Source organism: Streptomyces sp. NPDC089919 (assembly GCF_040684615.1).
In the GTDB taxonomy this organism is placed as follows: domain Bacteria; phylum Actinomycetota; class Actinomycetes; order Streptomycetales; family Streptomycetaceae; genus Streptomyces.
This window is the reverse complement of the sequence record NZ_JBFBGK010000040.1, coordinates 1-54,894: the sequence shown is the minus strand read 5'-3', so window position 1 is coordinate 54,894 and position 54,894 is coordinate 1. Positions and strand designations below refer to the sequence as shown.

General features: G+C 69.7%; 62 protein-coding genes. 55 read left to right on the top strand and 7 right to left on the bottom strand.

Translation table 11 applies throughout. The features are described 5' to 3' along the window. Window positions 1-221: 221 nt before the first annotated feature. Both rpoB and AB0O40_RS18215 read left to right on the top strand, forming a co-directional pair. On the top strand, window positions 222-3,704 hold the full coding sequence (gene rpoB, locus AB0O40_RS18220; protein WP_365042090.1) for a DNA-directed RNA polymerase subunit beta: 3,483 nt from the start codon (window positions 222-224) through the stop codon (window positions 3,702-3,704). A 96-nt stretch (window positions 3,705-3,800) separates the two neighbouring features. Further along, the gene (locus AB0O40_RS18215; RefSeq protein WP_365042087.1) at window positions 3,801-7,700 is read left to right on the top strand and encodes a DNA-directed RNA polymerase subunit beta'; all 3,900 of its coding nucleotides are present in this window, start codon (window positions 3,801-3,803) and stop codon (window positions 7,698-7,700) included. Window positions 7,701-7,800: 100 nt separating this feature from the next. Here the strand turns inward: AB0O40_RS18215 and AB0O40_RS18210 are convergent, their stop codons facing one another. Then, on the bottom strand, window positions 7,801-9,282 hold the full coding sequence (locus AB0O40_RS18210; RefSeq protein WP_365042084.1) for a DUF6056 family protein: 1,482 nt from the start codon (window positions 9,280-9,282) through the stop codon (window positions 7,801-7,803). 316 nt (window positions 9,283-9,598) lie between these two features. Between AB0O40_RS18210 and rpsL the strand changes: the two genes are divergently transcribed. The 35 genes from rpsL to truA all read left to right on the top strand — a co-directional run bounded on the left by rpsL (window position 9,599) and on the right by truA (window position 31,597). Next, window positions 9,599-9,970 carry a 30S ribosomal protein S12 gene (gene rpsL / locus AB0O40_RS18205; protein WP_007265893.1) on the top strand — a complete coding sequence of 124 codons (372 nt, stop codon included), beginning with the start codon at window positions 9,599-9,601 and terminating at the stop codon, window positions 9,968-9,970. A gap of 2 nt (window positions 9,971-9,972) precedes the next feature. Beyond that, window positions 9,973-10,443: a 30S ribosomal protein S7 gene (gene rpsG, locus AB0O40_RS18200; RefSeq protein WP_352193902.1), complete on the top strand. Its 471-nt coding sequence runs from the start codon at window positions 9,973-9,975 to the stop codon at window positions 10,441-10,443. 39 nt (window positions 10,444-10,482) lie between these two features. Continuing rightward, window positions 10,483-12,612 carry an elongation factor G gene (gene fusA, locus AB0O40_RS18195; protein ID WP_365042080.1) on the top strand — a complete coding sequence of 710 codons (2,130 nt, stop codon included), beginning with the start codon at window positions 10,483-10,485 and terminating at the stop codon, window positions 12,610-12,612. 150 nt (window positions 12,613-12,762) lie between these two features. Then, window positions 12,763-13,956 (top strand): elongation factor Tu, encoded by a 1,194-nt coding sequence (gene tuf / locus AB0O40_RS18190; protein ID WP_365042077.1) that lies wholly within the window; start codon window positions 12,763-12,765, stop codon window positions 13,954-13,956. A 541-nt stretch (window positions 13,957-14,497) separates the two neighbouring features. After that, complete coding sequence (gene rpsJ / locus AB0O40_RS18185; RefSeq protein WP_003948644.1) at window positions 14,498-14,806, top strand: 30S ribosomal protein S10; 309 nt, start codon at window positions 14,498-14,500, stop codon at window positions 14,804-14,806. Between the two features lie 14 nt (window positions 14,807-14,820). Continuing rightward, window positions 14,821-15,465, top strand: coding sequence for a 50S ribosomal protein L3 (rplC, locus tag AB0O40_RS18180; protein ID WP_365042074.1), 645 nt, complete (start codon window positions 14,821-14,823; stop codon window positions 15,463-15,465). A gap of 5 nt (window positions 15,466-15,470) precedes the next feature. Continuing rightward, window positions 15,471-16,121, top strand: coding sequence for a 50S ribosomal protein L4 (gene rplD, locus AB0O40_RS18175; RefSeq protein ID WP_365042071.1), 651 nt, complete (start codon window positions 15,471-15,473; stop codon window positions 16,119-16,121). Then, on the top strand, window positions 16,121-16,444 hold the full coding sequence (rplW, locus tag AB0O40_RS18170; protein WP_365042068.1) for a 50S ribosomal protein L23: 324 nt from the start codon (window positions 16,121-16,123) through the stop codon (window positions 16,442-16,444). Before rplD ends, rplW begins: the two co-directional genes overlap by 1 nt. A gap of 39 nt (window positions 16,445-16,483) precedes the next feature. Then, entirely contained in the window at window positions 16,484-17,320 is an 837-nt protein-coding gene (gene rplB / locus AB0O40_RS18165; protein ID WP_365042066.1) for a 50S ribosomal protein L2, read from the top strand. 12 nt (window positions 17,321-17,332) lie between these two features. Further along, the gene (gene rpsS, locus AB0O40_RS18160) at window positions 17,333-17,614 is read left to right on the top strand and encodes a 30S ribosomal protein S19 (RefSeq protein ID WP_007265903.1); all 282 of its coding nucleotides are present in this window, start codon (window positions 17,333-17,335) and stop codon (window positions 17,612-17,614) included. A gap of 43 nt (window positions 17,615-17,657) precedes the next feature. Next, window positions 17,658-18,005: a 50S ribosomal protein L22 gene (gene rplV / locus AB0O40_RS18155; protein WP_030359020.1), complete on the top strand. Its 348-nt coding sequence runs from the start codon at window positions 17,658-17,660 to the stop codon at window positions 18,003-18,005. Next, window positions 18,005-18,838: a 30S ribosomal protein S3 gene (rpsC, locus tag AB0O40_RS18150; RefSeq protein ID WP_365042064.1), complete on the top strand. Its 834-nt coding sequence runs from the start codon at window positions 18,005-18,007 to the stop codon at window positions 18,836-18,838. The genes rplV and rpsC overlap by 1 nt, the downstream gene beginning before the upstream one ends. 5 nt (window positions 18,839-18,843) lie before the next feature. Next, window positions 18,844-19,263: a 50S ribosomal protein L16 gene (gene rplP, locus AB0O40_RS18145; RefSeq protein WP_365042062.1), complete on the top strand. Its 420-nt coding sequence runs from the start codon at window positions 18,844-18,846 to the stop codon at window positions 19,261-19,263. Further along, entirely contained in the window at window positions 19,263-19,487 is a 225-nt protein-coding gene (gene rpmC / locus AB0O40_RS18140) for a 50S ribosomal protein L29 (protein ID WP_365042060.1), read from the top strand. The genes rplP and rpmC overlap by 1 nt, the downstream gene beginning before the upstream one ends. After that, window positions 19,487-19,768, top strand: coding sequence for a 30S ribosomal protein S17 (gene rpsQ, locus AB0O40_RS18135; RefSeq protein ID WP_365042058.1), 282 nt, complete (start codon window positions 19,487-19,489; stop codon window positions 19,766-19,768). The genes rpmC and rpsQ overlap by 1 nt, the downstream gene beginning before the upstream one ends. A 98-nt stretch (window positions 19,769-19,866) precedes the next feature. Then, the gene (gene rplN / locus AB0O40_RS18130; RefSeq protein ID WP_003956455.1) at window positions 19,867-20,235 is read left to right on the top strand and encodes a 50S ribosomal protein L14; all 369 of its coding nucleotides are present in this window, start codon (window positions 19,867-19,869) and stop codon (window positions 20,233-20,235) included. Window positions 20,236-20,237: 2 nt separating this feature from the next. Further along, window positions 20,238-20,561, top strand: coding sequence for a 50S ribosomal protein L24 (gene rplX, locus AB0O40_RS18125; protein WP_365042056.1), 324 nt, complete (start codon window positions 20,238-20,240; stop codon window positions 20,559-20,561). Beyond that, a complete protein-coding gene (rplE, locus tag AB0O40_RS18120; protein ID WP_365042054.1) occupies window positions 20,561-21,112 on the top strand; it encodes a 50S ribosomal protein L5 in 552 nt (183 codons plus the stop codon). Before rplX ends, rplE begins: the two co-directional genes overlap by 1 nt. A gap of 5 nt (window positions 21,113-21,117) precedes the next feature. Continuing rightward, on the top strand, window positions 21,118-21,303 hold the full coding sequence (locus AB0O40_RS18115; protein ID WP_003956452.1) for a type Z 30S ribosomal protein S14: 186 nt from the start codon (window positions 21,118-21,120) through the stop codon (window positions 21,301-21,303). A gap of 222 nt (window positions 21,304-21,525) precedes the next feature. Continuing rightward, on the top strand, window positions 21,526-21,924 hold the full coding sequence (gene rpsH / locus AB0O40_RS18110) for a 30S ribosomal protein S8 (protein ID WP_007265911.1): 399 nt from the start codon (window positions 21,526-21,528) through the stop codon (window positions 21,922-21,924). 20 nt (window positions 21,925-21,944) lie between these two features. Further along, window positions 21,945-22,484: a 50S ribosomal protein L6 gene (gene rplF, locus AB0O40_RS18105; protein ID WP_365042052.1), complete on the top strand. Its 540-nt coding sequence runs from the start codon at window positions 21,945-21,947 to the stop codon at window positions 22,482-22,484. 2 nt (window positions 22,485-22,486) lie between these two features. After that, window positions 22,487-22,870, top strand: coding sequence for a 50S ribosomal protein L18 (rplR, locus tag AB0O40_RS18100; protein ID WP_365042050.1), 384 nt, complete (start codon window positions 22,487-22,489; stop codon window positions 22,868-22,870). Between the two features lie 45 nt (window positions 22,871-22,915). Then, window positions 22,916-23,518: a 30S ribosomal protein S5 gene (rpsE, locus tag AB0O40_RS18095; protein WP_030008472.1), complete on the top strand. Its 603-nt coding sequence runs from the start codon at window positions 22,916-22,918 to the stop codon at window positions 23,516-23,518. Continuing rightward, window positions 23,518-23,700, top strand: a complete 183-nt coding sequence (rpmD, locus tag AB0O40_RS18090; RefSeq protein WP_005313525.1) for a 50S ribosomal protein L30 — start codon at window positions 23,518-23,520, stop codon at window positions 23,698-23,700. The genes rpsE and rpmD overlap by 1 nt, the downstream gene beginning before the upstream one ends. Before the next feature lies 1 nt (window position 23,701). Continuing rightward, entirely contained in the window at window positions 23,702-24,160 is a 459-nt protein-coding gene (gene rplO / locus AB0O40_RS18085; protein ID WP_365042048.1) for a 50S ribosomal protein L15, read from the top strand. A 187-nt stretch (window positions 24,161-24,347) separates the two neighbouring features. Beyond that, window positions 24,348-25,661 carry a preprotein translocase subunit SecY gene (gene secY / locus AB0O40_RS18080; protein WP_365042046.1) on the top strand — a complete coding sequence of 438 codons (1,314 nt, stop codon included), beginning with the start codon at window positions 24,348-24,350 and terminating at the stop codon, window positions 25,659-25,661. Then, a complete protein-coding gene (locus AB0O40_RS18075; protein ID WP_365042043.1) occupies window positions 25,661-26,314 on the top strand; it encodes an adenylate kinase in 654 nt (217 codons plus the stop codon). Before secY ends, AB0O40_RS18075 begins: the two co-directional genes overlap by 1 nt. Before the next feature lie 105 nt (window positions 26,315-26,419). After that, complete coding sequence (gene map / locus AB0O40_RS18070; protein WP_365042040.1) at window positions 26,420-27,271, top strand: type I methionyl aminopeptidase; 852 nt, start codon at window positions 26,420-26,422, stop codon at window positions 27,269-27,271. A gap of 153 nt (window positions 27,272-27,424) precedes the next feature. Continuing rightward, on the top strand, window positions 27,425-27,646 hold the full coding sequence (infA, locus tag AB0O40_RS18065) for a translation initiation factor IF-1 (RefSeq protein WP_003956442.1): 222 nt from the start codon (window positions 27,425-27,427) through the stop codon (window positions 27,644-27,646). Window positions 27,647-27,718: 72 nt separating this feature from the next. Next, window positions 27,719-27,832 (top strand): 50S ribosomal protein L36, encoded by a 114-nt coding sequence (rpmJ, locus tag AB0O40_RS18060; RefSeq protein ID WP_003956441.1) that lies wholly within the window; start codon window positions 27,719-27,721, stop codon window positions 27,830-27,832. Between the two features lie 182 nt (window positions 27,833-28,014). Further along, entirely contained in the window at window positions 28,015-28,395 is a 381-nt protein-coding gene (gene rpsM, locus AB0O40_RS18055; protein WP_007265919.1) for a 30S ribosomal protein S13, read from the top strand. Between the two features lie 68 nt (window positions 28,396-28,463). Beyond that, window positions 28,464-28,868 (top strand): 30S ribosomal protein S11, encoded by a 405-nt coding sequence (rpsK, locus tag AB0O40_RS18050; protein WP_003948617.1) that lies wholly within the window; start codon window positions 28,464-28,466, stop codon window positions 28,866-28,868. A 165-nt stretch (window positions 28,869-29,033) separates the two neighbouring features. Continuing rightward, window positions 29,034-30,056 carry a DNA-directed RNA polymerase subunit alpha gene (locus tag AB0O40_RS18045; RefSeq protein WP_008739666.1) on the top strand — a complete coding sequence of 341 codons (1,023 nt, stop codon included), beginning with the start codon at window positions 29,034-29,036 and terminating at the stop codon, window positions 30,054-30,056. Window positions 30,057-30,173: 117 nt separating this feature from the next. Continuing rightward, window positions 30,174-30,635 (top strand): 50S ribosomal protein L17, encoded by a 462-nt coding sequence (gene rplQ, locus AB0O40_RS18040; protein WP_365042035.1) that lies wholly within the window; start codon window positions 30,174-30,176, stop codon window positions 30,633-30,635. A gap of 92 nt (window positions 30,636-30,727) precedes the next feature. Beyond that, window positions 30,728-31,597, top strand: a complete 870-nt coding sequence (truA, locus tag AB0O40_RS18035) for a tRNA pseudouridine(38-40) synthase TruA (protein ID WP_365042032.1) — start codon at window positions 30,728-30,730, stop codon at window positions 31,595-31,597. Here truA and AB0O40_RS18030 read toward each other — a convergent pair. Next, complete coding sequence (locus tag AB0O40_RS18030) at window positions 31,594-32,409, bottom strand: hypothetical protein (protein ID WP_365042030.1); 816 nt, start codon at window positions 32,407-32,409, stop codon at window positions 31,594-31,596. The two genes, truA and AB0O40_RS18030, sit on opposite strands and share 4 nt — an antisense overlap. A gap of 90 nt (window positions 32,410-32,499) precedes the next feature. Between AB0O40_RS18030 and AB0O40_RS18025 the strand changes: the two genes are divergently transcribed. From AB0O40_RS18025 to glmM, 5 genes are all read left to right on the top strand, one after another. Continuing rightward, window positions 32,500-34,128: an ATP-binding cassette domain-containing protein gene (locus AB0O40_RS18025; protein ID WP_365042027.1), complete on the top strand. Its 1,629-nt coding sequence runs from the start codon at window positions 32,500-32,502 to the stop codon at window positions 34,126-34,128. Window positions 34,129-34,179: 51 nt separating this feature from the next. Further along, a complete protein-coding gene (locus tag AB0O40_RS18020; protein ID WP_365042024.1) occupies window positions 34,180-35,436 on the top strand; it encodes a glycosyltransferase family 87 protein in 1,257 nt (418 codons plus the stop codon). A 244-nt stretch (window positions 35,437-35,680) separates the two neighbouring features. Beyond that, complete coding sequence (gene rplM, locus AB0O40_RS18015; RefSeq protein ID WP_365042021.1) at window positions 35,681-36,124, top strand: 50S ribosomal protein L13; 444 nt, start codon at window positions 35,681-35,683, stop codon at window positions 36,122-36,124. Between the two features lie 42 nt (window positions 36,125-36,166). Further along, window positions 36,167-36,682 (top strand): 30S ribosomal protein S9, encoded by a 516-nt coding sequence (gene rpsI, locus AB0O40_RS18010; protein ID WP_365042018.1) that lies wholly within the window; start codon window positions 36,167-36,169, stop codon window positions 36,680-36,682. 142 nt (window positions 36,683-36,824) lie between these two features. Beyond that, window positions 36,825-38,183 (top strand): phosphoglucosamine mutase, encoded by a 1,359-nt coding sequence (gene glmM / locus AB0O40_RS18005; RefSeq protein ID WP_365042015.1) that lies wholly within the window; start codon window positions 36,825-36,827, stop codon window positions 38,181-38,183. A gap of 45 nt (window positions 38,184-38,228) precedes the next feature. Here the strand turns inward: glmM and AB0O40_RS18000 are convergent, their stop codons facing one another. Both AB0O40_RS18000 and coaA read right to left on the bottom strand, forming a co-directional pair. Continuing rightward, window positions 38,229-39,188: a DUF389 domain-containing protein gene (locus AB0O40_RS18000; RefSeq protein ID WP_365042012.1), complete on the bottom strand. Its 960-nt coding sequence runs from the start codon at window positions 39,186-39,188 to the stop codon at window positions 38,229-38,231. A 25-nt stretch (window positions 39,189-39,213) separates the two neighbouring features. Continuing rightward, window positions 39,214-40,203, bottom strand: coding sequence for a type I pantothenate kinase (coaA, locus tag AB0O40_RS17995; protein ID WP_365042009.1), 990 nt, complete (start codon window positions 40,201-40,203; stop codon window positions 39,214-39,216). A 153-nt stretch (window positions 40,204-40,356) separates the two neighbouring features. Here coaA and glmS point away from each other — a divergent pair, with 153 nt between their 5' ends. The 6 genes from glmS to tsaE all read left to right on the top strand — a co-directional run bounded on the left by glmS (window position 40,357) and on the right by tsaE (window position 47,082). Beyond that, window positions 40,357-42,204 (top strand): glutamine--fructose-6-phosphate transaminase (isomerizing), encoded by a 1,848-nt coding sequence (gene glmS / locus AB0O40_RS17990; protein ID WP_365042006.1) that lies wholly within the window; start codon window positions 40,357-40,359, stop codon window positions 42,202-42,204. A 95-nt stretch (window positions 42,205-42,299) separates the two neighbouring features. Continuing rightward, the gene (locus AB0O40_RS17985; RefSeq protein WP_365042135.1) at window positions 42,300-42,668 is read left to right on the top strand and encodes a holo-ACP synthase; all 369 of its coding nucleotides are present in this window, start codon (window positions 42,300-42,302) and stop codon (window positions 42,666-42,668) included. Window positions 42,669-42,673: 5 nt separating this feature from the next. After that, a complete protein-coding gene (locus tag AB0O40_RS17980; RefSeq protein WP_365042003.1) occupies window positions 42,674-44,083 on the top strand; it encodes an NAD(P)H-hydrate dehydratase in 1,410 nt (469 codons plus the stop codon). 176 nt (window positions 44,084-44,259) lie between these two features. Further along, window positions 44,260-45,396 (top strand): alanine racemase, encoded by a 1,137-nt coding sequence (alr, locus tag AB0O40_RS17975; protein ID WP_365042000.1) that lies wholly within the window; start codon window positions 44,260-44,262, stop codon window positions 45,394-45,396. Between the two features lie 14 nt (window positions 45,397-45,410). Beyond that, complete coding sequence (locus AB0O40_RS17970) at window positions 45,411-46,565, top strand: alpha/beta hydrolase (RefSeq protein WP_365041997.1); 1,155 nt, start codon at window positions 45,411-45,413, stop codon at window positions 46,563-46,565. Further along, on the top strand, window positions 46,537-47,082 hold the full coding sequence (gene tsaE, locus AB0O40_RS17965) for a tRNA (adenosine(37)-N6)-threonylcarbamoyltransferase complex ATPase subunit type 1 TsaE (RefSeq protein WP_365041994.1): 546 nt from the start codon (window positions 46,537-46,539) through the stop codon (window positions 47,080-47,082). Before AB0O40_RS17970 ends, tsaE begins: the two co-directional genes overlap by 29 nt. A gap of 9 nt (window positions 47,083-47,091) precedes the next feature. On the opposite strand, the gene AB0O40_RS17960 is transcribed toward tsaE, so the two are convergent. Together AB0O40_RS17960 and AB0O40_RS17955 are read right to left on the bottom strand one after the other, a co-directional pair. Further along, on the bottom strand, window positions 47,092-47,277 hold the full coding sequence (locus tag AB0O40_RS17960; protein ID WP_365041992.1) for a hypothetical protein: 186 nt from the start codon (window positions 47,275-47,277) through the stop codon (window positions 47,092-47,094). 290 nt (window positions 47,278-47,567) lie between these two features. Further along, entirely contained in the window at window positions 47,568-48,125 is a 558-nt protein-coding gene (locus AB0O40_RS17955; protein WP_365041989.1) for a hypothetical protein, read from the bottom strand. Window positions 48,126-48,236: 111 nt separating this feature from the next. On the opposite strand from AB0O40_RS17955, the gene tsaB reads away from it, so the two are divergent. From tsaB to AB0O40_RS17930, 5 genes are read left to right on the top strand one after another with little or no spacing between them, the layout of a single operon-like run. Further along, a complete protein-coding gene (gene tsaB / locus AB0O40_RS17950; RefSeq protein WP_365041986.1) occupies window positions 48,237-48,899 on the top strand; it encodes a tRNA (adenosine(37)-N6)-threonylcarbamoyltransferase complex dimerization subunit type 1 TsaB in 663 nt (220 codons plus the stop codon). A 38-nt stretch (window positions 48,900-48,937) separates the two neighbouring features. After that, window positions 48,938-49,420 carry a ribosomal protein S18-alanine N-acetyltransferase gene (gene rimI, locus AB0O40_RS17945; protein WP_365042132.1) on the top strand — a complete coding sequence of 161 codons (483 nt, stop codon included), beginning with the start codon at window positions 48,938-48,940 and terminating at the stop codon, window positions 49,418-49,420. Further along, window positions 49,413-50,528, top strand: a complete 1,116-nt coding sequence (gene tsaD, locus AB0O40_RS17940; RefSeq protein ID WP_365041983.1) for a tRNA (adenosine(37)-N6)-threonylcarbamoyltransferase complex transferase subunit TsaD — start codon at window positions 49,413-49,415, stop codon at window positions 50,526-50,528. The genes rimI and tsaD overlap by 8 nt, the downstream gene beginning before the upstream one ends. Beyond that, entirely contained in the window at window positions 50,525-50,785 is a 261-nt protein-coding gene (locus tag AB0O40_RS17935; protein ID WP_365041980.1) for a hypothetical protein, read from the top strand. The genes tsaD and AB0O40_RS17935 overlap by 4 nt, the downstream gene beginning before the upstream one ends. 46 nt (window positions 50,786-50,831) lie before the next feature. Continuing rightward, entirely contained in the window at window positions 50,832-51,605 is a 774-nt protein-coding gene (locus AB0O40_RS17930; protein WP_365041977.1) for a hypothetical protein, read from the top strand. Here AB0O40_RS17930 and AB0O40_RS17925 read toward each other — a convergent pair. Continuing rightward, complete coding sequence (locus AB0O40_RS17925; RefSeq protein WP_365042129.1) at window positions 51,544-52,740, bottom strand: methyltransferase domain-containing protein; 1,197 nt, start codon at window positions 52,738-52,740, stop codon at window positions 51,544-51,546. The genes AB0O40_RS17930 and AB0O40_RS17925 overlap by 62 nt on opposite strands. A gap of 72 nt (window positions 52,741-52,812) precedes the next feature. Between AB0O40_RS17925 and AB0O40_RS17920 the strand changes: the two genes are divergently transcribed. Further along, a complete protein-coding gene (locus AB0O40_RS17920; protein ID WP_365041974.1) occupies window positions 52,813-53,781 on the top strand; it encodes a polysaccharide deacetylase family protein in 969 nt (322 codons plus the stop codon). After that, window positions 53,778-54,641, top strand: coding sequence for a polysaccharide deacetylase family protein (locus AB0O40_RS17915; RefSeq protein ID WP_365041971.1), 864 nt, complete (start codon window positions 53,778-53,780; stop codon window positions 54,639-54,641). Before AB0O40_RS17920 ends, AB0O40_RS17915 begins: the two co-directional genes overlap by 4 nt. The last annotated feature ends 253 nt before the right edge of the window (window positions 54,642-54,894 follow it).

Here is a 54,894-nt window from a genome sequence, read left to right as displayed (position 1 = left end):
AGGCCTGTTGCCGGACTCCGGAAACCTGGTCTGGACATCAGTGAGCCAAGTGGCTACACTGACCCTTTGCGCTGCCTGTTAGCTGCCCCCTGCCCGTCGCCAGGGGCATGCCCACGCTCGAGCACACATGATGGAACGTCCCTGACCTGGGGTTTTTATCTTTGTGTCCGGCTGGGACCGGTACGCGCGTAGTGAGTCCGAGCCCTCGGAAGGACCCCCTCTTGGCCGCCTCGCGCAACGCCTCGACCAATACGAACAACGGCGCCAGCACTGCCCCGCTGCGCATCTCCTTTGCAAAGATCAAGGAGCCCCTCGAGGTTCCGAACCTCCTGGCGCTGCAGACCGAGAGCTTTGACTGGCTGCTCGGCAACGCCGCCTGGAAGGCTCGCGTCGAGTCGGCTCTCGAGAGTGGACAGGACGTCCCCACCAAGTCCGGTCTGGAAGAGATCTTCGAGGAGATCTCGCCGATCGAGGACTTCTCCGGGTCGATGTCGCTGACCTTCCGCGACCACCGCTTCGAGCCGGCGAAGAACTCCGTCGACGAGTGCAAGGACCGCGACTTCACGTACGCGGCTCCGCTGTTCGTCACGGCCGAGTTCACGAACAACGAGACCGGTGAGATCAAGTCTCAGACGGTCTTCATGGGCGACTTCCCGCTCATGACCAACAAGGGCACCTTCGTGATCAACGGCACCGAGCGTGTCGTCGTGTCGCAGCTGGTGCGCTCCCCCGGTGTCTACTTCGACTCCTCCATCGACAAGACGTCCGACAAGGACATCTTCTCCGCCAAGATCATCCCGTCCCGGGGTGCCTGGCTGGAGATGGAGGTCGACAAGCGCGACATGGTCGGTGTCCGCATCGACCGCAAGCGCAAGCAGTCCGTCACCGTCCTCCTGAAGGCTCTCGGCTGGACCACCGAGCAGATCCTCGAGGAGTTCGGCGAGTACGAGTCCATGCGCGCCACCCTGGAGAAGGACCACACCCAGGGTCAGGACGACGCGCTGCTCGACATCTACCGCAAGCTGCGTCCGGGCGAGCCGCCGACCCGTGAGGCCGCGCAGACGCTGCTCGAGAACCTCTACTTCAACCCCAAGCGCTACGACCTCGCCAAGGTCGGCCGCTACAAGGTCAACAAGAAGCTGGGCGCCGACGAGCCGCTCGACGCCGGTGTGCTGACCTCCGACGACGTCATCGCCACGATCAAGTACCTGGTCAAGCTCCACGCGGGCGAGACCGAGACGGTCGGCGAGAACGGCTCGCAGATCGTGGTCGAGGTCGACGACATCGACCACTTCGGCAACCGTCGTCTGCGCAACGTCGGCGAGCTCATCCAGAACCAGGTCCGCACGGGTCTGGCTCGTATGGAGCGCGTCGTGCGCGAGCGCATGACCACCCAGGACGTCGAGGCGATCACGCCGCAGACCCTGATCAACATCCGGCCGGTCGTCGCCTCCATCAAGGAGTTCTTCGGCACCAGCCAGCTGTCGCAGTTCATGGACCAGAACAACCCGCTGTCGGGTCTGACGCACAAGCGTCGTCTCTCGGCGCTGGGTCCCGGTGGTCTGAGCCGTGAGCGGGCCGGCTTCGAGGTCCGAGACGTGCACCCGTCCCACTACGGACGCATGTGCCCGATCGAGACCCCCGAAGGCCCGAACATCGGTCTGATCGGTTCGCTCGCCTCGTACGGCCGCGTCAACGCGTTCGGCTTCATCGAGACGCCGTACCGCAAGGTCGTCGACGGCCAGGTCACCGACGAGGTCGACTACGTCACCGCCGACGAGGAGGACCGCTTCGTCATCGCGCAGGCCAACGCCAAGCTCGACGACGACCTGCGCTTCACCGAGAACCGCGTCCTGGTCCGCAAGCGTGGCGGCGAGGTCGACTACGTCGAGCCGTCCGACGTGGACTACATGGACGTCTCGCCGCGCCAGATGGTGTCCGTCGCGACCGCGATGATCCCCTTCCTCGAGCACGACGACGCCAACCGCGCCCTCATGGGCGCGAACATGATGCGCCAGGCCGTTCCGCTCATCAAGGCGGAGGCCCCGCTCGTCGGCACCGGCATGGAGTACCGCTGTGCGGTCGACGCCGGCGACTCGATCCGCGCGGAGAAGGACGGTGTCGTCCAGGAGGTCTCGGCCGACTACGTCACCGTCGCCAACGACGACGGCACGTACACCACGTACCGCGTCGCCAAGTTCTCCCGCTCGAACCAGGGCACCTCGGTCAACCAGAAGGTCATCGTCAACGAGGGCGACCGCATCATCGCGGCCCAGGTCCTCGCCGACGGACCGGCGACCGAAGAGGGCGAGATGGCCCTCGGCAAGAACCTGCTCGTGGCGTTCATGCCCTGGGAGGGTCACAACTACGAGGACGCGATCATCCTGTCGCAGCGCCTCGTGCAGGACGACGTCCTCTCCTCGATCCACATCGAGGAGCACGAGGTCGACGCCCGTGACACCAAGCTGGGCCCCGAGGAGATCACCCGGGACATCCCGAACGTCTCCGAGGAGGTCCTGGCCGACCTCGACGAGCGCGGCATCATCCGCATCGGTGCGGACGTCGTCGCCGGCGACATCCTGGTCGGCAAGGTCACGCCCAAGGGTGAGACCGAGCTGACCCCGGAGGAGCGCCTGCTCCGCGCGATCTTCGGTGAGAAGGCCCGCGAGGTGCGCGACACCTCGCTCAAGGTCCCGCACGGCGAGATCGGCAAGGTCATCGGCGTCCGCGTCTTCGACCGCGAGGAGGGCGACGAGCTTCCTCCGGGCGTGAACCAGCTGGTCCGCGTCTACGTCGCCCAGAAGCGCAAGATCACCGATGGTGACAAGCTCGCCGGCCGTCACGGCAACAAGGGCGTCATCTCCAAGATCCTCCCGATCGAGGACATGCCCTTCCTCGAGGACGGCACCCCGGTCGACATCATCCTCAACCCGCTGGGTGTCCCGTCCCGAATGAACCCGGGACAGGTCCTGGAGATCCACCTCGGCTGGCTCGCCAGCCGCGGCTGGGACGTCTCCGGCCTCGCGGACGAGTGGGCGCAGCGCCTCCAGGCGATCGGTGCCGACCAGGTCGCCCCCGGCACCAACGTCGCCACCCCCGTCTTCGACGGTGCGCGTGAGGACGAGCTGGCCGGCCTGCTCCAGCACACGATCCCGAACCGCGACGGCGAGCGCATGGTGCTCCCGACCGGTAAGGCGCGCCTGTTCGACGGCCGCTCCGGCGAGCCGTTCCCGGACCCGATCTCGGTCGGGTACATGTACATCCTCAAGCTGCACCACCTGGTCGACGACAAGCTCCACGCCCGGTCGACCGGTCCGTACTCGATGATCACGCAGCAGCCGCTGGGTGGTAAGGCGCAGTTCGGTGGCCAGCGCTTCGGTGAGATGGAGGTGTGGGCGCTCGAGGCGTACGGCGCCGCTTACGCCCTCCAGGAGCTGCTGACCATCAAGTCCGACGACGTCACCGGCCGCGTGAAGGTCTACGAGGCGATCGTCAAGGGCGAGAACATCCCCGAGCCGGGCATTCCCGAGTCCTTCAAGGTGCTCATCAAGGAAATGCAGTCGCTCTGCCTCAACGTGGAGGTGCTGTCCTCGGACGGCATGTCCATCGAGATGCGCGACACCGACGAGGACGTCTTCCGCGCGGCGGAGGAGCTCGGTATCGACCTGTCCCGGCGCGAGCCGAGCAGCGTCGAAGAGGTCTGACGGGCCTGGCGGGGGCTCCCACGAGGAGCCCCCGCCATCCCCGGGACCGTTCAGACCATGATTGAGACACGACCCCGAAAGAGGGATTGACGCACAGTGCTCGACGTCAACTTCTTCGACGAGCTGCGGATCGGCCTTGCCACCGCGGACGACATCCGGACCTGGTCCCACGGCGAGGTCAAGAAGCCTGAGACCATCAACTACCGCACCCTCAAGCCCGAGAAGGACGGACTCTTCTGCGAGAAGATCTTCGGTCCGACCCGGGACTGGGAGTGCTACTGCGGCAAGTACAAGCGTGTCCGCTTCAAGGGCATCATCTGTGAGCGCTGTGGCGTCGAGGTCACCCGCGCCAAGGTGCGCCGTGAGCGGATGGGCCACATCGAGCTCGCCGCCCCCGTGACCCACATCTGGTACTTCAAGGGCGTGCCCTCGCGCCTGGGCTACCTGCTGGACCTGGCGCCGAAGGACCTCGAGAAGGTCATCTACTTCGCCGCCTACATGATCACGTTCGTGGACGAGGAGCGTCGTACCCGCGACCTGCCGTCCCTGGAGGCCCACGTCTCCGTCGAGCGCCAGCAGATCGAGAACCGCCGCGACGCGGACCTCGAAGGCCGTGCCAAGAAGCTCGAGACCGACCTGGCCGAGCTCGAGGCCGAGGGTGCCAAGGCCGACGTGCGCCGCAAGGTGCGCGAGGGTGCCGAGCGCGAGATGAAGCAGCTGCGTGACCGTGCGCAGCGCGAGATCGACCGTCTGGACGAGGTCTGGTCGCGCTTCAAGAACCTCAAGGTCCAGGACCTCGAGGGCGACGAGCTGCTCTACCGCGAGCTGCGCGACCGCTTCGGCACGTACTTCGACGGCTCGATGGGTGCCGCGGCGCTGCAGAAGCGCCTGGAGTCCTTCGACCTCGAGGAGGAGGCCGAGCGCCTCCGCGAGATCATCCGCACCGGCAAGGGCCAGAAGAAGACCCGTGCGCTCAAGCGCCTCAAGGTCGTCTCGGCGTTCCTGCAGACCAGCAACAGCCCCAAGGGCATGGTGCTCGACTGCGTGCCGGTCATCCCGCCGGACCTGCGTCCGATGGTGCAGCTGGACGGTGGCCGCTTCGCGACCTCCGACCTGAACGACCTGTACCGCCGCGTGATCAACCGCAACAACCGCCTGAAGCGCCTTCTCGACCTCGGTGCCCCCGAGATCATCGTGAACAACGAGAAGCGCATGCTCCAGGAGGCGGTCGACGCCCTCTTCGACAACGGCCGTCGCGGTCGCCCGGTCACGGGCCCCGGCAACCGTCCGCTGAAGTCCCTCAGCGACATGCTGAAGGGCAAGCAGGGTCGATTCCGTCAGAACCTGCTCGGCAAGCGCGTGGACTACTCCGCGCGTTCCGTCATCGTCGTCGGTCCGCAGCTGAAGCTGCACCAGTGCGGTCTGCCCAAGGCCATGGCGCTGGAGCTCTTCAAGCCGTTCGTGATGAAGCGCCTGGTCGACCTGAACCACGCGCAGAACATCAAGAGCGCCAAGCGGATGGTCGAGCGCGGCCGCACGGTCGTGTACGACGTCCTCGAAGAGGTCATCGCTGAGCACCCGGTCCTCCTGAACCGTGCGCCCACGCTGCACCGCCTCGGCATCCAGGCCTTCGAGCCCCAGCTGGTCGAGGGCAAGGCCATCCAGATCCACCCGCTCGTCTGCACCGCGTTCAACGCGGACTTCGACGGTGACCAGATGGCCGTGCACCTGCCGCTCTCCGCGGAGGCGCAGGCCGAGGCCCGCATCCTGATGCTGTCCTCGAACAACATCCTCAAGCCGGCCGACGGCCGTCCGGTGACGATGCCGACCCAGGACATGGTCCTCGGTCTGTTCTTCCTCACCACCGACGGTGACCTCCGTGACGTCAAGGGCGAGGGCCGCGCGTTCGGCTCGACCGCCGAGGCGATCATGGCGTTCGACGCCGGCGAGCTCGCGCTGCAGTCCTCCGTCGACATCCGCTTCCCGGTGGGCACCATCCCGCCGCGCGGCTGGGTGCCGCCGGTCGCCGAAGAGGGCGAGCAGGAGTTCCAGCCGGGTGACAGCTTCCGTCTGAAGACCACGCTCGGCCGTGCGCTCTTCAACGAGCTGCTGCCCGAGGACTACCCGTTCGTCGACTACTCGGTGGGCAAGAAGCAGCTCTCCGAGATCGTCAACGACCTGGCGGAGCGCTACCCCAAGGTCATCGTGGCGGCGACGCTCGACAACCTGAAGGCGGCCGGCTTCCACTGGGCGACGCGTTCCGGCGTCACCGTGGCCATCTCCGACGTCGTCGTGCCCGAGGCCAAGAAGGCCATCGTCGCGGGCTACGAGGCGCAGGACGAGAAGGTCCAGAAGCAGTACGAGCGCGGTCTGATCACCAAGGACGAGCGCACGCAGGAGCTCATCGCGATCTGGACCAAGGCGACCAACGAGGTCGCCGAGGCGATGAACGCGAACTTCCCCAAGACGAACCCCATCTTCATGATGGTTGACTCGGGTGCCCGAGGAAACATGATGCAGATGCGACAGATCGCCGGTATGCGTGGTCTGGTGTCGAACGCGAAGAACGAGACCATCCCGCGTCCGATCAAGGCGTCCTTCCGTGAGGGCCTCACCGTCCTGGAGTACTTCATCTCCACGCACGGTGCCCGTAAGGGTCTGGCGGACACCGCCCTGCGTACCGCCGACTCGGGTTACCTGACCCGTCGTCTGGTGGACGTCTCGCAGGACGTCATCATCCGCGAGGAGGACTGCGGCACCGAGCGCGGCCTCAAGCTCAAGATCGGCACCAAGGACGAGACCGGTGTCCTCCGCAAGGCGGACGACGTCGAGACCTCCGTGTACGCCCGCATGCTGGCCGAGGACGTCGTCATCGACGGCAAGGTCATCGCGCCGGCCAACGTGGACCTCGGCGACGTGCTCATCGACGCCCTGATCGCGAACGGCGTCGAGGAGGTCAAGACCCGCTCGGTCCTGACCTGTGAGTCCGCGGTCGGCACCTGTGCCTTCTGCTACGGCCGCTCGCTGGCCACCGGCAAGCTGGTCGACATCGGTGAGGCGGTCGGCATCATCGCCGCCCAGTCCATCGGTGAGCCCGGTACCCAGCTGACGATGCGTACCTTCCACACCGGTGGTGTGGCCGGTGACGACATCACCCAGGGTCTGCCGCGTGTCGTCGAGCTCTTCGAGGCCCGTACCCCGAAGGGTGTCGCCCCGATCTCCGAGGCCTCCGGCCGGGTGCGGATCGAGGAGACCGAGAAGACCAAGAAGATCGTCATCACCCCGGACGACGGCAGCGAGGAGACGGCCTTCCCGATCTCCAAGCGCGCCAAGGTCCTGGTGCACGAGGGCGACCACGTCGAGGTGGGCCAGAAGCTCACCATGGGTGCCACCAACCCGCACGACGTGCTGCGCATCCTCGGCCAGCGTGCCGTCCAGGTCCACCTGGTCGGCGAAGTCCAGAAGGTCTACAACTCGCAGGGCGTGTCGATCCACGACAAGCACATCGAGATCATCATCCGGCAGATGCTGCGCCGTGTGACGATCATCGAGTCCGGCGACGCGGAGCTCCTGCCGGGCGAGCTGGTCGAGCGGTCGAAGTTCGAGACCGAGAACCGTCGTGTGGTCACCGAGGGCGGTCACCCCGCCTCCGGCCGTCCGCAGCTGATGGGTATCACCAAGGCCTCGCTGGCGACGGAGTCCTGGCTGTCGGCCGCCTCCTTCCAGGAGACGACCCGAGTCCTGACGGATGCGGCGATCAACGCCAAGTCCGACAGCCTCATCGGCCTCAAGGAGAACGTCATCATCGGTAAGCTCATCCCGGCCGGTACGGGTCTGTCCCGCTACCGCAACATCCGGGTGGAGCCCACCGAGGAGGCGAAGGCCGCGATGTACTCGGCCGTCGGTTACGACGACATCGACTACTCGCCCTTCGGCACCGGCTCCGGCCAGGCGGTCCCGCTGGAGGACTACGACTACGGCCCGTACAACGGCTAAGGGTCATCGCGAAGCCCCCGCTGCTCTCCGGAGCGGCGGGGGCTTCCGCGTACCCGGGGCCGGCCGGGGGCCGGGGTGACCGGGTGGGCGTTCGAGGGGGTCAGGCGCGGTGGATGCGGTCCACCCCGTAGAACGTGGATACGCACCGGGCGGCCCAGTCGTCCGCGTACACCGGTGTGTAGAAGGGCTCGGCGAGCTTGCCGACGTACAGGGGCCGGTACCCGACGTTCCGGGCGCCGGCCGCGGCCTGGGCGCGGATCCGGGTGTCCTGCCGGTCCCAGGCCAGGGCGTGGCCGACGGTCTGGGAGGCCAGCGTCTGCACCGCCGGCACCAGCGGTACCAGGGCGGCCAGGGTGAGCGCGGTCGCCAGGGCCACGGAGAGGGCCGGCCCGCGGCCCTGGGCCGCCCCCCGGGCCCGCAGGGCCGCCCCGGCCCGCCGGCCGGCCCAGGCGCCGTACAGGCAGAGCGCGAGCAGCAGCGGGGTCATGAAGTTGGTCCAGGTGCGGGCGTACGTCCAGCCGCCCGGGCCGTACCCGCTGCGCAGCCCGAGGGCCACCAGGAACGAGGACACCAGCACCAGCGGGACCGGGAGCAGCAGCAGCGCGAGGGTGAGCCGGCGGGGCCGGGCCGGCAGCGGGCCGGCGGCGGGGGAGTGGAAGGCCAGGGCCAGCCCCAGGAGCAGGCCCACGGCCACGGCCCCCAGGTAGGCGCCCTGGCCGGCGATGGTGCGCAGGATGTGCAGCCAGTCGCCGGCGGTGGCCGCCAGCTCGTGCGGGGAGAGCGGCGAGCGCCGGTGCGGCTGCTGGGCGCGCCGCCAGCGGGCGCCGGGGGAGGTGTACAGGATGACCAGCCCGATCAGCAGGCCCAGGCACCAGGCCGCGCACCAGGTGGCGGGGTAGCGGTCCCGGGCGAGCTTCCAGCGGGGCCGGGCCAGCAGCCCGGCGACGGCCGCCATCAGGCCGCTGACCAGGGAGAACGGCTCGCTCAGCATGCCGGTGGCCAGGCCCAGGAAGAGGGTGGTGGCGAGCGCCGCGGGCCGGGCGGCGGGGTGCCCGGACCGGGCCGCCGCGATGCCCAGCAGCAGGGTGCCGATGCCGATCACGGTGGGCAGGGTGTGCGAGATGGTGGCCGGGGCCCACAGCAGCACCTGGTAGGTGCGGGTGCCGGCGAAGAAGAGCAGGGCCTCCAGGACCAGGGCGACGGCGAGCAGCACCGGCAGCGGTACCGCCGGCAGCCGCAGCAGCCGCAGGGCCTCCCGGGTCAGCAGCACCAGGCCGGCGCCGAGCGAGAGGATCAGGAGGCCGGGGAGGAGCTTGGGCCCGAGCAGCCCGTCGGAGTAGAGCAGGCCGCTGAGGAATGCGTTGGTGACCCGGCCGTTCTGGGTGCTGTAGAAGTCCGCGGTGATCCCGAGGACGCCCAGGTCACGGGCTTTCCAGGCGGCGCACCAGTCGTCCGAGGTGGGTCGTACGTAGAGGGCCAGGAAGGCCCCCACGGCGAGGAGCGCGCCGGCCGCGGCCACCAGGACGGCACTGCCGTGGCGGAGCGCGGAGCGGGCGGCGTGACGGCGGGAATCGTGGCTCATGCGTCGCAATCCGGGGGAGGGGCGTTGAGTAGACTGGACGGTTCCGCAGTCTAGGGATTGCGTCCACGCCCGCCGGTGTGCCGGGCGTGGGCATTTGTTTTGACCGGAGTGGATGGGATAGGTACGCTCAGACCTTGTGCCTGGGGTGTGCCTGGGCTCCCGCGCGTGTCCATCACCGCACGTGAGTCCGCACCGGCCACCGCAATCTGTACGTCTCCGCGTCTCGCGGGAGCTTGCAGCATTCGACACACCCGACCGCGTGGGTCGGCGACGTTCCAGGTTAGTTTTACGACGGCACACAGAAACCGGAGAAGTAGTGCCTACGATCCAGCAGCTGGTCCGAAAGGGCCGGCAGGACAAGGTCGAGAAGACGAAGACGCCCGCGCTCGAGGCTTCGCCCCAGCGCCGCGGCGTCTGCACGCGTGTCTTCACCACCACCCCGAAGAAGCCGAACTCGGCCCTCCGTAAGGTCGCGCGTGTGCGTCTGACCTCGGGCATCGAGGTCACGGCCTACATCCCGGGTGAGGGTCACAACCTGCAGGAGCACTCGATCGTGCTCGTGCGTGGTGGCCGTGTGAAGGACCTGCCGGGTGTTCGTTACAAGATCATCCGCGGTGCGCTTGACACCCAGGCTGTCAAGAACCGCAAGCAGGCCCGCAGCCGCTACGGCGCCAAGAAGGAGAAGTAAGAATGCCTCGTAAGGGCCCCGCCCCGAAGCGCCCGGTCATCATCGACCCGGTCTACGGCTCTCCTCTGGTGACGTCGCTGATCAACAAGATCCTGCTGGACGGCAAGCGCTCCACCGCCGAGCGCATCGTCTACGGCGCCATGGAAGGCCTCCGCGAGAAGACCGGCAACGACCCGGTCATCACGCTGAAGCGCGCGCTGGAGAACGTCAAGCCGTCCCTCGAGGTCAAGTCCCGCCGCGTCGGTGGCGCGACCTACCAGGTTCCGGTCGAGGTCAAGCCGGGTCGTCAGTCGACCCTGGCCCTCCGCTGGCTCGTGGGTTACTCCCGCGCCCGCCGCGAGAAGACCATGACCGAGCGCCTGATGAACGAGCTTCTCGACGCTTCGAACGGCCTCGGTGCGGCCGTCAAGAAGCGCGAGGACACGCACAAGATGGCCGAGTCCAACAAGGCCTTCGCGCACTACCGCTGGTAGTCGCAACCCACATCGAGACCGAGAGAAGACTGAAGCCTTATGGCTACCACTTCGCTTGACCTGGCCAAGGTGCGCAACATCGGCATCATGGCCCACATCGACGCGGGCAAGACGACGACCACCGAGCGCATCCTGTTCTACACCGGTGTGTCTTACAAGATCGGTGAAGTCCACGACGGCGCTGCCACGATGGACTGGATGGAGCAGGAGCAGGAGCGCGGCATCACGATCACGTCCGCCGCGACGACCTGTCACTGGCCGCTCGAGGACGTCGATCACACGATCAACATCATCGACACCCCGGGTCACGTGGACTTCACGGTCGAGGTGGAGCGTTCGCTCCGCGTCCTCGACGGTGCCGTCACCGTGTTCGACGGTGTGGCCGGTGTTGAGCCGCAGTCCGAGACGGTGTGGCGTCAGGCCGACCGTTACGGCGTGCCCCGCATCTGCTTCGTGAACAAGCTCGACCGCACGGGCGCCGAGTTCCACCGTTGCGTGGACATGATCAAGGACCGCCTGGGCGCGGTTCCGATCGTGATGCAGCTCCCCATCGGTGCCGAGGCCGACTTCCAGGGTGTCGTCGACCTCGTCACGATGAAGGCGTTCGTCTGGTCCGCCGAGGCGACCAAGGGCGAGATGTACGACATCGTCGACATCCCGGCCACGCACACCGAGGCCGCTGAAGAGTGGCGCGGCAAGCTCCTCGAGGCCGTCGCGGAGAACGACGACGAGATCATGGAGCTGTACCTGGGCGGCGAAGAGCCGACCGTGGAGCAGCTGCACGCCGCCGTCCGTCGCATCATCCTGCAGTCGGGCAAGGGTGGCGGCACGACCGTCACCGCGGTGTTCTGTGGCACGGCGTTCAAGAACAAGGGCGTCCAGCCCCTGCTCGACGCCGTCGTCCGCTACCTCCCCTCGCCCCTGGACATCGAGGCCATCGAGGGCCACGACGTCAAGGACGCCGAGGTCGTCGTGAAGCGCAAGCCGTCCGACGAGGAGCCCCTCGCGGCGCTGGCGTTCAAGATCATGAGCGACCCGCACCTCGGCAAGCTCACCTTCGTCCGGGTTTACTCGGGCCGCCTGGAGGCCGGCACTTCGGTGCTGAACTCCGTCAAGGGCAAGAAGGAGCGCATCGGCAAGATCTACCGCATGCACGCGAACAAGCGTGAGGAGATCGACTCGGTGGGCGCCGGCGACATCGTCGCCGTCATGGGCCTGAAGCAGACCACCACCGGTGAGACGCTGTGCGACGAGAAGAGCCCGGTCATCCTGGAGTCCATGGACTTCCCGGCCCCGGTCATCCAGGTCGCCATCGAGCCCAAGTCCAAGGGTGACCAGGAGAAGCTGGGTGTCGCCATCCAGCGTCTCGCGGAGGAGGACCCCTCCTTCCACGTTCACTCGGACGAGGAGACCGGCCAGACCATCCTCGGCGGTATGGGCGAGCTGCACCTCGAGGTGCTGGTCGACCGTATGAAGCGCGAGTTCAAGGTCGAGGCCAACGTCGGCAAGCCGCAGGTCGCGTACCGCGAGACGATCCGCAAGGCCGTCGAGCGCATCGACTTCACCCACAAGAAGCAGACCGGTGGTACCGGTCAGTTCGCCAAGGTGCAGATCGCGATCGAGCCGATCACGGACGCCGATGGTCCGGCGTACGAGTTCGTGAACAAGGTCACCGGTGGCCGCATCCCGAAGGAGTACATCCCTTCGGTCGACGCGGGTGCGCAGGAGGCCATGCAGTTCGGCATCCTGGCGGGCTACGAGATGACCGGCGTCCGCGTCATCCTGCTCGACGGTGGCTACCACGAGGTCGACTCCTCCGAGCTCGCCTTCAAGATCGCCGGTTCGCAGGCGTTCAAGGAGGGTGCGCGCAAGGCCAGCCCCGTGCTGCTCGAGCCGATGATGGCCGTCGAGGTCACCACGCCCGAGGACTACATGGGTGAGGTCATCGGCGACATCAACTCCCGCCGTGGCCAGATCCAGGCCATGGAGGAGCGTCACGGCGCCCGCGTCGTGAAGGGCCTCGTGCCGCTTTCGGAGATGTTCGGCTACGTCGGAGACCTCCGCAGCAAGACCTCGGGTCGCGCAAGCTACTCGATGCAGTTCGACTCCTACGCCGAGGTTCCCCGGAACGTCGCCGAGGAGATCATCGCGAAGGCCAAGGGCGAGTAACTCACTCGTTTCACGCTTTAGGCTTGTCACCGGAATCCCTGGGGCAACAACGGCAACCGCTGTCGTTGCCCCGGGGGGGCCGGCATCCCAGCAAAGATCACCTGGCGCCGATGAGTAAGGCGTACAGAACCACTTCCCAGGAGGACCCCAGTGGCGAAGGCGAAGTTCGAGCGGACTAAGCCGCACGTCAACATCGGCACCATCGGTCACATTGACCACGGTAAGACGACCCTCACGGCCGCCATTACCAAGGTGCTGCACGACGCGTACCCGGACCTGAACGAGGCCTCGGCCTTCGACCAGATCGACAAGGCTCCTGAGGAGCGCCAGCGCGGTATCACCATCTCCATCGCGCACGTCGAGTACCAGACCGAGGCGCGTCACTACGCCCACGTCGACTGCCCGGGTCACGCGGACTACATCAAGAACATGATCACCGGTGCCGCGCAGATGGACGGCGCGATCCTCGTGGTCGCCGCCACCGACGGCCCGATGCCGCAGACCAAGGAGCACGTGCTCCTGGCCCGCCAGGTCGGCGTCCCCTCCATCGTCGTCGCCCTGAACAAGGCCGACATGGTGGACGACGAGGAGATCCTGGAGCTCGTCGAGCTCGAGGTCCGTGAGCTCCTCTCCGAGTACGACTTCCCGGGCGACGACGTCCCGGTCGTCCAGGTCTCGGCGCTCAAGGCCCTCGAGGGTGACAAGGAGTGGGGCGAGAAGCTCCTCGGCCTCATGAAGGCCGTGGATGACTTCATCCCGACCCCCCCGCGTGACACCGACATGCCGTTCCTGATGCCGGTCGAGGACGTCTTCACGATCACCGGTCGTGGCACCGTCGTCACCGGTCGCATCGAGCGTGGTGTCCTCAAGGTCAACGAGACTGTCGACATCATCGGCATCAAGGAGACCAAGACCACCACCACGGTCACCGGTATCGAGATGTTCCGCAAGCTGCTCGACGAGGGCCAGGCCGGTGAGAACGTCGGTCTGCTGCTCCGCGGCATCAAGCGCGAGGACGTCGAGCGCGGCCAGGTCATCATCAAGCCCGGTTCGGTCACCCCGCACACCGAGTTCGAGGCCCAGGCCTACATCCTGTCGAAGGACGAGGGTGGCCGTCACACCCCGTTCTTCAACAACTACCGCCCGCAGTTCTACTTCCGTACCACGGACGTGACCGGCGTCGTGACCCTCCCCGAGGGCACCGAGATGGTCATGCCGGGCGACAACACCGAGATGACGGTCGCGCTGATCCAGCCGGTCGCCATGGAGGAGGGCCTGAAGTTCGCCATCCGTGAGGGTGGTCGTACCGTGGGCGCCGGCCAGGTCACCAAGATCACGAAGTAATTCGTGTTCTGACCTGGTAGCTCTTCAGAGCACCTGAGGAGGGCCCCGCTCCGCCGCTGGTCGGTGGAGCGGGGCCCTTCTCGCCGTCGGCACCCAGCCGGCGCCCGCGTGGCGCATGCGCCTGCGAAATGTGAGATGGGGTACCCTCCCCGCTTGCGATTGGCGCCGTCTGCGTGATGTATGGCAGACTGTTCAAGTTGCTCGGTTGAGTACCGATGCTGCGCGCCTCCCGCCGGGAGGACCGGAAGCGAGTCCCACAGTACTCGTCGCCTTCATCTGCCCTTCGGGCAGCAATGGGGCGGACGTACGGGAATCTTCCGGGAAGCGTGGGCGGGGTACCGGCCAGGCACTCGGTGGGTGTTTCTCCCCCGAAGCGTGATCCGGGAAAGGATCGCAACCCCTCAGGCAGGGAATTTCCGTATGGAAATTTTTTGAAGAGGCAGCGCGACACGCCCGACCGCGTGGGTCGGAGAGAAGCCGCAGAAATGCAGCCGACCGAGTACCAGAGCGTTCCATTGAGACAAAGGACTACGAAGTAGCCATGGCGGGACAGAAGATCCGCATCCGGCTCAAGGCCTACGACCACGAGGTCATCGACTCCTCGGCGAAGAAGATCGTCGAGACGGTGACCCGCACTGGTGCGTCGGTCGCGGGCCCGGTGCCGCTGCCCACTGAGAAGAACGTGTACTGCGTCATCAAGTCGCCGCACAAGTACAAGGACTCGCGCGAGCACTTCGAGATGCGCACGCACAAGCGCCTGATCGACATCCTCGACCCGACCCCCAAGACCGTTGACTCGCTGATGCGCCTGGACCTTCCGGCCGGCGTTGACATCGAGATCAAGCTCTGAGAGGCGTCGAGAAGATGGCAAAGCAGATCAAGGGCGTCCTGGGCGAGAAGCTCGGCATGACCCAGGTCTGGGACGAGAACAACCGTGTCGTCCCGGTGACCGTCGTCAAGGCCGGGCCCTGTGTCGTGACCCAGGTCCGTACCAACGACATCGACGGCTACGAGTCGGTCCAGATCGCCTTCGGCGAGATCGACCCTCGCAAGGTGAACAAGCCCCTCAAGGGTCACTTCGCCAAGGCCGACGTGACCCCGCGCCGCCACCTGGTGGAGCTCCGCACCTCCGACGCCAGCGAGTACACGCTCGGCCAGGAGATCACTGCCGAGGTGTTCGAGTCCGGCGTCAAGGTCGACGTCACGGGCACGAGCAAGGGCAAGGGCTTCGCCGGTGCCATGAAGCGCCACAACTTCCGTGGTGGCAAGGCCTCCCACGGTGCCCACCGCGTGCACCGCAAGCCCGGTTCGATCGGTGGCTGCGCCACCCCCGGCCGTGTCTTCAAGGGTATGAAGATGGCCGGCCGCATGGGTAACGACCGGGTCACCACCCAGAACCTGACCGTTCACGCCGTTGACGCGGAGAAGGGCCTGCTGCTCATCAAGGGCGCGGTTCCTGGTCCGAACGGCGGCCTCGTCCTGGTCCGCACTGCGGCCAAGGGGGCCTGAGGACTATGAGCACCATTGACATTCTGTCGCCCGCGGGCGACAAGACCGGGACCCTTGAGCTCCCGGCCGAGATCTTCGACGCCAAGGTCAGCATCCCGCTGATCCACCAGGTCGTCGTCGCGCAGCTGGCCGCGGCCCGTCAGGGCACGCACAAGGTCAAGACGCGTGGCGAGGTCCGCGGTGGTGGTAAGAAGCCGTACCGCCAGAAGGGCACCGGCCGCGCCCGTCAGGGTTCGACCCGTGCGCCGCAGTTCGCCGGCGGTGGCGTCGTCCACGGCCCGCAGCCGCGTGACTACTCGCAGCGGACGCCCAAGAAGATGAAGGCCGCCGCTCTGCGTGGCGCCCTCACCGACCGGGCCCGTCACTCCCGCATCCACGTCGTCTCCGGCGTGGTCGAGGGTGCCGTCTCCACCAAGGCCGCCAAGACGCTGTTCGGCAAGATCTCGGAGCGCAACAACCTGCTCCTGGTCGTCGAGCGCGCCGACGAGGCCGCGTGGCTGTCCGCCCGCAACCTGCCCCAGGTTCACATCCTGGAGCCGGGCCAGCTGAACACGTACGACGTGATCGTCTCTGACGACGTGGTCTTCACTCAGGCCGCTTTCGAGTCCTTCGTGTCTGGCCCCCAGACCGCTGAGACCGAAGGGAGCGACGCCTGATGTCCGAGGCGACCGTTACCAGCAAGACCTTCACCGACCCGCGCGACCTGCTGATCAAGCCGGTCGTGTCGGAGAAGAGCTACGCGCTGCTGGACGAGAACAAGTACACGTTCATCGTCGCGCCCGGCGCCAACAAGACCCAGATCAAGCAGGCCGTCGAGGCGGTCTTCTCGGTCAAGGTCACCGGGGTCAACACGATCAACCGTCAGGGTAAGCGCAAGCGCACCAAGACCGGTTTCGGCAAGCGCGCCAACACCAAGCGCGCCATCGTGACCCTCGCTGAGGGCGACCGTATCGACATCTTCGGCGGCCCGGTCTCCTAACGGAGTCCGAGTCGTCCGGAATCGGACGAGGACTGAGAAATGGGTATCCGCAAGTACAAGCCGACGACCCCGGGCCGTCGTGGCTCCAGCGTCGCCGACTTTGTCGAGATCACGCGGTCCACGCCGGAGAAGTCGCTGGTTCGCCCGCTGCACAGCAAGGGCGGCCGTAACAACACCGGTCGGATCACCGTTCGCCACCAGGGTGGTGGACACAAGCGCGCCTACCGCGTGATCGACTTCCGTCGTCACGACAAGGACGGCGTGCCGGCCAAGGTCGCGCACATCGAGTACGACCCCAACCGCACCGCGCGCATCGCGCTCCTGCACTACGCCGACGGCGAGAAGCGCTACATCATCGCGCCGAAGAGCCTGAAGCAGGGTGACCGGATTGAGAACGGCCCCACGGCCGACATCAAGCCCGGCAACAACCTGGCGCTGCGCAACATCCCCGTCGGTACCACGATCCACGCGATCGAGCTCCGTCCGGGTGGTGGCGCGAAGTTCGCCCGTTCCGCGGGTGCCTCCGTGCAGCTGCTGGCGAAGGAAGGTGCCATGGCGCACCTCCGTATGCCGTCCGGTGAGATCCGCCTGGTCGACGTGCGCTGCCGCGCGACGATCGGCGAGGTCGGCAACGCCGAGCAGTCGAACATCAACTGGGGCAAGGCCGGCCGTATGCGCTGGAAGGGCGTTCGCCCGACCGTCCGCGGTGTCGCGATGAACCCGGTTGACCACCCGCACGGTGGTGGTGAGGGCAAGACCTCCGGTGGTCGCCACCCGGTCTCCCCGTGGGGTCAGAAGGAGGGTCGTACTCGCTCGCCGAAGAAGGCTTCGAGCAAGTACATCGTCCGCCGCCGCAAGACGAACAAGAAGCGCTAGGAGCGGGTTTAGATGCCGCGCAGTCTCAAGAAGGGGCCCTTCGTCGACGACCACCTCGTAAAGAAGGTGGACGCCCAGAACGAAGCCGGCACCAAGAACGTCATCAAGACCTGGTCCCGTCGCTCGATGATCATCCCCAGCATGCTGGGTCACACGATCGCGGTGCACAACGGCAAGACCCATGTCCCGGTGTTCGTCACCGAGTCCATGGTCGGCCACAAGCTCGGCGAGTTCTCGCCGACTCGCACCTTCCGCGGCCACGTCAAGGACGACCGGAAGTCGAAGCGCCGCTAATCGCGGGGTGGAACGACTAATGACTTACATCGAAGGGACAACCATGGAAGCCAGGGCCCAGGCGCGGTACATCCGCGTCACGCCCATGAAGGCCCGCCGCGTGGTGGACCTCATCCGTGGCATGGACGCCACGGAGGCTCAGGCGGTCCTGCGTTTCGCCCCGCAGGCCGCGAGCGTGCCGGTTGGCAAGGTGCTGGACAGCGCCATCGCCAACGCCGCGCACAACTACGACCACACGGACGCTTCGTCGCTGTTCATCAGCGAGGCGTTCGTGGACGAGGGCCCGACCCTGAAGCGGTTCCGTCCGCGTGCCCAGGGTCGTGCCTACCGGATCCGCAAGCGGACCAGCCACATCACCGTGGTCGTCAGCAGCAAGGAAGGAACCCGGTAATGGGCCAGAAGGTAAACCCGCACGGGTTCCGGCTCGGCATCACCACGGACTTCAAGTCCCGGTGGTACGCCGACAAGCTGTACAAGGACTACGTCAAGGAAGACGTCGCCATCCGTCGGATGATGACGTCCGGCATGGAGCGCGCCGGCATCTCGAAGGTTGAGATCGAGCGCACCCGTGACCGCGTGCGTGTGGACATCCACACCGCTCGTCCGGGCATCGTCATCGGCCGCCGTGGCGCCGAGGCCGACCGCATCCGCGGTGACCTCGAGAAGCTCACGGGCAAGCAGGTCCAGCTGAACATCCTCGAGGTCAAGAACCCCGAGCTCGACGCTCAGCTCGTCGCCCAGGCCGTTGCCGAGCAGCTCTCCTCCCGCGTCTCCTTCCGTCGCGCCATGCGTAAGAGCATGCAGGGCACGATGAAGGCCGGCGCCAAGGGCATCAAGATCCAGTGTGGTGGCCGTCTCGGCGGCGCCGAGATGTCCCGCTCCGAGTTCTACCGCGAGGGTCGTGTGCCGCTGCACACGCTGCGCGCGAACGTGGAGTACGGCTTCTTCGAGGCCAAGACCACCTTCGGCCGCATCGGCGTGAAGGTCTGGATCTACAAGGGCGATGTCAAGAACATCGCTGAGGTCCGCGCCGAGAACGCTGCGGCCCGTGCGGGTAACCGCCCGGCCCGTGGTGGCGCTGACCGCCCCGCCGGTGGCCGTGGTGGCCGTGGCGGCGAGCGTGGCGGCCGTGGCCGCAAGCCGCAGCAGGCTGCTGCGACCGAGGCCCCCAAGGCCGAGGCCGCTGCCGCCGCTCCGGCTGAGAGCACCGGAACGGAGGCCTGACCGACATGCTGATCCCCCGTAGGGTCAAGCACCGCAAGCAGCACCACCCGAAGCGCCGCGGTATGGCCAAGGGCGGTACTGAGGTCTCGTTCGGCGAGTACGGCATCCAGGCGCTGACCCCGGCGTACGTGACGAACCGCCAGATCGAGTCCGCTCGTATCGCGATGACGCGTCACATCAAGCGTGGCGGCAAGGTCTGGATCAACATCTACCCGGACCGTCCGCTGACGAAGAAGCCCGCCGAGACCCGCATGGGTTCCGGTAAGGGTTCCCCCGAGTGGTGGATCGCGAACGTGCACCCGGGCCGGGTCATGTTCGAGCTGTCCTACCCGAACGAGAAGATTGCGCGTGAGGCTCTCACTCGTGCGGCTCACAAGCTGCCGATGAAGTGCCGGATCGTCAAGCGCGAGGCAGGTGAGTCGTGATGGCGGCCGGTACCAAGGCGTCCGAGCTGCGCGAGCTGGGCAACGAGGAGCTCGTTGGCAAGCTGCGCGAGGCCAAGGAGGAGCTGTTCAAGCTCCGCTTCCAGGCGGCCACGGGTCAGCTGGAGAACAACGGCCGGCTCAAGTCCGTCCGTAAGGACATCGCTCGCATCTACACCCTGATGCACGAGCGTGAGCTCGGTATCGAGACGGTGGAGAACGCCTGATGAGCGAGAACAACGTGACTGAGAAGACCGAGCGCGGTTTCCGCAAGACCCGCGAGGGTCTGGTCGTCAGCGACAAGATGGACAAGACCGTCGTCGTCGCCGTCGAGGACCGCGTCAAGCACGCGCTGTACGGCAAGGTCATCCGCCGTACGAACAAGCTCAAGGCCCACGACGAGGCCAACGCCGCCGGCATCGGCGACCGCGTCCTCATCATGGAGACTCGCCCGCTGTCCGCGACCAAGCGGTGGCGCGTCGTCGAGATCCTCGAGAAGGCCAAGTAATCAAGTCTGAGGGGTTTCCCTCGGATTCGTTCCGCCAGGCTCGGCAGGGGCTTCGCTGAAGCCCCTGCCGGGAACCGGCAGACAAACAGGAGATAGACGTGATCCAGCAGGAGTCGCGACTGCGTGTCGCCGACAACACTGGTGCCAAGGAGATCCTTTGCATCCGTGTTCTCGGTGGCTCCGGTCGCCGCTACGCGGGCATCGGTGACGTGATCGTCGCCACCGTCAAGGACGCGATCCCGGGCGGCAACGTGAAGAAGGGTGACGTCGTCAAGGCCGTCATCGTTCGCACCGTCAAGGAGCGCCGCCGCCAGGACGGCTCGTACATCCGCTTCGACGAGAACGCCGCTGTCATTCTCAAGAACGACGGCGACCCTCGTGGCACCCGTATCTTCGGCCCGGTCGGCCGTGAGCTGCGCGAGAAGAAGTTCATGAAGATCATCTCGCTCGCGCCGGAGGTGCTGTAAGCATGAAGATCAAGAAGGGCGACCTGGTTCAGGTCATCACCGGTAAGGACAAGGGCAAGCAGGGCAAGGTCATCCAGGCCATCCCCGCTGAGAACCGCGTCCTGGTCGAGGGTGTCAACCGGGTCAAGAAGCACACCAAGGCCGGCCCCACCGCTGGTGGGTCGCAGGCCGGCGGCATCGTGATCACCGAGGCCCCGATCCACGTCAGCAACGTTCAGCTGGTCGTGGAGAAGGACGGCAAGAAGGTCGTCACCCGCGTCGGTTTCCGCTTCGACGACGAAGGCAACAAGATCCGCGTTGCCAAGCGCACGGGTGAGGACATCTGATGGCTACCACTCCGCGTCTGAAGACGAAGTACCGCGAGGAGATCTCGGGCAAGCTGCGTGAGGAGTTCTCGTACGAGAACGTCATGCAGATCCCCGGCCTCGTGAAGATCGTGGTCAACATGGGTGTGGGCGACGCCGCCCGCGACTCCAAGCTGATCGACGGCGCCATCAAGGACCTGACGACGATCACCGGTCAGAAGCCGGCCGTCACGAAGGCCCGGAAGTCCATCGCGCAGTTCAAGCTGCGTGAGGGTCAGCCGATCGGCTGCCACGTCACCCTCCGTGGTGACCGCATGTGGGAGTTCCTGGACCGTACGCTGTCGCTCGCGCTGCCGCGTATCCGTGACTTCCGTGGTCTGTCGCCGAAGCAGTTCGACGGCCGTGGCAACTACACCTTCGGTCTCACGGAGCAGGTCATGTTCCACGAGATCGACCAGGACAAGATCGACCGTACCCGGGGTATGGACATCACCGTGGTGACCACGGCGACCAACGACGACGAGGGCCGCGCCCTCCTTCGTCACCTCGGCTTCCCCTTCAAGGAGGCGTAAGCGAGATGGCGAAGAAGGCTCTCATCGCGAAGGCTGCCCGCAAGCCCAAGTTCGGTGTGCGTGCGTACACCCGCTGCCAGCGCTGCGGTCGCCCCCACTCCGTGTACCGCAAGTTCGGCCTGTGCCGCGTGTGCCTCCGTGAGATGGCTCACCGTGGCGAGCTGCCGGGCGTGACCAAGAGCTCCTGGTAAATCCCCTTCACCCATTGGGTGTTGAGGTTTTCCAGGCGCTCTCGGTAAGCATCAGGTCGGCGGACCCCCGCTCCCGCATGCCGTAGGCTTGTGGGGTTGGGCGTCCGCCGCCCTACCGACTTACTACGCCGTAGGTCCCCGCGCCGCACCCGTCCCGCCCCTGTGTGGGGAGAGGGATGGCGCATACAGGAAACCCCGGCGAGAGAGGCCGAAGGCCACTTCATGACCATGACTGACCCGATCGCAGACATGCTGACCCGTCTGCGTAACGCTAACTCGGCGTACCACGACACCGTCGTGATGCCGCACAGCAAGATCAAGTCGCACATCGCAGAGATCCTCAAGCAGGAGGGTTTCATCACCGGCTGGAAGGTCGAGGACGCCGAGGTCGGCAAGAACCTCGTCCTCGAGCTGAAGTTCGGGCCGAACCGTGAGCGCTCCATCGCGGGCATCAAGCGGATCTCGAAGCCCGGTCTGCGCGTGTACGCGAAGTCCACCAACCTGCCGAAGGTGCTCGGCGGCCTGGGCGTGGCGATCATCTCCACGTCCCACGGTCTCCTCACCGGCCAGCAGGCAGGCAAGAAGGGCGTAGGTGGGGAAGTCCTCGCCTACGTCTGGTAGTCGGGAACGGAGGAAAAGCAATGTCGCGAATCGGCAAGCTCCCCATCCAGGTTCCCGCCGGTGTGGACGTCACCATCGATGGCCGCACGGTCGTCGTCAAGGGTGCCAAGGGCTCCCTGACGCACACCGTCGCCGCCCCCATCGAGATCGTTAAGGGCGAGGACGGCGTTCTTAACGTCACCCGTCCCAACGACGAGCGTCAGAACAAGGCCCTCCACGGCCTGTCCCGCACGCTGGTGGCGAACATGATCACCGGTGTGACCACGGGATACGTCAAGGCTCTCGAGATCAGCGGTGTCGGTTACCGCGTGGCCGCGAAGGGCTCCAGCCTGGAGTTCCAGCTCGGCTACAGCCACCCGATCCTGGTGGAGGCGCCCGAGGGCATCTCCTTCAAGGTCGAGTCGCCGACCAAGTTCTCGGTCGAGGGCATCGACAAGCAGAAGGTCGGCGAGGTCGCCGCCAACATCCGCAAGCTGCGGAAGCCCGACCCGTACAAGGCCAAGGGTGTCAAGTACGCCGGCGAGGTCATCCGCCGCAAGGTCGGAAAGGCTGGTAAGTAGCCATGGCATACGGTGTGAAGATCGCCAAGGGCGACGCGTACAAGCGCGCGGCCAAGGCTCGCCGCCACATCCGCATCCGCAAGAACGTCTCGGGTACGGCGGAGCGTCCGCGCCTCGTCGTGACGCGTTCCAACCGCAACATCGTTGCTCAGGTCATCGACGACCTCCAGGGCCACACCCTGGCGTCCGCGTCGACCCTGGACGCTTCGATCCGCGGTGGCGAAGGCGACAAGAGCACCCAGGCCCAGGCCGTCGGCGCGCTCGTCGCCGAGCGTGCCAAGGCTGCGGGTGTCGAGACCGTCGTGTTCGACCGCGGTGGCAACCGATACGCCGGGCGCATTGCCGCTCTGGCTGACGCCGCCCGCGAAGCCGGGCTGAAGTTCTAAGCCCCGGTTCCGGGACTCACGGACGTAACAGAGAGAGGTAATCCAATGGCTGGACCCCAGCGCCGCGGAAGCGGTGCCGGTGGCGGCGAGCGGCGGGACCGGAAGGGTCGCGACGGTGGCCCTGCCGCCGAGAAGACCGCTTACGTTGAGCGCGTTGTCGCGATCAACCGCGTTGCCAAGGTTGTCAAGGGTGGTCGCCGCTTCAGCTTCACCGCGCTGGTCGTGGTGGGCGACGGTGACGGCACCGTAGGTGTCGGTTACGGCAAGGCCAAGGAAGTTCCCGCGGCCATTGCCAAGGGTGTCGAGGAAGCCAAGAAGAACTTCTTCAAGGTTCCGCGCATCCAGGGCACCATCCCGCACCCGATCCAGGGCGAGAAGGCCGCGGGCGTCGTCCTGCTGAAGCCTGCTTCCCCCGGTACCGGTGTTATCGCCGGTGGCCCGGTGCGCGCCGTTCTGGAGTGCGCCGGCGTTCACGACATCCTGTCGAAGTCGCTCGGCTCCGACAACGCGATCAACATCGTGCACGCGACCGTGGAGGCCCTGAAGGGCCTGCAGCGTCCCGAGGAGATCGCGGCTCGCCGTGGTCTGCCCCTCGAGGACGTCGCCCCCGCGGCTCTGCTTCGTGCGCGTGCGGGAGCGGGTGCGTAATGGCTCGCCTCAAGATCACGCAGACGAAGTCGTACATCGGCAGCAAGCAGAACCACCGCGACACCCTGCGTTCGCTCGGGCTCAAGCGCCTGAACGACGTGGTCGTCAAGGAGGACCGCCCCGAGTTCCGCGGAATGGTGCACACCGTCCGCCACCTCGTGACGGTTGAGGAGGTCGACTAACATGGCCGAGAACAGCAGCCCGCTGAAGGCCCACAACCTCCGTCCCGCCCCGGGTGCCAAGACCGCGAAGACCCGTGTGGGTCGTGGTGAGGCGTCCAAGGGTAAGACGGCCGGTCGTGGTACCAAGGGCACCAAGGCGCGTTACCAGGTTCCGGAGCGCTTCGAGGGTGGGCAGATGCCCCTCCACATGCGCCTCCCGAAGCTCAAGGGCTTCAAGAACCCGTTCCGCACCGAGTACCAGGTCGTGAACCTGGCCAAGCTGGCCGAGCTCTACCCCGAGGGTGGAGAGGTCACCGTGGCCGGTCTCGTCGAGCGTGGTGCGGTTCGCAAGAACAGCCTCGTCAAGGTCCTGGGCCAGGGCGAGATCTCCGTGGCGCTGCAGGTTTCGGTTGACGCCGTCTCCGGCTCCGCCAAGGAGAAGATTGCCGCCGCCGGCGGCACGGTCACCGAGCTCGTCTAAGACGGGTTCTGTGCCAAATAGCTAGAAACTCCGACCGGGGATGCCTCACAAATGGGGCATCCCCGGTTGGTCGTTCCTAGGGGGCCACTCTCGCCGGTAAGGTGGCCTGCACCTTTGCTTGTACACATACGTCGATCCCTCAGACCGTCACCCTTGACGCAGTAGCGCGGGGGTCGCAGGAGGCACCGTGCTCACCGCGTTCGCCCGGGCGTTCAAGACGCCCGACCTGCGCAAGAAGCTGCTCTTCACGCTCGGCATCATCGTGCTGTTCCGGCTTGGGTCACATGTGCCCGTTCCCGGCGTGGACTACAAGGCCGTCCAGTTCTGTGTGGACCAGGCCGGCTCGAGCAACAGCCTGTTCGGGCTGGTCAACATGTTCAGCGGCGGCGCATTGCTGCAGATCACGATTTTCGCGCTCGGCATCATGCCGTACATCACGGCGAGCATCATCCTGCAGCTGCTGACCGTGGTCATCCCCCGGCTGGAGAACCTCAAGAAGGAGGGGCAGGCCGGTACCGCGAAGATCACGCAGTACACGCGTTACCTGACGGTCGCCCTCGCCATCCTGCAGGGCACCGGCCTGGTGGCCACGGCCAAGACCGGCGCACTCTTCGGATCGTGCGCCCAGGCCGGCCAGATCGTGCCGGACCACTCCATCTTCCGCATCGTCGTCATGGTCGTGACCATGACCGCCGGTACCTGTGTCGTCATGTGGCTCGGTGAGCTGATCACCGACCGCGGCATCGGCAACGGCATGTCGATCCTGATGTTCATCTCGATCGCCGCCGGCTTCGTCAGCGCCCTCTGGGGCATCAAGCTCAACGGCAAGATCGCCGGAGGCTGGGTCGAGTTCGGCGTGGTCATCCTGGTCGGTCTCGCGATGGTGGCCCTGGTCGTCTTCGTCGAGCAGGCCCAGCGCCGGGTCCCGGTGCAGTACGCCAAGCGCATGATCGGCCGCCGCGCCTACGGTGGCACGTCCACCTACATCCCGCTCAAGGTGAACCAGGCCGGCGTGATCCCGGTCATCTTCGCCTCGTCGCTGCTGTACATCCCGGCACTGATCGTCCAGTTCAGCGGGTCCACCGCGCCCTGGGCCACCTGGATCCAGAAGCACTTCGTCAAGGGTGACCACCCGTACTACATCGCCGCCTACTTCCTCCTGATCGTTTTCTTCGCGTTCTTCTACGTGGCGATTTCGTTCAACCCCGAGGAAGTAGCCGACAACATGAAGAAGTATGGTGGCTTCATCCCGGGCATCCGGGCTGGCCGACCTACTGCCGAGTACCTGAGCTACGTGCTCAACCGGATCACCTGGCCGGGGTCGCTGTACTTGGGTCTGATCGCGCTCGTGCCGACGATGGCGTTGGCGGGCTTCGGAGCGAACCAGAACTTCCCGTTCGGCGGGACGAGCATCCTGATCATCGTGGGTGTGGGTCTGGAGACCGTGAAGCAGATCGAGAGCCAGCTCCAGCAGCGCAATTACGAAGGGTTCCTCCGCTGATGCGTATCGTCCTCGTCGGGCCGCCTGGTGCGGGCAAGGGAACGCAGGCCGCGTACCTTGCCAAGAACCTGTCGATCCCGCACATCTCCACGGGCGACCTGTTCCGGGCCAACATCAGCCAGGGCACCGAGCTCGGCAAGCAGGCGAAGGCGTTCATGGACGCCGGCGACCTGGTGCCGGACGAGGTCACCATCGGCATGGCCAAGGACCGGATGGAGCAGCCGGACGCCGAGGGCGGGTTCCTGCTCGACGGCTTCCCGCGCAACGTCTCGCAGGCCGTGGCCCTTGACGAGATGCTCAAGGCCGAGGGGATGAAGCTGGACGCGGTCCTGGACCTCGAGGTCCCCGAGGACGAGGTCGTGAAGCGGATCGCCGGCCGGCGCGTCTGCCGCAAGGAGTCCAGCCACGTCTTCCACGTGACGTACGCCGCGCCGAAGACCGAGGGTGTCTGCGACACCTGCGGCGGCGAGCTGTACCAGCGCCCGGACGACAGCGAGGACACCGTCCGCAACCGCCTGGACGTCTACCACACCCAGACCGAGCCGATCATCGACTACTACAAGGCACAGGACCTCGTGGTGACGATCTCGGCGCTCGGCAAGGTGGACGAGGTCACCGAGCGCGCGATGGCCGCCCTGCAGGGCGACGCCTGACCCACCCCGTAGTACCTCCGTACGGCCGCGGTGTCCCCAGGACGCCGCGGCCGTACTGTTGAGCAGAGACAGTCGAGTACCCGTACACCCGGAAGGCAAGAGGGCATGGTCCAGATCAAGACCCCGGAGCAGATCGCCAAGATGCGCGAGGCGGGGCTGGTCGTCGCCGCCATCCACGCGGCGACCCGTGAGGCGGCCGTGCCCGGCGCCACCACCAAGGACCTGGACGAGGTCGCCCGCAAGGTCATCGCCGACCACGGCGCCAAGTCGAACTTCCTCGGGTACGGCGGCTTCCCGGCGACCATCTGCACCTCGGTCAACGAGGTCGTGGTGCACGGCATCCCGGACGAGAAGACCGTCCTCAAGGACGGCGACATCATCTCGATCGACGCCGGCGCCATCGTCGACGGCTGGCACGGCGACGCCGCGTACACCTGCTTCGTGGGCACCGGCCACGCTCCGGAGCTGATCGAGCTCTCCCGGGTGACCGAGGAGTCGATGTGGGCCGGCCTGGCCGCGATGAAGCTGGGCAACCGCCTGGTCGACATCTCCAAGGCGATCGAGACGTACATCAAGCGCCAGCCGCGGCCGGCCACCGGCGAGCACAGCCTCGGCCGGTACGGGATCATCGAGGACTACGGCGGCCACGGCATCGGCACCGAGATGCACATGGACCCGCACCTGCTGAACTACGTCTCCCGCAAGCGCGGCAAGGGCATCAAGCTGGTGCCGGGCGTCTGCCTCGCGATCGAGCCGATGGTCTCCCTGGGCACCGCGGCCACCGAGGTGCTGGCCGACGACTGGACGGTCATCACCACCGACGGCACCTGGTCCTCGCACTGGGAGCACTCGATCGCGCTGACCGAGGCCGGCCCCATCGTCCTGACCTCCCCGGACTGCGGCAAGGCGAAGCTGGCCGAGTACGGGGTGACCACCGCGCCCGACCCCCTGGGCTAGGCGCGGGGCTTAATGATCTACGCTGTGGGGCAAACTTTCCGGATTCGTCTTTCTGGGTGCCCTGACGTAGACTGACTCGTCGGCTCCTTTGCATCCGCATGTCCTCATGCGAAGCGGGGAGCTGATCAAGGTAGCCGATTCGAAAGGCGAAGCGTGGCCAAGAAGCAAGGTGCCATCGAGATCGAGGGCACCGTGATCGAGTCCCTCCCGAACGCCATGTTCAAGGTGGAGCTCCAGAACGGTCACAAGGTCCTCGCGCACATCAGTGGAAAGATGCGGATGCACTACATCCGTATCCTCCCGGATGACCGGGTCGTGGTGGAGCTCTCTCCCTACGACCTGACGCGTGGCCGGATCGTCTACCGGTACAAGTAGATCTTGTCGCACTCCCGTGCGGGCATTCGCCCCTGCGGGGTGGTGGCACTGACCCGGAGAACCTCACATCCCATGAAGGTCAAGCCGAGCGTCAAGAAGATCTGCGACAAGTGCAAGGTGATCCGCCGTCACGGCCGGGTCATGGTCATCTGCGACAACCTGCGCCACAAGCAGCGCCAGGGCTGACGCACGCCGACCGACCTGCACCCGCAGTTCTTCGCGCGACGCAAGCAACGTAATTACGCAGAGCCCGCCCAGCCCGCAAGGGTCGGCGGCACCTCCGGCGGGGGCCGGAGACCCGGTTCGTACCTCATACGGCGTGCCGGGAGCGGCTTTGCGGAAGACCCCCGAACACACAGGAGCCATTAGTGGCACGCGTTTCCGGTGTTGACATCCCGCGCGAAAAGCGTGTGGAGATCGCACTCACCTACGTCTTCGGTATCGGGCGCACCCGGTCCAAGGAGATCCTCGCCTCCACCGGCGTGAACCCGAACACCCGCGTTCGTGACCTGGCCGAAGAGGACCTCGTCAAGATCCGCGAGTACGTGGACGCCAACCTCCGCACCGAGGGTGACCTCCGCCGCGAGATCCAGGGCGACATCCGCCGCAAGATCGAGATCCAGTGCTACCAGGGCATCCGCCACCGTCGTGGCCTGCCCGTGCACGGTCAGCGCACCAGCACGAACGCCCGTACCCGCAAGGGCCCGCGTCGCGCCATCGCCGGTAAGAAGAAGCCGGGCAAGAAGTAGTCCTCAGCGGACACGCTTTCCAGCGGTCTTGCGCTGTAGGACCGACCACCTCCCTGTAGGAGTAAGAGATGCCCCCCAAGGGTCGTCAGGGCGCTGCCAAGAAGGTGCGCCGCAAGGAAAAGAAGAACGTCGCTCACGGCCACGCGCACATCAAGAGCACGTTCAACAACACGATCGTGTCCATCACGGACCCGACCGGCAACGTGATCTCCTGGGCCTCCGCCGGCCACGTCGGCTTCAAGGGCTCGCGCAAGTCCACCCCCTTCGCCGCGCAGATGGCCGCCGAGTCGGCCGCCCGCCGCGCGCAGGAGCACGGCATGCGCAAGGTCGACGTCTTCGTCAAGGGTCCCGGCTCCGGCCGTGAGACCGCGATCCGCTCCCTCCAGGCCACCGGCCTCGAGGTGGGTTCGATCCAGGACGTCACCCCCACCCCGCACAACGGCTGCCGTCCGCCGAAGCGCCGCCGCGTCTGACCCCCTCCGGGTCACCGCAGCGCGTTTCGACGCACTGAGCCGAGGTTCCGGGCGGCACGACCCCTCCGGGGGACGTGCCGCCCGTACCCTTGCTAGTACCGCTGCGCTCCGCGCAGCACCGTCGGGCGTCAAATAGTGGGCGTCCACGACTGAAGGAACACAGACATGCTTATCGCTCAGCGTCCTTCGCTGACCGAAGAGGTCGTCGACGAGTACCGCTCGCGGTTCGTGATCGAGCCGCTGGAGCCGGGCTTCGGCTACACCCTCGGCAACTCGCTGCGCCGCACGCTCCTGTCCTCGATCCCGGGTGCCGCCGTCACCAGCATCCGCGTGGACGGCGTCCTGCACGAGTTCACCACCGTGCCCGGTGTCAAGGAAGACGTCACCGACATCATCCTCAACATCAAGCAGCTGGTCGTCTCCTCGGAGCACGACGAGCCGGTCGTGATGTACCTGCGCAAGCAGGGTCCCGGCCTGGTCACCGCTGCCGACATCGCGCCGCCGGCCGGTGTCGAGGTGCACAACCCGGACCTGGTCCTCGCCACGCTCAACGGCAAGGGCAAGCTGGAGATGGAGCTGACCGTCGAGCGCGGTCGCGGCTACGTCTCCGCCGTCCAGAACAAGCAGCTGGGCCAGGAGATCGGTCGCATCCCGATCGACTCCATCTACAGCCCGGTGCTCAAGGTCACCTACAAGGTCGAGGCGACCCGTGTCGAGCAGCGCACCGACTTCGACAAGCTGATCGTCGACGTCGAGACCAAGCAGGCCATGCGCCCGCGCGACGCCATGGCGTCCGCCGGTAAGACCCTGGTCGAGCTGTTCGGTCTGGCGCGCGAGCTCAACATCGACGCCGAGGGCATCGACATGGGCCCGTCCCCCACGGACGCCGCCCTGGCCGCCGACCTGGCGCTGCCGATCGAGGAGCTCGAGCTCACCGTCCGGTCGTACAACTGCCTCAAGCGCGAGGGCATCCACTCCGTGGGTGAGCTCGTCGCCCGCTCCGAGGCCGACCTGCTCGACATCCGCAACTTCGGTGCGAAGTCGATCGACGAGGTCAAGGCGAAGCTGGCCGGCATGGGCCTGGCCCTCAAGGACAGCCCGCCCGGGTTCGACCCGACCGCCGCCGCCGACGCCTTCGGCGCCGACGACGACGCGGACGCCGGTTTCGTCGAGACCGAGCAGTACTAAGCAGTACCCGCAAGGCTTGCGGGGGGCGCGAGCCCCCCGTACACCCTGCCCGCACAAGCGGGTGGGGACTGACACCGGTACCTGACACGGCCGGTGCAGCACAGAAGGAGAAACACCATGCCGCGTCCCGCCAAGGGTGCCCGTCTGGGCGGCAGCGCCGCGCACGAGAAGCTGCTGCTCGCCAACCTGGCGAAGTCGCTCTTCGAGCACGGCCGCATCACCACGACCGAGGCCAAGGCCCGCCGCCTGCGTCCGGTCGCCGAGCGTCTGATCACCAAGGCGAAGAAGGGCGACATCCACAACCGTCGCCAGGTGCTGCAGTCGATCACGGACAAGGGCGTCGTCCACACGCTCTTCACCGAGATCGCGCCGCGCTACGAGAACCGCCCCGGTGGTTACACCCGCATCACCAAGATCGGCAACCGTCGTGGCGACAACGCCCCGATGGCGGTCATCGAGCTGGTCGAGGCCCTGACCGTGGCCCAGCAGGCCACCGGTGAGGCCGAGGCCGCGACCAAGCGCGCCGCCAAGGACGCCGAGGCTGCCGCCCCGGCCGCCGAGGAGACCACGGAGGCCTGATCCTCCGGGATCTCGTCCGCCGAACGGCTCTGAACGGGCCCGCCCCTTTCCGGGGGCGGGCCCGTTCTGCATGTTCTGAGAGGATCTGTCACGTGAGTGACGAGGTGGAGCCCGGGTACGTCCGGGTGCGGCTGGACCTGTCGTACGACGGCAAGGACTTCTCCGGCTGGGCGAAGCAGAGGACGCGGCGGACCGTGCAGGGCGAGCTGGAGTCCGCCCTGCAGACGGTGATGCGGCTGGCCGATCCGGTGGACCTGACGGTCGCCGGGCGCACCGACGCGGGCGTGCACGCCCGCGGCCAGGTGGCCCATCTGGACCTGCCCGAGGAGGTGTGGGCGGAGCACTCCGAGGTGCTGCTGCGGCGGCTGGCCGGGCGGCTGCCGCAGGACGTGCGGGTGTGGCGGGTCGCCGAGGCGCCGGCCGGCTTCAACGCGCGCTTCGCGGCGGTCTGGCGGCGGTACGCGTACCGGGTGGGGGACCACAAGGGCGGGGTGGACCCGCTGCTGCGCGGGCACGTGCTGTGGCACGACTGGCCGCTGGACGTGGCGGCCATGAACGAGGCCTCGCGGGCGCTGCTGGGCGAGCACGACTTCGCCGCGTACTGCAAGAAGCGCGAGGGGGCCACGACCATCCGCACGCTCCAGCAGCTGAGCTGGGAGCGGGGTGCGGACGGGGTCATCACGGCGACGGTGCGGGCGGACGCCTTCTGCCACAACATGGTGCGGTCGCTGGTGGGTGCGCTGCTGCACGTCGGCGACGGGCACCGGGCGGTGTCGTGGCCGGGGGAGGTGCTGCGGGCGGCGGTCCGCGACTCCTCCGTGCACGTGGTGCGGCCGCACGGGCTGACGCTGGAGGAGGTCGGCTACCCGGCCGACGACCAGCTGGCCGCGCGCGCCAAGGAGGCGCGCAACATGCGGACCCTCCCGGTGCTGGGCAACGGGCCGGCGGCCGGCTGCTGCTAGGGCTGCGGTGCCGGGCCTGAGGGACCGGGGCTCGCCGCCGCCATCACGGTTTCGGCGCGGTGGTGGAGTTGGCGGAAGGTGTAGGCGGAGAGGTCGTCGCCGGCGCGGTAGACGGAGCGGTCCTTCTTGGTGGCGTTCTTGTTGCCGGTGAAGCCGCTGAGGGTGACGTAGAGGTACCGGCCGTAGGAGTCCGCGGTGCGGCGGCAGACGGTCTTCGGGGCGCAGAAGGGCTTGGTGCGGGCGCCGGGCAGCGCCCGGACCCCGCCGTGGGCCCGGGCGGCCCGGGCGGCGGTGGCCTGGGCCTCGGTGGCGAAGACGGCCACGCCCACGGTCACCTGGACGCTGCCGCGCCGGTAGGTGGAGCGGATGAGGGCCGTGCAGCCGTGCTTCTTCAGGACCGCGGCCAGGGCCGGGTCCGTGTGCGCCGCGCAGTCGGCCGTGGTGTCCCCGCCGCCTTCGAGGTACGTACGGCCGCTGACCGTGGCCCGGGTGCCCGGGAAGAGGGGGCCGGGCCCCAGCGGGGCGCGGTCCACCCGGGCGTCGGCGAGGTAGCGGCGCGGGTCGGGGGCCGGGGCCTTCGAGGGGAAGGTGGGCAGCGGGCCGCCCACCACCGGTCCCGGCGGCCGCGGGTCCTGAAGGGCCTCGGGGGCCGCGCGCCCGGTGCCGCCGATGCCGACGGCGACCGCGGCGGCGATCGCGAGCGCCCCCAGGCCCGCCCCGGCACCCCACCACAGCCGCCTGCGGCGGCGCCGGCCCGCCTCGTGGGCTTCGGCCATGGCCGCCCAGTCGGGCGTTCCCTCCCCGTAGCTCATGGCGCGAATCCTAGGGGGCGCCGGTGAACGGCGACCGGAGTCCGGCCGGGGAGGTTATCCGGTTGGGTCCCGGGCGTCCGGCCGTAGACAATGCCCGTCATGGGACATCTCGAAGCCAGCCATCTGGAGTACTACCTTCCCGACGGGCGGGTCCTGCTCCCCGACGTCTCCTTCCGTGTGGGGGAGGGGGCGGTGGTGGCCCTGGTGGGGGCGAACGGCGCCGGCAAGACCACCCTGCTCAAGCTGATCTCCGGGGAGCTCCAGCCGCACGGCGGCGGGGTCACCAACAGCGGCGGGCTCGGCGTGATGTCGCAGTTCGTGGGCTCCGTACGGGACGAGACCACCGTCCGCGACCTGCTGGTCTCGGTGGCCCAGCCGCGGATCCGGGAGGCCGCCAAGGCGGTGGACCGGGCCGAGCAGCTGATCCTCACCGTCGACGACGAGGCCGCGCAGATGGCCTACGCGCAGGCGCTGAGCGACTGGGCCGACGTGCAGGGCTACGAGGCGGAGACCCTGTGGGACGTCTGCACCATGGCCGCGCTGGACGTGCCGTACGACCGGGCGCAGTTCCGCGAGGTGCGCACGCTCTCGGGCGGTGAGCAGAAGCGGCTCGTCCTGGAGGCGCTGCTGCGCGGTCCCGACGAGGTGCTGCTCCTCGACGAGCCGGACAACTACCTCGACGTCCCCGGCAAGCGGTGGCTGGAGGAGCAGCTGAAGGCCACCCGCAAGACGGTGCTCTTCGTCTCGCACGACCGGGAACTGCTCACCCAGGCCGCCGAGAAGATCATCAGCCTGGAGGCGAGCCCGATGGGCAGCGACGTGTGGGTGCACGGCGCCGGCTTCGGGACCTACCACGAGGCCCGCAAGGAGCGCTTCGCCCGCTTCGAAGAACTCAAGCGGCGCTGGGACGAGGAGCACGCCCGGCTGAAGGCGCTGGTGCTGCGGCTGCGCAACCAGGCCGCCTCCAGCCCCGACATGGCCTCGCGCTACCGGGCGATGCAGACCCGCTTCCAGAAGTTCGAGGAGGCCGGCCCGCCGCCGGAGCCGCCGCGGGAGCAGGACATCAAGATGCGCCTCAAGGGCGGCCGGACCGGCGTGCGGGCGCTGACCGTGGAGAACCTGGAGCTGACGGGGCTGATGAAGCCCTTCTCCCTCGAGGTCTTCTACGGGGAGCGGGTCGCCGTCCTCGGCTCGAACGGCTCCGGCAAGTCGCACTTCCTGCGGCTGATGGCCGGCGAGGACGTCAAGCACACCGGTGACTGGAAGCTGGGCGCGCGGGTGGTCCCCGGCCACTTCGCGCAGACGCACGCCCATCCGGAGCTCTTCGGCCGGACCCTCGTCGACATCCTGTGGACGGAGGCGGCGAAGCCGCTGGGGCAGGCGATGGGCGCGCTGCGCCGCTACGAGCTGGAGCGCCAGGCCGAGCAGCCCTTCGAGAAGCTTTCCGGCGGGCAGCAGGCGCGGTTCCAGATCCTGCTGCTGGAGCTAGCCGGCACCACCGCGCTGCTGCTGGACGAGCCCACCGACAACCTCGACCTGGAGTCGGCCGAGGCCCTGCAGGACGGGCTGGAGGCGTACGAGGGCACGGTGCTGTGCGTGACCCACGACCGCTGGTTCGCGAAGTCCTTCGACCGGTACCTGGTCTTCGGCTCGGACGGGGTCGTCCGGGAGACCGCGGAGCCGGTGTGGGACGAGCGGCGGGTGGAACGCAAGCGCTGAGCCCTCGTGTGGCTGCGTGGAGGTGATCTTCCGCCGCCCTAGTCTCGGCTTATGAACTGGGACAAAAGGGTCGAAGGGGCGTTCGAGGGGTGGGCTCTCCAGCCCGCCCCCCGGATCTGGCGGCTGGTCATGCTCGGCGTCCTGACGGCCGTCGCCCTGTCCGCCTCACTGCGCACCGCCGACGGGGGCATGGACAACGCCTTCGTGGTCCGGGCCGCGGACGCGCTGCTCGACGGCCGCTCCCCGTACGCCGACAAGCGCTTCCTCTACCTGCCGAGCGCGGTGGTGGTGGCGCTGCCCGAGGCGCTGCTCCCGGTGGCCGTGCAGCGGGCCCTGGTGCCGCTGGGGATGTCCGCGCTGCTGGCCGTCGGCTGGTGGGCGAGCCTGCGGATCTTCCGGGTGCCGGCCCGCAGCCGCTTCGCGGTGCTCGGCTTCGCCGTCCTGGCGATCGCCTACCGGCCGTTCGCCAACCTGGTGCTGCTGGGGAACTGGACCTGCCTGTCGGCCGCCGCCCTGCCGGTGGCGCTGCTGCTGGCGCACCGGGGCCGCTGGCTCGCGGCCGGGCTGGTGGTGGGCGCGGCGATCGCGGCCAAGCCGATGCTGGTACCGCTGGTGCTGCTGTTCCTGTTCGCGCGGCGGTGGCGGGCGCTGGCCGCGGTGGTGTCGGTGCCGCTGGCGCTCTCGCTGCTGGGGGCGCTGCTGATGCCGCGGCCCTCGCTCTTCTTCACGAAGACGCTGCCCTTCCTGTTGCACGGCCAGGACTCCTTCGCCCGGCCGTGGGACGCCTCGCCGGTCGCGGTGCTGCCGCGGCTGGGGGTGCCCGGGCCGGTGGCCGCGGTGCTCGCCGGGGTGCTCGCGCTGACCGGACTGGGGTGCGCGTGGCTGCGCTGGCGGCGGCCGGCCGAGGACGGGCCGGAGGCGGCGCAGCGGCTGGTGGAGACGGCCTGCATGGTGATGCTCGCCTCATTCCTGGTCTCCCGGCCGTCCTTCGACCACTACCTGCTGGTGGTGCTCCCGCTGCTGTTGGCCTCGGGGGTGCGGGCGGGCTCGATGCCGCGTTCCCCCTGGTTCTGGCTGGCCCTGCTGCCCCAGGCGGCGGGCGTCCCGTGGCCCCCCGGGTTCGACAACAAGAGGCGGGCGTTCCTGGACATGGCGACCCTCTGCGGGCTGGCCGTCCTGCTGGGCGGTCGTGTACTGCGCTCCGGTCGGGTTACTCTGGGACCCGTAACAACTGCGGGGTCCCCACCCAGGACCGAACCGGAGTGCGCCGCGACGCCAGTTCCATCGGCATCGCGGACCGCGTTTTGACCCGTACGGGTCCTCTTGGGTATCCTGCTGGTTTGTTATGCGTATGGTCTTTCTCATTCTCACGTGAAAGGGCCTTGCGCCGGTCCACCGGACCGATGACCAGCAGTTCAATCCGTTCGCGAGGGTTGCGTCCCCGATGCGAACGAGGGCTGTCGTGATCGTCCGTGGTGACCCTGTCAGGACCATTTCCGCGGGGCTAGTGCCCTATGGGATGACCCACCACTGAAGAAGCGAAGGCATACGCGTGCGTACGTTCAGCCCCAAGCCCGGCGACATCTCGCGCCAGTGGCTCGTCATCGACGCCCAGGACGTTGTCCTCGGCCGTCTGGCGACCCAGGCCGCTGCCCTCCTGCGGGGCAAGCACAAGCCGACTTACGCCCCCCACATGGACATGGGCGACTTCGTCATCATCGTCAACGCCGACAAGGTTCACCTGTCCGGCAACAAGGCGGCCCAGAAGATGGCGTACCGCCACTCGGGTTACCCGGGCGGTCTCCGCAGCGTCCGCTACGACGACCTGCTCCGTGACAACCCGGAGAAGGCCGTGGAGAAGGCCATCAAGGGCATGCTCCCCAAGAACACCCTGGGTCGTCAGATGCTCTCGAAGCTGAAGGTCTACCGTGGTGCCGAGCACCCGCACGCTGCCCAGCAGCCTGTGGCGTTCGAGATCACCCAGGTCGCGCAGTAATTCCGGCCACCCCCTAAGACGTAGAGAATTCTGAGGAGAATCGTGGCCGAGACCACCGTCGAGACCCCCATCGAGGGCGACGAGACGTACGACGCTGTCACCACTTTCGAGTCCGAGGCGCCGGAGGGTGACTACACCTCCGAGTCCCTGGCCTCCCGCTTCGGCGACCCGCAGCCGGCCGCCGGCCTGGGCCGTCGCAAGAACGCCATCGCCCGCGTCCGGATCGTCCCGGGCACCGGCAAGTGGAAGATCAACGGTCGCACCCTTGAGGACTACTTCCCCAACAAGGTGCACCAGCAGGAAGTCAACGAGCCCTTCAAGGTGCTCGAGCTCGACAACCGCTACGACGTCATCGCCCGCATCGCGGGTGGCGGCGTGTCCGGCCAGGCCGGCGCCCTGCGCCTGGGCGTGGCCCGTGCGCTGAACGAGGCGGACGTCGAGAACAACCGCCCGGCCCTCAAGAAGGCCGGCTTCCTCTCCCGCGACGACCGTGCGGTCGAGCGCAAGAAGGCCGGTCTCAAGAAGGCCCGTAAGGCCCCGCAGTACAGCAAGCGCTAAACACCGCCTGCTGCTCTGCACGAATCCGCCCCGGCGGCACACCTTCTGTGCTGCCGGGGCGGTTCGTTTATCGCCACAAGCGACGTATATCTGGTTCAAGGCTGCAAACAACGCGGTTCCAGCGCTGATCTCGGAGGACACAGTGGGACGACTCTTCGGCACGGACGGTGTACGCGGTGTCGCCAATGCGGATCTGACGGCCGAGCTGGCGCTCGGCCTCTCCGTGGCGGCCGCGCACGTGCTCGGTGAGGCCGGCACGTTCGAGGGGCACCGCCCGACCGCGGTGGTCGGCCGGGACCCGCGGGCCTCCGGCGAGTTCCTGGAGGCCGCGGTGGTCGCGGGCCTCGCCAGCGCCGGCGTGGACGTCCTGCGCGTCGGTGTGCTGCCCACCCCGGCGGTGGCGTACCTCACCGGTGCGCTGGGCGCCGACCTCGGCGTGATGCTGTCGGCCAGCCACAACGCCATGCCCGACAACGGCATCAAGTTCTTCGCCCGCGGCGGCCACAAGCTGGCCGACGAGCTCGAGGACCAGATCGAGTCCGTCTACGAGGAGCACCGCACGGGCGCCCCCTGGGAGCGGCCCACCGGCGCCGGCGTGGGCCGGGTCCGGGACTACGACGAGGGCTTCGACCGCTACGTCTCGCACCTGATCGGCGTGCTGCCCAACCGGCTCGACGGCCTGAAGGTCGTGCTGGACGAGGCGCACGGCGCCGCCGCCCACGTCTCCCCGGAGGCCTTCTCGCGCGCCGGCGCCGAGATCGTCACCATCGGCGCCGAGCCGGACGGCCTCAACATCAACGACGGCTGCGGCTCCACCCACCTCGGGCTGCTCAAGCGGGCCGTGGTCGAGCACGGCGCGGCCTTCGGCATCGCCCACGACGGCGACGCGGACCGCTGCCTGGCCGTGGACGCCGAGGGCAACGAGATCGACGGCGACCAGATCCTCGCGGTGCTGGCGCTCGCCATGCGCGAGTCCGACCAGCTGCGCAAGAACACCGTCGTCGCCACCGTGATGTCGAACCTGGGCTTCAAGCTGGCGATGGAGGCCGAGGGCATCGAGCTGGTGCAGACCGCCGTCGGCGACCGGTACGTGCTGGAGTCGATGAAGGAGCACGGCTACGCGCTGGGCGGCGAGCAGTCCGGCCACGTGATCATCCTCGACCACGCCACCACCGGCGACGGCACCCTGACCGGCCTGCTGCTGGCCGCCCGGGTGGCCGCCACCGGCAAGTCGCTGGCCGAACTGGCCTCGGTGATGAACCGGCTGCCGCAGGTCCTCATCAACGTCCCGGACGTCGACAAGTCCCGGGTGGCCACCTCCGGCGACCTGGCCGCCGCGGTGGCCGACGCCGAGCGGGAGCTGGGCTCCACCGGACGGGTGCTGCTGCGCCCCTCCGGCACCGAGCCGCTCGTCCGGGTGATGGTCGAGGCCGCCGACACCGAGCAGGCCCGCGCGGTCGCCGGCCGGCTGGCGGACGCGGTGAAGTCCGCGCTGGGCTAGTCCGCACCGCGTGCGGGCCCCGCCTACGGGTCTTCGTACGCCTGGTCAGAAGTGCCGTGGCGCACCCGGGGGACGGGTCATCCGTCCCCGCTGGGTGCGCCACAGCACTTTGCCGGCCAGCAGCGTCAGGCAGCCGGCCAGCACGATGCCCAGCAGGTTCAGCAGCAGCTGCTCGGCCGAGCCCCACATCTGGGCGAACTCGCCGTAGCTCATGGCCACGGCCGCGTTGGCGGCGGCCGGCACGGTGGTCACCGAGATGGCCACGCCCACCAGCGCCCCGGCCTTCGCGGAGGTCAGCGAGAGCACCCCGGCCACCCCGGCGAGCACCGCGACCACGAAGGAGAACGGGTCGGGCTGCCAGATGAAGCTGGTGTTGGGCCGCGGGGCCTCGAGCATCCCCGGGTGGAACATGTCCAGGGCGTCCATCACCAGGCTGAAGAGCGTGGTGGCCACGATCGCCGCGGCGAAGCCCACCACCAGCGCCACCAGCGAGCGCACCGCCAGGCGCGGCCGCCGCTGCACCAGGCCGGTGCAGATCCCGGCCAGCGGGCCGAACTCCGGGCCCACCGCCATCGCGCCCACGATCAGGATGGCGTTGTCCAGCACCACGCCGCAGGCCGCGATCATCGTGGCGACGATCATGAACGCGGCGTAGGTGATGCTGAGCGTCGACTCCTCGTGGGTGGCCTCCGCCAGCTGCTCCCAGATCACCGCGTCCGCGCCCTCGCCCGGGGCCTCCTCCTCGGCCGCCTCGGCGCGGGTGGAGATCGACAGGTCGATGTTCTCCACGGCGATCGCGCCGTCCCGGTCGATGCCCAGCCCGCGCAGGCCGTGCAGCAGCTCGTCCCCGGCCTCCCGGGCGACGTCGCAGAGCACGATGTCCCCGGCCGGGTCGCGGGCGGCGCCCGTCAGGACCGCCACGTGGGTGGTCCCGACGGTCTGCTCGACCACCTCGAGCACGGCCTCCGTACGGTCCGCCGGCGTGATGATACGAAGATGCAGCATGGCCGCACCCTAAGGGGCGGACCGGTCAGAGCTTGCGGAGGCTGAGCCGCTGCACCTTGTGGTCGGGCCCCTTGCGGATGATCAGGTTGGCCCGGCCCCGGGTGGGCGCGACGTTCTCCAGCAGGTTCGGCCGGTTGATGGTCCGCCACATCGTCCGGGCGTAGTCCATCGCCTCGTCCTCGGAGACCTGCGTGTACTTGCGGAAGTAGGAGAACGGGTTCTGGAAGGCCGTCTCGCGCAGCTTGCGGAAGCGGTTGAGGTACCAGAGCTCGATGTCCTCCGGCCGGGCGTCCACGTACACGCTGAAGTCGAAGAAGTCGGCCAGCCCGACACGGGTGCGGCCGTCCTTGCCGGGCAGGGCCGGCTGCAGGACGTTGAGCCCCTCGACGATCAGGATGTCCGGGCGCCGCACGACCAGGCGCTCGCCGGGCACGATGTCGTAGATCAGGTGCGAGTAGACGGGCGCGGTGACCTCGTCCTTGCCGGCCTTGATGTCCGCGACGAACCGCGTCAGGGCCCGCCGGTCGTACGACTCGGGAAAGCCCTTGCGCGAGGTCAGACCGCGCTCCCGGAGCTCCTGCATCGGGTAGAGGAAGCCGTCGGTGGTGACCAGCTCGACCCGGGGGTGCTCGGGCCAGCGGGCCAGCAGGGCCTGGAGCAGTCGGGCGACGGTGGACTTGCCCACCGCCACCGAGCCGGCGACGCCTATGACGAAGGGGGTGCCCGGCTGGGCGCCGTGGCCGTTGCCGGCGTCGCCCAGGAAGGTGTTGAGGGCCCCGCGCAGGTTGCTGGTGGCCCCGACGTACAGGTTCAGGAGGCGGGAGAGCGGCAGGTAGACGTCGCGCACCTCGTCGAGGTCGATGACGTCGCCCAGACCGCGCAGCCGCTCGACCTCCTCGGCCGTCAGGGGCAACGGGGTGCGCTCGCGCAGGGCGCTCCACTCGGCACGGGTGAGGTCGACGTACGGCGAGCCCTCGGCCCGGCGCTGGGCGCTTCGTGGCGGCGAAGTGATCACAGGGTCATTGTCGGCGCTGCGGCCGGTCCGTGGGTGGTGGGCTCGGTCACGTGGCCGGGCGGTGGCGGGCCGGTGGCCGGTGTCCGCACGAACGGGTGCCGACACAGCCTTTTGGACCCCGGCGGCACGGGCCGCGTCAATAGGATCCCCTCCATGTGCGGAATCGTCGGTTACGTAGGAGCGCAGTCGGCGCTCGATGTCGTCATCGCAGGACTCAAGCGGCTCGAATACCGGGGGTACGACTCGGCCGGGGTCGCCGTGCTCGCCGACGGCGGGCTGGCCGCCGCCAAGAAGGCGGGCAAGCTGGTCAACCTGGAGAAGGAGCTGGTCAGCCGACCGCTGCCGGCCGGGTCCACCGGGCTCGGGCACACCCGCTGGGCCACCCACGGCGGACCCACGGACGCCAACGCCCACCCCCACCTCGACAACTCCGGCCGGGTGGCGGTGGTCCACAACGGCATCATCGAGAACTTCGCCGCGCTGCGCGCCGAACTGGCCGAGCGCGGCCACACCCTCCTCTCCGAGACCGACACCGAGGTGGTCTCCCACCTGCTGACCGAGGCCTTCTCCGCCAGCGGGGACCTGGCCGAGGCGATGCGCCAGGTCTGCCGCCGGCTCGACGGCGCCTTCACGCTGGTCGCGGTGCACGCCGACGAGCCGGACGTGGTGGTCGGGGCGCGCCGCAACTCCCCGCTGGTGGTCGGGGTGGGCGAGGGCGAGAACTTCCTCGCCTCGGACGTGGCCGCCTTCATCGCGCACACCCGCTCGGCCATCGAGCTGGGCCAGGACCAGGTGGTCGAGCTGCGCCGGGACGGGGTGACGGTGACCGACTTCCACGGCGCGCCCGCGCACGTCCGGGCGTACCACGTGGACTGGGACGCCTCGGCCGCCGAGAAGGGCGGCTACGACTACTTCATGCTCAAGGAGATCGCCGAGCAGCCCAAGGCCGTGGCCGACACCCTGCTCGGCCGGATCGACGGCAGCGGCACCCTCTCCCTGGACGAGCTGCGGATCCCCGACTCGGTGCTCCGCGAGATCGACAAGGTCGTCATCGTGGCCTGCGGTACGGCGTACCACGCGGGCATGATCGCCAAGCTGGCCATCGAGCACTGGACCCGGATCCCCTGCGAGACCGAGCTGGCCAGCGAGTTCCGCTACCGGGACCCGATCCTGGACCAGCGCACGCTGGTGGTGGCCATCTCCCAGTCCGGGGAGACCATGGACACCCTGATGGCGCTGCGGCACGCCCGCGAGCAGGGCGCGAAGGTCCTCGCGATCTGCAACACCAACGGCTCCACCATCCCGCGCGAGTCCGACGCGGTCCTCTACACGCACGCCGGGCCGGAGGTGGCGGTCGCCTCCACCAAGGCCTTCCTGACCCAGCTGGTCGCCTGCTACCTGGTCGCCCTGTACCTGGGGCAGGTGCGCGGCACCAAGTGGGGCGACGAGATCCACTCGGTGATCCGGGAGCTGTCCGACATCTCGGAGGCGGTGGACCGGGTGCTGGAGACCATGGAGCCGGTCCGGGCGCTGGCGCGCTCGCTGGCGGACAAGAACACCGTGCTCTTCCTCGGCCGGCACGTCGGCTACCCGGTGGCGCTGGAGGGCGCGCTCAAGCTGAAGGAGCTGGCGTACATGCACGCCGAGGGCTTCGCGGCGGGGGAGCTCAAGCACGGGCCGATCGCGCTGATCGAGGACGACCTGCCGGTGGTGGTCGTGGTGCCCTCGCCGCGCGGCCGCTCGGTGCTGCACGACAAGATCGTCTCCAACATCCAGGAGATCCGGGCCCGCGGGGCGCGGACCATCGTGATCGCCGAGGAGGGGGACGAGGCCGTGGTGCCGTACGCCGACCACCTGGTGCGCATCCCGGCCACGCCGACGCTGCTCCAGCCGCTGGTGGCGACCGTCCCGCTCCAGGTCTTCGCCTGCGAGCTGGCCACCGCCCGGGGCAACGAGGTCGACCAGCCGCGGAACCTGGCGAAGTCGGTGACGGTGGAGTGAGCGGAGCGAGTGGAGCCGGTCGCCGACCGGTGGGCGCAGTGGTGACGGTGGAGTGAGCGTAGTTTCTCCTCCATGAAGAACACGAGGTGCCGACGGTGATCGTCGGGGTGGGGATCGACGTCGCGGAGATCGACCGGTTCGAGGAGGCGCTGGCCCGGACGCCCGGGATGGCCAAGCGGCTGTTCCTCGAGCGGGAGCTGATGCTGCCCAGCGGCGAGCGGCGCGGCATCGCCTCGCTCGCCGCCCGGTTCGCGGCGAAGGAGGCGCTGGCCAAGGCGCTGGGCGCACCGCCCGGACTGCTGTGGACGGACGCCGAGGTGTACGTCGAGGACACCGGGCAGCCCCGGCTGCGGGTGTCCGGGACGGTGGCCGCGCGCGCCCAGGCGCTCGGGGTGCGGTCCTGGCACATCTCGCTCAGCCACGACGCCGGGGTGGCATCCGCGGTGGTGATCGCGGAAAGCTAGTCCCCATGCGTACCGCTTACAGCGTGGAGACCGTACGGGCCGCCGAGCGCGAGCTGATGGCCCGGCTGCCCGAGGGCGCCCTGATGCAGCGGGCGGCGGCCGGACTGGCCGCCGCCTGCGCGGGGCTGGCGGGGAAGGTGTCCGGGGCCCGGGTGGTCCTGCTGGCCGGGCCCGGGGACAACGGCGGCGACGCGCTGTACGCCGGGGCCCGGCTGGCGCGGCGCGGGGCCGGGGTGCGGGTGGTGCCGATGGACCCGGCGCGGCTCCACGAGGGCGGGCTGCGGGCCCTGCTGCGGGCCGGCGGCCGGGTCGTGGACCGGGTGCCGGACGGCGCCTGCCTGGTGGTGGACGGCCTGCTCGGGATCGGCGGCCGGGGCGGGCTGCGGCCGGCCGCGGCCGCGCTCGCGGAACAGGCCGCCCGGGCCCGGGGGGCGGGGGCCCCGGTGGTCGCGGTGGACCTGCCGAGCGGGGTGGACGCGGACACCGGCGAGATCGCGGGCGAGGCCCTGACCGCCGACGCCACCGTCACCTTCGGGGCGTACAAGCCGGGGCTGCTGGTGGACCCGGGGGCCTCGCGGGCCGGGGCGGTGCGGCTGGTGGACCTCGGGCTGGCGCTGCCCGCCGCGCCGGAGCTCGAAGCGCTCCAGTACGCGGACGTGGCCCGGCTGCTGCCGGTGCCGGACGCCTTCAGCGACAAGTACCGGCGGGGGGTCGTCGGGATCGCGGCCGGCTCGGCGCGCTACCCCGGGGCGGCGGTGCTGGCGGTGGCCGGGGCGCTGCGGGGCGGAGCGGGGGCGGTGCGGTACGCGGGGCCGGCCGGGGCGGACGTACTGGCCCGGTACCCGGAGGTGCTGATCGGGGACGGCCGGGTGCAGGCCTGGGTGGCCGGGCCGGGGATCGGCGAGGAGCGCGACGGGGCGGCCCGGGCGCTGGCCTCGTCCGTGCCGGTGCTGCTGGACGCGGACGGGCTGCGGGGGCTGACCCCCGAGGCCGTCCGCTCCCGGTCCGCCGAGACGCTGCTGACCCCGCACGCGGGCGAGGCGGCGGCGCTGCTGGGGGTCTCCCGGGCGGAGGTCGAGGCGCGGCGGGTGTGGGCGGTGCGGGAGCTCGCGGCGCGGTTCGGGGCGGTGTGCCTCTTGAAGGGGGCGACGACCCTGGTGTGCGGGCCGGCCTCGGGGACGGTCCGGGTGAACCCGACGGGGTCGCCGTGGCTGGCGACGGCCGGTAGCGGGGACGTGTTGGCGGGGGTGGCGGGGGCCTTGCTGGCCGGTGGCCTCTCCGCGTACGACGCGGCCTCCGTTGGGGCGTACGTGCACGGGCTTGCGGCGCGGCTGGCTGCCGGTGGTGCGCCTCTGCTCGCGCACGAGGTGGCCGAGGCCTTGCCGCGGGCGTGGCGCGAGGTCCGTCGCCCCTGACCGCCGGTGGGCGGTGCCGCTGCGCGGAGCCGGTCCCCTACCCACCCTTCCACCGTTCCCCGGGGCTCCGCCCCGGGCCCCGCGCCTCAAACGCCGGCGGGGCTGCACATGCAGCCTCGCGGAGCCGTACGTGCCGGGGCCCGGGGACGGCAAGGGCGGATGAGAGACTGGGCGGGATGAACACGACACCGTCGCGCGTACGCGCCGAGATCGATCTGGCCGCCGTGCGGGGGAACGTCCGCGCACTGCGCGACCGCGCGCCCCGGGCCGAGCTGATGGCCGTGGTCAAGGCGGACGGCTACGGGCACGGCGCCGTGCCCTGTGCCCGCGCCGCGCTCGAGGCCGGCGCCGGCTGGCTCGGCACCGCCACCCCCGAGGAGGCCCTGGCGCTGCGCGCGGCCGGCATCACCGCCCGTACGCTCTGCTGGCTGTGGACCCCCGGCGGGCCCTGGCGCGAGGCGGTCGAGGCGGACCTGGACGTCGCGGTCAGCGGTCTGTGGGCGCTGCGCGAGGTCACCGCCGCGGCCCGGGCGGCCGGCCGTACCGCCCGGGTGCAGCTCAAGGCCGACACCGGCCTCGGCCGCAACGGCTGCCAGCCCGCGGACTGGCCGGAACTGGTCCAGCAGGCCCTCGCCGCGCAGAGCGAGGGCACGATCCTCGTCACCGGCCTGTGGTCGCACTTCGCCTGCGCCGACGAGCCGGGCCACCCGTCCATCGCCGCTCAGCTCACGCTCTTCCGCGACATGGTCGAGTACGCGGAGAAGGAAGGGCTCGAGCCGGAGGTGAGGCACATCGCGAACTCGCCCGCCACGCTCACCCTGCCCGAGACGCATTTCGACCTGGTGCGCACCGGCCTGGCCGTGTACGGGGTCTCGCCGGCCCCCGAGCTGGGCACCTCCCGGCAGTTGGGGCTGCGTCCCGCGATGTCCCTCAAGGCCTCGGTCGCGCTGGTCAAGGCCGTGCCGCCGGGGCACGGGGTGAGTTACGGACACCACTACGTCACCGACCGCGAGACCAACCTGGGCCTGATCCCCGCCGGTTACGCCGACGGGATCCCGCGGCACGCCTCCGGCCGGGGCCCGGTCCTGGTCGGCGGCAAGGTGCGGACGGCGGCCGGCCGGGTGGCCATGGACCAGTTCGTGGTCGACCTCGGCGACGACACGGTGGCCACCGGCGAGGAGGCCGTGCTGTTCGGCCCCGGCGACGCGGGCGAGCCCACCGCCGAGGACTGGGCGCAGGCCTCGGGCACCATCGCGTACGAGATCGTGACGAGGATCGGGGCACGGGTCCCGCGGGTCTACCTGAACCCCTAGGCAGAGGTGGGAGCGTGAGCGAGAACTGGCGCAAGGCCGGCCTGGCCGGCGCCGCGATCGGCGTCATAGCCGCCGGGGCGGCCGCCGGCGTGGCCGTGGAGCGGCTGACGGTCGGCCGCGGCATGCGCGCGCGGGCCCGGCTGGCGCTGGACGCCTCGGGTCCCTACGGTTCCCTGCGCGGCACCCCCGGCACGGTCCGCGCCGACGACGGCACCGAGCTGTACTACGAGGTGGACGAGGTCCCCGAGGGCTCCGCCAAGCGTCCGCGCTTCCGCCGCAAGCCGGCTCCGACCGTGGTGTTCAGCCACGGCTACTGCCTCAACCAGGACTCCTGGCACTTCCAGCGGGCCGCCCTGCGCGGGCTGGTCCGCACGGTCCACTGGGACCAGCGCAGCCACGGCCGTTCGCAGCGCGGGCTGGACCAGGCCGACGAGGTGCCGCTCTCCATCGACCAGTTGGGCCGGGACCTGAAGGCCGTCATCGACGCGGCGGCCCCGGAGGGCCCGCTGGTGCTGGTGGGCCACTCCATGGGCGGCATGACCGTGATGGCGCTGGGCGAGCAGTTCCCCGAGCTGCTGCGGGAGCGGGCCGTCGCGGTGGCCTTCGTGGGCACCTCCAGCGGGGGCCTGTCGGAGGTGACCTTCGGGCTGCCGGCGGCCGGGATGAACGTGGTGCGCCGGGTGCTGCCGGGCGTGCTGCGGGCGCTGGGCTCGGAGGCGGAGCTGGTGGAGCGGGGCCGGCGGGCCACCGCGGACCTCTTCGCCGGGATGATCAAGCGCTACTCCTTCGCGTCGAAGGACGTGGACCCGGCCGTGGCCCGGTTCGCCGAGCGGATGATCGAGGCCACCCCGATCGACGTGGTCGCGGAGTTCTACCCGGCCCTCCAGGAGCACGACAAGACGACGGCCCTGGGCGCCTTCGCGCACCTGCCGGCCCTGGTGCTGGCGGGCGAGCAGGACCTGATCACCCCGGCCGCGCACAGCGAGGTGATCGCGGCGCAGCTGACCGACCGGGAGCTGGTGCTGCTGCCGGAGGCGGGGCACCTGGTGATGCTGGAGCACCCGGAGACCGTCACCACGCACCTGGCCGGGCTGCTGGCGCGGGCCGGGGTCGTCCCGGCAGGGACTAACGTTGGCGCGTATGGAAGCACCGCACATCCGGCCCGCTGAGGCCGCCCCGGAGCCGGCCGCCGGTTCCGTCGTCCGCGTCACCGTCGACTCGCCCGAGCGGATGCAGGAGCTCGGCCGGGCCCTCGCGGGGCTGCTGCGCCCCGGCGACCTCGTCCTGCTGACCGGTGAACTGGGCGCGGGCAAGACCACGCTGACCCGCGGCCTGGGCGAGGGGCTGGGGGTGCGCGGGGCGGTGACCTCGCCGACCTTCGTGATCGCCCGGGTGCACCCGTCGCTGGTGCAGGGACCCCCGCTGGTGCACGTGGACGCCTACCGGCTGGGCGGCGGCCTCGACGAGATGGAGGACCTGGACCTCGACGTCTCGCTGCCGGACTCGGTGGTGGTGGTCGAGTGGGGCGACGGCAAGGTCGAGGAGCTGTCCGACGACCGGCTGCACGTGGTCATCGCGCGCGCGGTGGGCCACGAGGAGGTCCTGGACGACACCCGCGAGGTGACGGTGACCGGCCTCGGGGCGCGCTGGCAGGACGCGGGTCTGGGCAAGCTCGCGGAGGTCTGACGCCCGGGCTCAGGCGGCTTCGGGTGGGGCCGGGGTCGGGTCGTCCTCGGATTCGTGGCGGCGGGCCGTGGTGGGCGGGGGCGTGGAGACGGCGGTGGCCGCGGCGCAGGAGGCCAGCAGGTCCCGGACCGACGGGCCCGTGGCGGTGGTGCGCCGCGGGATGCGGGGGAGTTCGTCGCGCTCTGCTGCGGGCATGGGTCGCCTCCTGGGGCCCGGGGACGCCGTCGTCAGGGCGTAGTTAGGTATACCTAACAAGCTCTCGCTCACCATGTCACCACGGACCCGGGCGACTGCGCAACAGGTTGCCGACGGCTTGTCGGGAAGAGTGGCCGGACATGTGCCCCAGGAGGGCGCTTCCCGGGCGGGCCGGATCCGCGCCGGGGCATGCGGAAGCCCCCGCGGGGCCGGGCCGGCCCCGCGGGGGATCGTTCGTACGGGTGATGTGGCGGCTGGACCGCCCGGTCCGCTCGCGCGGACGGTCGGAACTAGTCGACGACCACGATCTTCGAGCCGATGGTGGCGAAGGCCCACATCGCGTCGGCGCCGGCCCGGCTCATCCGGATGCCGCCGGTCTTCTTGGACGTGTCCGGCTGCGGCATCTTGCCGTCGACCCGGGCGCTGAAGCCCACCGCCACGCCGTTGACGCCGGTGAAGCGCACGACGTGCTCGATCGGCACCCCGTCGGAGCCCTTGACCTGGCCCGAGCGCGAGGTCACGGAGTAGGTGCCGGGCGTCGGGTGGACCGTCGAGGGCATCACGACGAAGGTCTGGGTGCTGCCGGCCTCGGCGACCAGCCAGACCCGCTTCCCGGCGACCGAGTAGACCACCCGCACGCCGGTGCCGGACTTGGCGGGCACCGCCGTCGAGTCCTTCTTGCCGGTGCCCGGGCCGATGGCGGCGGGGGCGCTGGGGGAGACCGACCGCTCGGGGGTCGCGGCCCGCATCGCCGGGGCGCTGGCCTGGGCCTGGAAGGCGAGGAAGCCGACGGCCGCGACCGCCGCGGCGGTGAGCCCGGCCACGATTCCCGAGCTGCTCCGAGCCACCCTGTCCCACCTTCGCGTCGTACGCCGTCCGTCCTGGGGTGACGGTAGCAGTCGGGGTGCCCCGGGGCGGGGCCGCCATGGGCCGCGCCCCCGGAGTCGTAGGCTGTTCGCGTGCTCTTGCTCGCTGTGGATACCGCCACCCCCGCCGTGACCGTCGCCCTGCACGACGGCCAGTCCGTCGTCGCCGAGTCGAACCAGGTCGACGCCCGCCGCCACGGGGAGCTGCTGCTGCCCTCCGTCGACAAGGTGCTCGCCGAGGCGGGGCGCACGCTCGACGCCGTCACCGGCGTGGTCGTCGGCGTCGGTCCGGGCCCCTACACGGGCCTGCGGGTCGGCCTGGTCACGGCCACCACCTTCGCCTCCGTGCTGGGCGTCCCGGTGCACGGCCTGTGCACCCTGGACGGCCTGGCCTACGCGGCCGGACTGGCGGGCCTGGAGGGCCCCTTCACCGTCGCCACCGACGCCCGCCGCAAGGAGGTCTACTGGGCCAGGTACGCGGACCCGCGCACCCGCCTGACCGAGCCCTCGGTGGACCGGCCGGCCGACATCGCCGACGAGGTCGCCGCCCTGCCCGCGGTGGGCGCCGGCGCGCTGCTCTACCCGGAGGTCTTCGGGGACCCGCGCGGCCCCGAGCACCAGTCGGCCGCCGCGCTCGCCGCGCTGGCCGCCGAAAAGCTGGCCGCCGGCACCGACTTCCTGCCCCCGCAGCCGCTCTACCTGCGCCGCCCGGACGCGCAGGTGCCGAAGAACTACAAGGTGGTCACCCCCAAGTGACCCCGCACGCGACCCCGGCGGCGGCCGTCCTGCGCGAGATGCGCTGGTGGGACATCGCGCCGGTGCTGGAGCTGGAACACGAGCTCTTCCCGGAGGACGCCTGGTCCGCGGGGATGTTCTGGTCCGAACTGGCCCACGCCCGGGGCCCCGCCGCCACCCGGCGGTACGTGGTAGCCGAGGCCCCGGACGGCCGGATCGTCGGGTACGCGGGCCTGGCCGCGGCCGGTGACCTGGCCGACGTGCAGACCATCGCCGCGGCCCGCGACCAGTGGGGCACCGGCCTCGGCGGCCGGCTGCTCACCGAACTGCTGCGCGCCGCCACCGCCTTCGAATGCGCCGAGGTACTGCTGGAGGTACGGGTGGACAACACCCGCGCCCAGCGCCTGTACGAGCGCTTCGGCTTCGAACCCATCGGCTTCCGGCGCGGCTACTACCAGCCCGGCAACGTCGACGCGCTCGTGATGCGCCTCGCCGACCCCGCACACTCCCTGAGCTCCGTGAGAAGTGAGATCCATGGCTGACGAACCCCTCGTCCTCGGCATCGAGACCTCCTGCGACGAGACCGGCGTCGGCATCGTCCGCGGCCACACCCTGCTGGCCGACGCCGTCGCCTCCAGCGTCGACGAGCACGCCCGGTTCGGCGGGGTGGTGCCCGAGGTCGCCTCCCGCGCGCACCTGGAGGCGATGGTCCCCACCATCGAGCGGGCCCTCAAGGAGGCCGGGGTCTCGGCCCGGGACCTCGACGGCATCGCGGTGACCGCCGGCCCCGGCCTCGCGGGCGCCCTGCTGGTCGGCGTCTCGGCCGCGAAGGCGTACGCGTACGCCCTAGGCAAGCCGCTGTACGGGGTGAACCACCTGGCCTCGCACATCTGCGTGGACCAGCTGGAGCACGGCCCGCTGCCCGAGCCGACCATGGCGCTGCTGGTCTCCGGCGGGCACTCCTCGCTGCTGCTGGCCCCCGACATCACCTCCGACGTCCGGCCGCTGGGCGCCACCATCGACGACGCGGCCGGCGAGGCCTTCGACAAGATCGCCCGGGTGCTGCACCTCGGCTTCCCCGGCGGCCCGGTGATCGACCGGCTCGCCAAGGAGGGCGACCCGAACGCGATCGCCTTCCCGCGCGGGCTGACCGGCCCCCGGGACGCCGCGTACGACTTCTCCTTCTCGGGCCTCAAGACGGCCGTGGCGCGCTGGATCGAGGCCAAGCGCAACGCGGGCGAGGAGGTGCCGGTGCGGGACGTGGCCGCGTCCTTCCAGGAGGCCGTGGTGGACGTGCTCACCCGCAAGGCCATCCGCGCCTGCAAGGACGAGGGCGTGGACCACCTGATGATCGGCGGCGGCGTGGCCGCCAACTCCCGGCTGCGCTCGCTGGCCCAGGAGCGGTGCGACGACGCGGGGATCGTGCTGCGGGTGCCCCGCCCCAAGCTGTGCACGGACAACGGCGCGATGGTCGCGGCCCTCGGCGCGGAGATGGTGGCCCGCGGCCGGGCCGCCTCCGACTGGGACCTGTCGGCGGACTCCTCGCTGCCGGTCACCGATCCGCACGTCCCGGGCACCGGCCACGGCCACGGTCACTCCCACGACCACGACCACGTGCACGAGCTGAGCAAGGACAACCTCTACTCATGAGCACGATCGCCCTGATGTGGGAGGCGCGGGCGGTGGCCGGCCGGGGCGCCGAACTCCTCGAGTGGGCCCGGGCCCGGGTGCTCGCGGCGCAGCCGCTGCGCCGGGAGGTGCTGCGCGCCCCGGGCGACCGGGTGCTGGTCATCACCTGGTGGGCGGCGGAGCCCGGCGACGAGCTGCCCGAACTCCCGGAGCCCGCGGCGGATCTGATCACCCGCCCGGTGCACCGGTGGCGGTTCGAGTCGATGGGCACCGACTGAGCTCCGGCAGGTCCTGACTCCCCGGTACGACCGCTAAGTTGGGCCCATGCCCCGCCGTGACCTGCCGCCACCGCCGCCGTCCGCGCAGATACAGGCGTGGCCGGACGCGACCGCGCTGCGCGCCGACCGGGCTTACGCACTGGGGGAGTTGGGGCGCCGGGCCTTCGGCTTCGGGCGGCTGCTGCTGCTCTGGGGGGTGGCCGCGCTCTTCGCGCTCGGCTGGTCCTTCCTCGGCATGGCGCTGATGTCCTTCGAGAAGGGCGGTACGGAGAACATCCTGGGGCTGTTCTCCGTCGCGCTCGGCGCGGGCGTCCTGGTGCCCGGCGGGTTCGCGCTGGCCGCGGGGGTCCGCCGGGAGCGCGCGGAGCGGGCGCTGCTGTACGCCTGGGCCCGGTCGGGGCGCGATCCGGTGACCGACCCCGGGCACCGGGCGCCGGTGCGCAGCCTGGTGTGGCTGCTCTCCTCCTGCGCGGTCAGCGGGCTGGGCCTGTGGCTCAGCTTCGGGGCGGCGCCGGCCGGGGCCACCGACGGCGAGCGGGCCTACTGGGCCGGGCTGGGCACGGTCCTGTGGCTCACCGGCCTGACGGGCGTGGCCAAGGCCTGGTGGCACTACCGGTGGGCGCTGCGGGCCTTCGCCGGGCCGGCGGCCCGGGGCGGTACGACGGTGCCGGCCGGCCGGGCGGCACCCGAGGGGCCGCGGCGGGCGGTCGTGCCGGCCCCGCCGGCCGGCGGGCCGGGGGCGGCGGTCCGGCCGGGCGCTACGGCCGGGCCGGGTGGCCGATCAGCATCGACGGAGCACCGGCCACCCGCGTCAGGATGACGGTCGCGGAGTTCGGCCCCTGCGGTTTGACCTTCTTGCGCAGCTCCTCCGGCTCCACGGCGGAGCCGCGCTTCTTGACGGTGAGGATCCCCACCTCCCGCTCGCGCAGCAGGGCCTTGAGCTTCTTCAGGTTGAACGGCATGACGTCGGTGATCTCGTACGCGGTGGCGTGCGGGGTCGGCCGGAGCTCGTCGGCGGTGATGTACGCGATGGTCGGGTCGATCAGCCGGCCGGCCAGCTCGGCGGCCACCTCGGCCACCAGGTGCGCCCGGATCACGGCCCCGTCGGGCTCGTAGAGGTACCGGCCCACCGGGCCCGGCTCCGGGTCGGGCAGCGGGTCGGCGGTGCGCAGCGAGACCGGGCCGGGCAGCAGGGTGGCGCGGACCGCGCCGGGGTCGGTGCCGAACCAGAGCACGGCCTCCTTCACGTCCCCGCCGTCCGAGATCCACTCGGCCTCGGCCGCTGCCGGCACGGCCTCGTGGGGGATGCCCGGGGCGATCTTGACGGCCGCGTACTTCGCGGTACCGGCCGCGCGGACCGCCCAGGACAGCGGCGGGGAGTACGCCTCGGGGTCGAAGGTGCGGCCCCGGCCGCCGCGCCGGGCCGGGTCGAGGAAGACCGCGTCGTAGCCGGTGGTGTCGACCTCGGTGACGTCCGCCTCGCGGACCTCGATCAGCTCGGTGAGCCCCAGCGCCTCGGCGTTGGCCCGGGCCACCGCGCAGGTCAGCGGGTCCCGGTCGACGGCCAGGACCGCGATGCCCGCCCGGGCCAGGGCCAGCGCGTCGCCGCCGATGCCGCAGCACAGGTCGGCCACGCTGCGCACGCCCAGGGCGGCGAACCGCTGTGCGCGGTAGCCGGCGACGGAGGCGCGGGTGGCCATCTCCACCCCGGCGGGGGTGAAGTACATCCGGAAGGCGTCCGCCGGGCCGAACTTGGCCGCGGCCCGCTGGCGCAGCCGGGCCTGGCCCAGGGCCGCCGAGACCAGCTCGGCCGGGTGCTCGCGCCGCAGCCGGGTGGCCGTGGCCAGCTCCTTCGCGGGTTCGTGGTCCCGCAGCGAGTCGAGCAGGGCGCGGCCCTCGTCGGTCAGCAGGGCGGCGAAGGAGTCGAGGTCGTTCACCGGTTCATTGTCGGCCAGCCGGAGGAAGGTCCGCGCCCCGCCGAGGTGTCGTACCGGCTGCGGGCCCTCGAAGTGACAAGATCCGGCGCCATGCAGCTAGTAGGAAAAAAGGAACAAATCGCCCCGTATGCGGGTGAGGTGCGCCCCCGCGGGGCGCGTGGTCGCGCGGGCGTCGTCCTCGCCGCGCTCCTGGTCGCGGCCTGCGGTACGGCCTGCGGCAGCTCCGGCCCGGACGCCGCCGGCGGCGCGGCCGGCCACGGCGCCAAGGCGGCCCCCGGACTCGCGGGCCCCGCCGGCGTGCAGGCCCGGAAGGCGGCCGAGGCGGCCCGGCTGCGCCAGGCCGAGCAGGCCCGGATCGCCGCGGCGAAGCGGTGGGGGCTGGCGAAGACCCCGCTGCTCGCGCCCGCCGCGCCCAAGGTCAAGCCGGAGATCACCTTCCGCAAGGGCTTCGAGGTGGAGGACGGCGACGACCTGCCGCCGATCTTCACCACCGTCCCGACCAAGGACCGGGTCGTCTTCCTGACGATCGACGACGGGGCCGAGAAGGACCCGGAGTTCCTGCGGATGATGAGCGAGCTGAAGATCCCGTACACGGCCTTCCTCAGCGACTACCTGGTCCGCTCGGACTACGGCTACTTCAAGAAGATGCAGGACCTCGGCGTCACGCTGAACAACCACACCCTCAACCACCGCTACCTGCCGGCGCTCTCGTACGAGAAGCAGCGCCAGGAGATCTGCGGTCAGCAGGACACCATCGAGAAGCAGTTCGGCAAGCGGCCGGAGGTCTTCCGCCCGCCGTACGGCAACTACAACGAGGACACCCTGCGCGCCGCGAAGTCCTGCGGCATCAAGTACGCCCCGCTGTGGAACGCCGAGGCCTTCACCGACCACATGGAGTGGCGCGAGTGGGACCGGGACCTGCACCCCGGCGACATCATCCTCACGCACTTCCGGGGCCGGGAGGACTGGAAGGGGACCATGCCTGACATGATCCGTCAGGTCATGAAGACCGTCACGGACAAGGGCTACGCCGTGGCAAAGCTGGAGGACTACCTGTGAGCAAGGCGCGCCGGCTGGTGGCCGGGACGGTGGCGGCCGGTGCGCTGGCGGTGGCGCTCGCCGGGTGCGCGCAGAGCGTGGACCCGATCGAGCGGCTGGGCCGCAAGGCCACGGAGGGGGTGCACGGCAGCCGTTCGCCGGCCCCCTCCGCCGCGCCCTCGCCGGCCTCGCTGGCGTACCGCAAGTGGGGGCTGGCCAAGCCGCTGGTCTTCGCCCCGCGGCCGGACCGCAAGCCGCGGCTGCCGGCGGCGGGGCCCGGGCGGGTGCCGGTGGTGGACCGAATACCCGTGCCGGCCGGCCGGAAGATCGTCTTCCTGACGTACGACGACGGGGCCGAGAAGGACCCCGCCTTCCTGCGCATGGTGGCGGACCTGAAGCTGCCGATCAGCATGTTCCTGACCGACAGCGTGGCCGGGCCGGGGTACGACCACTTCGAGCGGATCCGGCAGCTCGGGCCGGGCAGCGCGGTGAACAACCACACGCTGACCCACCCGAACCTGCGGACGCTGGGGTACGAGGCGCAGCGGGCCGAGATATGCGGCCAGCAGGAACGCCTGACGAAACGATTCGGTACGGCGCCGCGGCTGTTCCGGCCGCCGTACGGCAACTACAACGACGACACGTTGCGCGCCGCGAGGTCCTGCGGGCTGTCGGCGGCGGTGCTGTGGCGCGTGACGATGCAGATACACGACCTCCGGTACGCGGAGGGCGCCGGCCTGCGGCCGGGGGACATCGTGCTGGCGCACTTCCGGGGGCGGGCGGAGCTGAAGGGCTCCACGATCACGGAGATGACCACGGCGATGCTGCGCCGCATCCAGTCCCAGGGCTACGAAATAGCCCGCCTGGAGGACTACCTCTGACTCGGCCCCGGCCACTTCCCGGGTGCCCCGGCCCACCTTTTGCGCTGCGGCCGGGCACCTCCAGCCTCGGCCCACCCTTTGCGCTGCGGCCGGGCAATTCCAGCCTCGCCGGCGATTGAGGCGCGGGGTCCGGGGCGGCGCCCCGAATCCTGGGCCCCGCCCACCCTTTGGCACGGCCCCGCCGGGGACAACTCCAGCCCCGCCGGCGATTGAGGCGCGGGTTCCGGGCCCGCGCCCGGCCGCTGCGCGGAGC

Bases quoted from the DNA above. Each gene is read 5' to 3' on its own strand.
- AB0O40_RS18210 (WP_365042084.1), bottom strand. From the start codon at position 9,282: ATGAGCCACGATTCCCGCCGTCACGCCGCCCGCTCCGCGCTCCGCCAC.
- rpsG (WP_352193902.1), top strand. From the start codon at position 9,973: ATGCCTCGTAAGGGCCCCGCCCCGAAGCGCCCGGTCATCATCGACCCG.
- fusA (WP_365042080.1), top strand. From the start codon at position 10,483: ATGGCTACCACTTCGCTTGACCTGGCCAAGGTGCGCAACATCGGCATC.
- rpsJ (WP_003948644.1), top strand. From the start codon at position 14,498: ATGGCGGGACAGAAGATCCGCATCCGGCTCAAGGCCTACGACCACGAG.
- rplC (WP_365042074.1), top strand. From the start codon at position 14,821: ATGGCAAAGCAGATCAAGGGCGTCCTGGGCGAGAAGCTCGGCATGACC.
- rplD (WP_365042071.1), top strand. From the start codon at position 15,471: ATGAGCACCATTGACATTCTGTCGCCCGCGGGCGACAAGACCGGGACC.
- rplW (WP_365042068.1), top strand. From the start codon at position 16,121: ATGTCCGAGGCGACCGTTACCAGCAAGACCTTCACCGACCCGCGCGAC.
- rplB (WP_365042066.1), top strand. From the start codon at position 16,484: ATGGGTATCCGCAAGTACAAGCCGACGACCCCGGGCCGTCGTGGCTCC.
- rpsS (WP_007265903.1), top strand. From the start codon at position 17,333: ATGCCGCGCAGTCTCAAGAAGGGGCCCTTCGTCGACGACCACCTCGTA.
- rplV (WP_030359020.1), top strand. From the start codon at position 17,658: ATGGAAGCCAGGGCCCAGGCGCGGTACATCCGCGTCACGCCCATGAAG.
- rpsC (WP_365042064.1), top strand. From the start codon at position 18,005: ATGGGCCAGAAGGTAAACCCGCACGGGTTCCGGCTCGGCATCACCACG.
- rplP (WP_365042062.1), top strand. From the start codon at position 18,844: ATGCTGATCCCCCGTAGGGTCAAGCACCGCAAGCAGCACCACCCGAAG.
- rpmC (WP_365042060.1), top strand. From the start codon at position 19,263: ATGGCGGCCGGTACCAAGGCGTCCGAGCTGCGCGAGCTGGGCAACGAG.
- rpsQ (WP_365042058.1), top strand. From the start codon at position 19,487: ATGAGCGAGAACAACGTGACTGAGAAGACCGAGCGCGGTTTCCGCAAG.
- rplX (WP_365042056.1), top strand. From the start codon at position 20,238: ATGAAGATCAAGAAGGGCGACCTGGTTCAGGTCATCACCGGTAAGGAC.
- rplE (WP_365042054.1), top strand. From the start codon at position 20,561: ATGGCTACCACTCCGCGTCTGAAGACGAAGTACCGCGAGGAGATCTCG.
- AB0O40_RS18115 (WP_003956452.1), top strand. From the start codon at position 21,118: ATGGCGAAGAAGGCTCTCATCGCGAAGGCTGCCCGCAAGCCCAAGTTC.
- rpsH (WP_007265911.1), top strand. From the start codon at position 21,526: ATGACCATGACTGACCCGATCGCAGACATGCTGACCCGTCTGCGTAAC.
- rplF (WP_365042052.1), top strand. From the start codon at position 21,945: ATGTCGCGAATCGGCAAGCTCCCCATCCAGGTTCCCGCCGGTGTGGAC.
- rplR (WP_365042050.1), top strand. From the start codon at position 22,487: ATGGCATACGGTGTGAAGATCGCCAAGGGCGACGCGTACAAGCGCGCG.
- rpsE (WP_030008472.1), top strand. From the start codon at position 22,916: ATGGCTGGACCCCAGCGCCGCGGAAGCGGTGCCGGTGGCGGCGAGCGG.
- rpmD (WP_005313525.1), top strand. From the start codon at position 23,518: ATGGCTCGCCTCAAGATCACGCAGACGAAGTCGTACATCGGCAGCAAG.
- rplO (WP_365042048.1), top strand. From the start codon at position 23,702: ATGGCCGAGAACAGCAGCCCGCTGAAGGCCCACAACCTCCGTCCCGCC.
- AB0O40_RS18075 (WP_365042043.1), top strand. From the start codon at position 25,661: ATGCGTATCGTCCTCGTCGGGCCGCCTGGTGCGGGCAAGGGAACGCAG.
- map (WP_365042040.1), top strand. From the start codon at position 26,420: ATGGTCCAGATCAAGACCCCGGAGCAGATCGCCAAGATGCGCGAGGCG.
- rpmJ (WP_003956441.1), top strand. From the start codon at position 27,719: ATGAAGGTCAAGCCGAGCGTCAAGAAGATCTGCGACAAGTGCAAGGTG.
- rpsK (WP_003948617.1), top strand. From the start codon at position 28,464: ATGCCCCCCAAGGGTCGTCAGGGCGCTGCCAAGAAGGTGCGCCGCAAG.
- AB0O40_RS18045 (WP_008739666.1), top strand. From the start codon at position 29,034: ATGCTTATCGCTCAGCGTCCTTCGCTGACCGAAGAGGTCGTCGACGAG.
- rplQ (WP_365042035.1), top strand. From the start codon at position 30,174: ATGCCGCGTCCCGCCAAGGGTGCCCGTCTGGGCGGCAGCGCCGCGCAC.
- AB0O40_RS18030 (WP_365042030.1), bottom strand. From the start codon at position 32,409: ATGAGCTACGGGGAGGGAACGCCCGACTGGGCGGCCATGGCCGAAGCC.
- AB0O40_RS18025 (WP_365042027.1), top strand. From the start codon at position 32,500: ATGCCCGTCATGGGACATCTCGAAGCCAGCCATCTGGAGTACTACCTT.
- AB0O40_RS18020 (WP_365042024.1), top strand. From the start codon at position 34,180: ATGAACTGGGACAAAAGGGTCGAAGGGGCGTTCGAGGGGTGGGCTCTC.
- AB0O40_RS18000 (WP_365042012.1), bottom strand. From the start codon at position 39,188: ATGCTGCATCTTCGTATCATCACGCCGGCGGACCGTACGGAGGCCGTG.
- glmS (WP_365042006.1), top strand. From the start codon at position 40,357: ATGTGCGGAATCGTCGGTTACGTAGGAGCGCAGTCGGCGCTCGATGTC.
- AB0O40_RS17980 (WP_365042003.1), top strand. From the start codon at position 42,674: ATGCGTACCGCTTACAGCGTGGAGACCGTACGGGCCGCCGAGCGCGAG.
- alr (WP_365042000.1), top strand. From the start codon at position 44,260: ATGAACACGACACCGTCGCGCGTACGCGCCGAGATCGATCTGGCCGCC.
- tsaE (WP_365041994.1), top strand. From the start codon at position 46,537: ATGGAAGCACCGCACATCCGGCCCGCTGAGGCCGCCCCGGAGCCGGCC.
- AB0O40_RS17960 (WP_365041992.1), bottom strand. From the start codon at position 47,277: ATGCCCGCAGCAGAGCGCGACGAACTCCCCCGCATCCCGCGGCGCACC.
- rimI (WP_365042132.1), top strand. From the start codon at position 48,938: ATGCGCTGGTGGGACATCGCGCCGGTGCTGGAGCTGGAACACGAGCTC.
- tsaD (WP_365041983.1), top strand. From the start codon at position 49,413: ATGGCTGACGAACCCCTCGTCCTCGGCATCGAGACCTCCTGCGACGAG.
- AB0O40_RS17935 (WP_365041980.1), top strand. From the start codon at position 50,525: ATGAGCACGATCGCCCTGATGTGGGAGGCGCGGGCGGTGGCCGGCCGG.
- AB0O40_RS17930 (WP_365041977.1), top strand. From the start codon at position 50,832: ATGCCCCGCCGTGACCTGCCGCCACCGCCGCCGTCCGCGCAGATACAG.
- AB0O40_RS17920 (WP_365041974.1), top strand. From the start codon at position 52,813: ATGCAGCTAGTAGGAAAAAAGGAACAAATCGCCCCGTATGCGGGTGAG.